This window comes from Ruegeria sp. AK11 (genome assembly GCF_056541095.1).
Genome location: NZ_JBQFXU010000011.1, coordinates 57,672 through 112,657 on the forward strand (window position 1 = coordinate 57,672; position 54,986 = coordinate 112,657).

Here is a 54,986-nt window from a genome sequence, read left to right on the forward strand (position 1 = left end):
TTCAATACCGTGACGCCCTTCGTAATGGTCAAGGTCATTGGGTTTGCCATCGGTGATCACCAGCAACAGGCGGCGTTTGCGGGTCTGACTTGCCAGATCCTTTGAACAGTGGCGGATCGCGGCCCCAAGCCGCGTGTAGTGACCGGGTCGCAGTGACGCGATACGTTGTTCAACTTTGGCGTCCATCGGCTCATCAAACCGTTTGCATCGCTGGATATAGACGCGCTGACGTTTCAGCGAACTGAAGGCATGAATGGCGAAATCGTCACCGCAGGCGTTCAGGCCCCAGGCCAAAGCAGCCAGGGCTTCACGTTCAATGTCGATCACGGCGCGACCGGTTACGGCACTTTCAGTGGACCGGCTGACATCCAGCAGGATCGAGACTGCCAGATCGCGCGCCTCGGGGCGGGATTGTTGCCAAATGCGGTCGTTGCTTTCGCCACTGGCCATGCGGTCAGTTTCGGCGCGCACGGCGGCTTCGATATCCAACTGGTCACCGTCCAGATGGCCGCGTGTCATCACGCGTCCAGGGCGCAGCGCCTCGAACTGGCGTTTGACCGCGCGGATACGGCGGGCGGTGGCAGGGTCCTTGCCAAACGCGGCAGCATCGTCGCGGATATCCGCATCCGACAGCAGGACGTTGACGTGATCTGCTAGATATCGGCCCGAACGCACGTCCCATTCGGGATAAAGGATGCGACCGGACAGACGCTCCCGGTTCACATCCTCGGGTGCCAGATCAAGGTGCAGTTTCAGCCGCGTTGGCGGGGCTTTTGATATCTGACCCAGGCCAATCTCTTCCTGGTCATCGGCCGCTTTCTTGGCATTGTCGGGATCATCATCGTCGATGCGGCGGTTGATGTTCAGGAACTCGGCCCAGCTGAGGATGGCTTCGAACTTATGCAGAATGAAACTGTCGCTGCGCTCGGCCTGATCCGATTTGCGACGACGGGCGCGGTGGGTTTTCTCACCGGATTCCTCGGGTGGACCTTCAGTTTCGGGGTTTTCCACCTCGTTATGTTCGGAAAAGCCAACTGCGCGCAGTTCGGGCCACAGGGGAACCGGGCGCATAGGCTGATAGCCGCGAGGGGCGATCAGGTCCTCGTCCAGTGTCAGAAGCTGCTCGGCTTTCGCCGACAGCGGTTGAGGGTCACCCAACTTATGGCGGATCAGCTCTTCAACTGCGTCTTCAATCGGTGGCAGGTTGGGGATATCGCGCTGATGCAGCACGCCCTTGCAAAGTTCGGTGTAAAGCGGGCGCAGGCCGGGGGCGTCGTCCAGCGTCGTATCAACCATTCTCTGCGCAGCGATCAACGCGCGCAGGTCGGCGCGCAGCGGATCGTCTTCATCAATTCGCGTTCCCGCATGGGCAGCCGCAGCGGCCAGCCAGACATACAGCGCGCCATTGGCTTCGCGCGCAGGAAAAACCGCCAACCGGTCCGGCAAGCGCAAGACTTCGCCATCAAACGAAGCGCGCGGCATCAGCTCCACTTCGGTCGCCAGACGCCGACGCCAACTTAGGCGGTGATGTGAAACCTCGGGCGAGACCGGGCGCAATTCTACGCCCGGACCACCGCCCAGCCCTCGAAAGAGGACGGCCAGCCGCCCCGCGACCTCAGAGAGGTCGACCGCGGCTCCATCGTGCACCTGGGGTGCATCGAGGCGGCTGGCAAGGGTGTGCCACAGTTTCCCGATCGTTTCTTCGGGTTCCCATGGCTCAAAATCGATCTTGACCATCGGCCGGCCTCACCCAAAGACAGCCGTAACAAGATCGAGGAGCCCGCGTTTGATATCCTCGTCATCTGTCAGAGGTTCAATCATGGCCGCGAGGATGGCGCGGTCGGTGGACATGCCTTGTGCGATAAGTGTTGCGGCATAAACAACCAGTCGGGTGGAAACGCCTTCCTCAAGATCCTGACCCTTAAGCCCGCGCAGCTTACCCGCCAGCCGAACCAGCGGCTTGCAACGTTCCAGCGGCAGACCGCTTTCCTGTGCGACCACTTCGGCTTCCATCTGCGCGGATGGGAAATCAAACTCCAAAGAGATGAACCGCTGCCGGGTCGAGGGTTTCAGGGTTTTCAGGATATTCTGGTATCCGGGGTTGTACGACGCCACCAGCATGAAGCCAGGTGCGGCTTCAAGCTCTTCGCCAGTGCGGTCGATTGGCAGGATGCGCCGGTCATCGGTCAGCGGGTGCAGAACGACAGTCACATCCTTACGGGCCTCGACCACCTCGTCGAGGTAGCAGATCGCGCCTTCGCGCACTGCGCGGGTCAGGGGGCCATCGACCCAGACGGTTTCCCCGCCTTTCAGCAGATAACGGCCAATCAGGTCAGCAGCCGCCAGATCATCATGGCAGGCTACGGTATAAAGCGGGCGGCCAAGTTTTGCGGCCATGTGGGCCACAAAGCGGGTCTTGCCGCAGCCCGTCGGACCTTTCAGCAGAACTGGCAAGTCGTTGTTATAAGCCGCGGTGAACACATCGCATTCATCGCCTTGGGGCAGGTAGAAGGGGGCGTTTGCCGCCCCCTCATTCAGTTTTATGGAGCCATCCATATCCATCATCACTCCGCAGGGGTTTCGGCGGCGCCGGGTTCAATAACTTCTTTCCGGGGAACCCAGATCGAGTAGATGAACAGCAGCGCGCCAAGGACCACGACGATACCGGAACCCAGACGCATCCAGTAGAAGATTGCGATCTGGTCTTGTACGTCCATGAAGTAATCTCCGACCACACGCTGCATGTGCGTCTGCACGGTTCCGCCGAAGGTCAGCACGAAGGTCATAAAGACCATACCGCTGGTCATCAGCCAGAACGATCCCATGTTCAGCACCTGATTGTAAGGATCACGGTTTTTGAGGATCGGCATCGCATAGCTGAAGATCGCCAGGTTGAGGCAGACATAGGCACCGTAGAAGGCCAGGTGACCGTGGGCCGCAGTGATCTGTGTGCCGTGGGTATAGTAGTTTACCCCGTGCAGCGTATGCAAGAAACCCCAGACGCCGGCACCAAAGAAGGCAAGCGTTGCACAACCCAGAGACCACAGCAGAGCGGCCTTGTTGGGATGGTCACGACGGCCTTTCCAGACCATGACGAAGGCAAAGGCCATCATCGCGAAGAACGGGATCACCTCGAGGCTTGAGAAGATCGACCCAATCCACTGCCAGTAACCGGGGGTGCCGATCCAATAGTAGTGGTGACCTGTTCCAAGAATTCCCGAGAATAGCGCAGCGGCCACGATGACATAAAGCCATTTCTCGACGATCTCTCGGTCCACACCGGTCAGCTTCAGCATCAGGTAGGCCAGGATCGACGCCATGATCAGTTCCCACACACCTTCGACCCACAGGTGGACAACATACCACCAGTATTGCTTGTCCAGGGACAGGTTGCCTGGGTTGTAGAAGGCAAACAGGAACAGCAGCGCCAGACCCCACAGGCCCAACAACAGGATATTGGTGATTGCGGTCTTCTTGCCCTTCAGAACGGTCATCGACACGTTGTAAAGGAACATCAGCGCGGCGACGACGATACCGGCCTTGACCCATTTGGGTTGCTCAAGGAACTCGCGCCCTTCTTTGCCCAGCAGCCAGTTGCCTTCGAACAGGTTGAAGACATAGGTCAGAACCACGCCCAACGTACCGACCACAAGGATGATCAGCTGCAGATAAGCCAACTTGGGCGAATGGATTTCACGCTCGGCCTCTTCCGGGATCAGGAAATAGGCCGCACCGAAAAAGCCCAGTATCAACCAGACGATCAGCGCGTTGGTGTGCAGCATCCGCACGATGTTGAACGGCAGAAGCTCGCTCAGGAAGTTAGGCGACACATAGATCAGACCAGCCAGCAGCCCGCCGATCACCTGTATCGCGAACAGTGCCATGGCTACCGCAAAGTAGGCATAGGCGATTTTTTGGGATTCGTATTTCATTGCTCCATTCCCCTTCTCAGCCAGCCTCGTTGGGCGGCCAGTCCTGAGCGTCGATGTTGTCCGTCCAGATCAGGAAGTTGGTCAGATCCCGGATCTCTTCGTCGCTGAGGTTGAATTGCGGCATCTGCCGACGACCGGGAATGCCGGTGGGTTGTGCCTCCATCCAGCCCTTGAGGGATTCAAAGGCCGATTCCGGGTCGTCCAACACGCCCCAACGTGTCATCACATTGCCGACCTCAGGGGCAAAGTACGCCCCTTCACCAAGGATCGTGTGGCAGTTGATACAGGCGTGTTTTTCCCAAACATGTTTGCCCCGAACCACACTTTCGTCGAGCTTCGCGGCATTTTCGGAATTGACGATATACAGGTGTGAATGGGCTGATAGAGCCAGAAAGATAAGGATGAAGAACAGTGACCCGCCATAGAATATGTTGCGAGCCATGCTCTTTGTCATGACTTCTCGCATCGCGCTCTCCTTTGCGCAGATTAGCTAGTGCAGGCAACATGACGTGCGGGTCACAGGGCTGCCTTAACGAAAGTCAAGACTTCTAAAGTATCCTCAGGAACGAGATCAGAGATCCGCAAACAGCGAGAATAACGAAATGACCTTAGGGTCGCCTTGAAATCTGAGGCAATTGTGAACACTTTCGCGTCGACTTCTTGATATACCGGACGTAATCAACCACCTGAGAAAAGGTGAAAATTCCGCTTCAAAGATTGATGGGCAAAAATGGCGAACTATTCCTATATCGGTTATACACCCGGTGTCATCACGGTGAATACGATTGGGCCGGACACGGTTACGTTGGATGTCAATTTTGATCCCGACACGGATCGTCGTTTGTTCAGCGTGACTGACGCAGCCGGTGGTTTTATTCAAAACGGCGGCGGACCACCTATCCCCGATACAGGGGATGTTTTCAACGGTGACCGCTTTGACAACGAAGACGGTGATGACCTGACGCAGACCGGTACTATCACCACCCTCGATGGTTCGACCACCTTTCTAAGCGGCCCAATATACCTGGAAGAATCCTACGTTCTGTCCAAACCAGGCGGGGGCACAATCACTGTATATCGCGTCGAAGTTGACGGCGTATTGGGCGGCTATATTACCTCTGAACCTCTTGTGCCCGGTACGACCTACTCGATGAACATCGTGAACGTCACGCCGACCAATGCGCCCGACACAACTGACCCGGCTGCCATCATTGACGTGCCGTGCTTTACTGCCGGAACACTTATCATGACGCCAGAAGGTCCGATGCCCATCGAGGATCTGAAGGTGGGTGACATGGTCGTGACTGCCGACAATGGACCGCAACATATACGTTGGATCGGAAAGCGAAATCTATCGCATGAGGAGCTGGTGAAAAAACCCAAGCTGCTTCCAATCCTCATCAAAGCCGGGGCCTTGGGGTGTGACTTGCCAAAACGCGACCTGCTTGTTTCGCCACAGCACCGGATGCTGGTTCGATCCCGGATCGCCGTCAGAATGTTTGACGCAGAGGAAATCCTGGTCCCCGCGCGCATTCTTACTGCCAGCCCCGGTATCAGCGTTGCAGAAGACACTGTGTCAGTCACGTATTACCATCTTTTGTTCGACCGTCATGAAATCATCTTCGCAGAAGGTGCCCCGTCGGAAAGCCTTTTTGTCGGCGCACAGGCTCTGTCCAGCGTTCCCCCAGAAGCAAGGGCAGAAATCTTCGACTTGTTTCCGGAACTAGAGACCCCTTGGCACGTTCCTCAGTCTGTGCGGCACATACCTGAAAACGGAAGACGCGCTCGTGCGCTCGTGTCCCGCCACGTAAAGAACGAACGCCCCTTAATATTCTGAACTGCAATCCGCGCTTAAGGTTCCGTGTCAGCCGTGCTTTGCTGCGCGCGGACCCGTCAGCGCTGGCCACATGGCAAACAGGTACAACCCAATTGCGGCAATCCATAACCCGTCAGCCGTCAGCATGGCGGTCATATATCCACCTGCTAGCCCGGACCCCAGCCAGCGGACCAAAGCCGCCGCCGCCATAAGCCCGTATCCGACCGCCATGGGCGACGGTGCAACAAGGGGGCGGCCACTGTGGCCAAGGGCAGCGCGGCTCATGACGGCAAGGGTCATGCCACCAACGCACCCAATCCCCAAAATGTGCAGCGCGCCGATCTCATTACCATATCCGATGACGGCAGACCCCCACAGCAACAACCCGAGGGCCAGCATCATCAGGCCCAGGTGCAGAGCAATCAGGATCGGCTGCCGCAGCGCCCAACCCGCTCTCCACCGTGCCATGCGCATCAGCTGGGCGCCGCCCAGCAACAACGCGCAGATACCCGCCAAGGAAACACTGCCCAAGCTCAGCTCCAACAACGGCAGCACAAGGGCAAGCGCCATCACGGCCTTTTCCAGCGCCGCGTTTGAAGCCGGCCACAGGGCCTCGGGAACACCCTCGCGTTTCATTGCATTGCGCGTAAAGGCCGGAGTTATACGTCCCCCCAGTATCGCTATCATTGAACACAAGGTCAGTAGCCCTGCACGAACCCCGGTATTCAACGTGTCTGCGGCGACACCTATCCATTCCAGATGAACCATCAGGTTGGCCACCCACACCAAACTCAGAAGATACAGAAATATCATGTTCTGTGGCTTGGGCCTTCGTACCAGCTGGCTGGCAATTTTCAGGACAAGAATCGGAACAAAGCTCAGGTCAACAATCGCGACGGTAATCGGAGAGAGCGATCCTGAAAACCACACCGCCAACCGCCCCGCCATCCAGATCAGCGCTACGATCGTGACAAAGCGCGCCCGCACTTCCGGCGTGCCGGTCCAGTTCGGAACTGCCGTCAGAAAGAACCCACCCAGTGCTGCCGTTGCATAGCCAAAAATCATCTCATGGGCATGCCACATGACCGGGGGCATTCCATAACTTTGCTCGTCATAAGGTAAAAGCCCATCCAGTGAGGCCAGCCAAACACCCCAGGCGACACCGGCAAACACACCATAAAGACCGGCGGAAAGGAAAAATATCCGAAATCCTTCGCTGAAAATGCGCGATATTGCAGATGACATGCCTGCTCTCCATGGCTCATCTTATCGTTCAACAAGCAGTACCGTCCGACGGGATTGGGGCACTTAACCGAAATCAAGACGCCATAAACATGTGTGAAAAAAACAGGTTTTATTGGTGAAATCTGCACCTGGTTTTTGTCCAAAGAACAAAGTTAGCGGCGCGCCCGTTGACTTTGGTCAAGGATGACAATCCCGTGATGGATCAGTCTCTGCATTGCCTCACCACGCAAATGGAGAGTGATCATGTCACTTGGAATCAGCTACAACAAGACCGGCCGCGCTTTTGGGGTCGGATTGGCAATGTTGTTGGGCAGCGTCGCTGCTCCAGCTTTTGCCGACGAGCCAACGCTTAGCGACGAAGCCTTTGAAGCTTCGAAACAACTGTACTTTGAACAATGTGCAGGCTGCCACGGGGTTTTGCGCAAAGGCGCTACCGGAAAAAACCTGGAACCACATTGGAAGAAGACCGCAGCCGACGGCACCGTAACCGAAGGCGGCACCCTGAAACTGGGTCAGGAACGCCTAGAGAAAATTATCGCCTGGGGAACTGAAGGCGGGATGAACAACTTCTCGGACATCATGTCCGAGCAGGAAATCAAGGATATGGCGACCTACATCATGATGGAGGCCCCAAAGCCGCCTGAAATGTCGCTGGAGCAGATGAAGGCAACCCGCAAGGTTTATGTCGAAGAAGCGGATTATCCGACCGAGCCGCTGCACGGCCGCAACTGGGAAAACTTCTTTGTCGTCATCGAACGCGATGTGGGCAAGGTTGCCGTCATCGACGGTGACACGAAAGAAGTGCTGACGCATATTCCGACCGGCTATGCCGTGCACGTCCTGAAAGCTTCAGAGCATCACAACATCACCGAACCCGAAACACCTGGACGTTTCTGGTACACAATGGGCCGTGACGGCAAGATGACCAAGATCGACCTCTGGCAAACGCCGGACAAGATGCTGGTTTCGGAAGTCAAGATTGCCTATGACGCGCGCGATGTCGCCGTGTCCGGTGACGGCAAATACGTCATCGGTGGTGGGTACTGGCCGCCTCACTTTGCGATCGTTGATGCGCAGACCATGGAGCCGGTCAAAGTCGTTTCGACCCGTGGCACAAACGTAGATGGTGAGTATGTGGAAGAAGCCCGTGTGGCCGCTATCTACACCACGCCGAACGAACCCACCTGGATCGTTGCCGTGAAAGAGCTGGGTCAGCTTTGGCAGGTTGACTACACCGACCTCGACAACTTGCGGATTGACAAGATCAACTCGGCCAAGTTCCTGCATGACGGGTTCTTCGACCCGACAGGCCGGTACTTCCAGATCGCGGCAAACGCATCGAACAAGATGGTCGTTGTCGATACCGAAACGCACAAGCTTGAGGCTATGATCGACACCGCTGCCCTGCCGCACCCCGGCCCGGGCGCGAACTGGATTGACCCGAACTGCGGACCTGTGGCGGGCACAACCCACCTGGGTGTCGGTACCGTGACAGTCTGGGGCAACGACCCAGAAGGCCACCCGGATCAGGCGTGGAAAACCTGTTACGAGGTGGAAACCGACGGCCCCGGCCTGTTTGTCCGCACCCACCCGAACTCGGATTACATCTGGGCTGATCAGACCAAACACCCCGAGCCGGAAATTCAACAATCGGTTCAGGTCATCTCGAAAGAGACCGGCGAGATCGTGAAAACCATCCAGATCACCGAAGACGAAGGCAGCGCCGCTGTTCACTTCGAATTCAACGCCGATGGTACCGAGGTCTGGGTTTCCAAGTGGAACCTGTCGGACTCGAAGGAACCCAACGGTCAGATTGTGATCTTCGACGCCAAGACATTGGAAGAGATCGGTCGGATTGACGGACTTTACGCGCCAACCGGCAAGTTCAATGTCCACAACCGGTCGAACCACGTCACCTGAGGGGTTCGCAACCTAAACCGGAAAGGGCGGGCCCCTCGCCCGCCCTTTCCTCGTTTGACAGATCCGCCAAACTCACCGGCCTGCCACCCAAGGCCAGACAAGACAGCCAAAACGGAGCCCGGATATGACTTCCGAACCGGATAAGAAAAAACCGATCTGGCGCCGGTATTTCCTGTGGGGAATGCCCGTGGCCGGTATTGCTGCGGCTTTCGCCGCCGGCATCATCTTCTGGGGTGGGTTCAACACCGCCATGGAAGCCACGAATACCAAGGAATTCTGTGTCTCGTGCCACGAGATGCGAGATTTTGTTTATGCGGAATACCAGGGCACGATCCACGACGTGAACCGGTCGGGCGTTGGTGCGGTCTGCTCGGACTGTCACGTGCCCAAGGACTGGACCCACAAAATCATCCGCAAAATAAAAGCCTCGAAAGAGCTTTATGGAAAGATGGTCGGCACCATCAACACCCGAGAGAAATTCGAAGCCAAGCGCATTCATCTTGCCATGAATGAGTGGGAGAGGATGAAATCAACGGACTCGCGTGAATGTCGAAACTGCCATGACTTTGAATCGATGATGCCTGAATTCCAGCGTCCGCGTGCACGTCAGCAGCACCTGAACGCAATGGAAACCGGTCAGACATGTATCGACTGCCACAAGGGCATTGCACACTCGAACATCCGAGACCGCGCATCCGACGAATATCTGGAAGAGCTTGAAGCGCCAAATCCGGCCTTCATTCGACCAATTCCGCCAGAATACCTTGCCAGCCTTGAACGGATCGAAGCCAAGGAAGCTGCCGAGGCCGAGGCTGAGAAAGCTGCAAAGAAAGCCCAGCAGGAGGCCGTTCAGGCCCAGATTGCGGCAGCAGTTGACGCCGCTGTCGCGGAAGAGCGGGCAGCGGCTGCAACCGATGGTTCGGCAACACCTGCCAGCAGTGAAAGCGGCGATGTCGGTGCCAACATCGACTGGAATGCGGTGGCCAGTGCGGACTTGAAACTGTTCTATCCAGGCCAGGCGTCGTTTGAATGGGTGCAGAACGGAAAAACCCATGGCGGGGCCCGTCCGCTGACCAAAGGTGGCGATCAATGTTCGACCTGTCATGCCAAGGAACTGGATGCGATTGGTAACAAGATCGTTGCCGGTGGCGAGTTGGAACCCACTCCGATCCCCGGCAAACGCGGTGTGATCGACGCAACCGTTCAGGCGGCACATGATGACGAAAACCTGTACATCCGTCTGCAATGGCCGGATGCGGGGCACAACCCTGCTCCGTTTGTCGATGGCGGCAAAATGGATCCTGAAAACCAGATCAAGGTCGCTATGATGATCACCGGAACCGGTATCGAGCTGGGCGATCAGGTCGGGTGCTGGGCGTCGTGCCACGCCGACAACACCCATATGCCCTTTGCGCCTGAGGCCGATGCAATTGCCGCAAACGGGGATGTTTCCGGTCGCCTGACCGCTCAGGACACCGTGACCAAGTACCTCAGCGAAAGCCGCACCGAGATCGAGATCAAAGGTCGAGGCGGCAAGGCTTTGGGCGGTTGGGACAAGTTGCAGGCCGCCGAACAAATCGAGCAGTATCTGGCTGACGGTACCTATCTTGACCTGATGCGTGTCTACGCGGACGGCAGTGCCACAAATGGTTATCTGCTGGAACAGCGGGTGGTCAATGATGGTGAGATTGCAGCCTCGGCAAACCTGTCTGGTGGCATGTGGACGGTTGTTTTCACACGTCCGCTGAACTCAGGCGCACCCGGCGATGTTCCGCTGGAGGCCGGTCAAACCTATACGGTCGGTTTTGCCATCCATGATGACTTTGCCGCCGCACGGTTCCACCACGTAACGCTGGATACCAGCCTAGCGCTCGACGACGACAGCGCGTTTATCAACGTGGTCAAGCAATAACAGTTTGGGGCCGGTTCTCCCGGCCCCAATTACTTTGGAAAGGAGACATGGACCATGAAACCCCACCGCCTTCTTCCCGCGCTGCTGCTTCTTGCCGCGCCAGCCTGGTCAGATGAAACCGCCGAGATCTGCGCCGAAGCCGAAGAACGTTATGTCGAGCTGTTCGGCCACCCCTCGGCCTCGGTCGAGGACGCCAAAGTGGTTTTGATGTACAACTACAATTTCTGCCCGTTCGAACTGACCGTAAAGGCAGGTACAACTGTCCGATGGGTGAATGTCGACAAGCGCACCAGCCACAGTGTGTTGCTGAAAGATGGCAGCGAACCCGAAAGCGACCGGTTGTTCCCGGAAGAAACGGTTGAAATGACCTTCCTGACACCCGGCCCTCAGGATTATCTCTGCGGGCCCCATTGGGAGACACAGAACATGATCGGGGTGATCACTGTCGAGCCCTGATCCCGGGTGTTTTCATAGGCTGAACAGAGGGGCGCGGGCGCAAATCCCGCGCTCCTTAACTTATGTCAAGGAGGTTGGTTTTCGATTGCGCCAATCTGCCCTCATGACACGCCCGGCCTACCCAGCAACGTCCCGCAAAAGCATTGGATTCGCGCAGGAAACCCCGGGTTTCGAAGACATTCAGACCCAGCGAGTTTGAACATGAGCGGTAAGGTTTTTCTGATTGGTGCAGGCCCCGGCGACCCCGAACTGATGACGCTGCGTGCCCTGCGAATGCTGCAGGAAGCAGATGTGGTGGTCTATGACAGGCTGGTGTCTGCTGATATCCTGAATCTGCACGCCGAAGGCGCGCGGCTGATCCCTGTTGGGAAAGCGCCCAAATGCCACACCGTCCCACAGGACCGGATCAACGAAATCCTTCTGGAAGAGGCCAGCGCAGGTCACACGGTCGCCCGTCTGAAAGGTGGCGATCCGATGATCTTTGGCCGCGGCTCGGAAGAAGCCGCTTATCTGATGGCCCATGGCGTGGCGGTCGAATACGCACCGGGGATAACGGCGGCGCAGGGCGCGTCCTGCTCGACCGGCGTGCCGCTGACCCATCGCGGTCTGGCCACCTCGGTTCAATATGTTACCGGACACCGGCAGGCAGACAAAGTGCTGGATCTGGACTGGAAACGCCTGGCCGACCCGGACACGACACTGGTGGTCTATATGGGTGTGGCCAATATCGGCCAGATCGCCATGGGGCTGATGACCGAAAACCTACCGGGATCAACACCGGTTCTGGCCATCGGAAATGCGACGACACCCGATGAACGCCGGCTGGTGTCACGGCTGGACCAATTGGCCAACGACGTGCGCACCTCCGGGTTGAAGGCACCAACGCTTTTCATCATCGGCAAAGTTGTCTCACTCTACGCCGAACAGCCCGTGGCGAACATTCTGGAACGGGCTCATGGCTAAGCTAGGGTGCAGAAATCGTGTGCCGCGTCCCGCGCCGAACAGAAATGTGCCCGGCCACAAGGGGTGGGTTGCCCGAACCTTTCTGACAACTGCGGTTCTGGCCGCAACGTCCGCCTTTGCTGCCGATGTCATTGATCCCAACGCACTGAAAAGACTTGTGCATCAGGATTGCGGCTCGTGCCACGGGTTATCACTGAAAGGCGGCCTGGGGCCTGATCTGCGCTCGAAAACACTGGAGCATTATGACGCCGAGGTTTTGACCGGCGTCATCCTTGACGGCATCCCCGATACGGCGATGCCCCCGTGGCGGCCCCTGATCAGCGAAGAAGAGGCCGAATGGATTGCCCGATACCTGCTGGAACAGGAGGCACAATGAAACACCTTATCCTCAGCCTTGCGGCGACATTGATGATGACCACGGCCCAGGCCGAGCCGATGGCAACAGGAGACCTTGGGCTGGTGATCGAACGTGCCAGCGGATCGGTCCTGTTGGTGGACCAGTCCGACCGTGCAGCTCTGGCCCGGATAGAAGGATTGGGCGATCTGTCCCACGCCTCGTTGGTCTATTCACCGGATGAACGTTTTGCCTATGTCTTTGGCCGCGACGGAGGCCTGACCAAGGTTGACATTGTCACCCGCCAGATCGTGAACCGTGTTGTGCAGTCCGGAAACGCCATTGGCGGCGCAATCTCGGACGATGGCGCCCTTGTAGCGGTATCGAATTACGAACCCGGCGGTGTGCGCGTGTTTGATGCGCAAACGCTGGAGATGGTGGCTGACATTCCCACCGGCAGCAAAACGATTGGTCTGGTCGACGCGCCGGGTCGCCGTTTCGTTTTCACAATGTGGGACACGGGTGAGACATGGATCGCGGATTTCGCACAAGGCGCGCCCGAGATCACCAAGATCCCCGATATCGGCAAGAACCCTTATGACGCGCTGATCACTGCCAATGGCCGCACCTATATCACCGGCCTGTTTGGCGAGGATGGTCTGACCGCGCTTGATCTGTGGTCCGACAACCCGGAACCGATCCGCGTTCTACCCGGCTATGGCCGTGGTCAGGAGGAAATGCCGGTCTACAAGATGCCCCATCTGGAAGGTTGGGCGCTGACAGGGTCCGAATTTGTCTTGCCCGCCGTTGGCCACCACGAGGTTTTGTGGATCGACGCCACCACCCTGACCGAGACCGGACGCACGCAAACCTACGGACAGCCGGTTTTTGCCATGGCCCGCCCGGACGGGCGGCAGGTCTGGGTTAACTTTGCCCACCCGCTGAACGATACCATTCAGGTCATCGATACCGTCAGCAAACAGATCATCCACGAATTCAAGCCCGGCCCTGCCGTTTTGCACATGGAATTCACTCCGCGCGGGCACGAGGTCTGGATCAGTGTGCGCGATGCGAACAAGGTCATGGTTTATGACACGCGTAGCTTCGAAAAACTACGTGAGATCGAGGCCGAAAGCCCGTCGGGTATCTTCTTTACCGCGCGTGCGCACAAGACGGGTCTGTAAGTCATGCAACACATTACAGACCCGATCGACCGCCGCTTGCTGGATGAATTTCAGCGCGATTTCCCGGTGACCGAACGCCCGTTTCAGGTTCTTGGAAACGCACTTGGACTTGACGAAAGCGAAGTCATCCACCGCCTTTCAAGAATGCGCACTACGGGTCGCATCACGCGGGTTGGCGCAACCATCACGCCCGGCGTGGTGACGGCCAGTACGCTGGCGGCAGTGTCCGTCCCGGAGGAGCGGCTGGAAGAGGTCGCCGCCCTGATCGACGCCGAACCGGGTGTAAACCACAATTATCAGCGTGAGGATACCTGGAACCTCTGGTTCGTTGCAACCGGCCCGGATCGGGCGCATGTGGATGCTACCCTCGCACGGATCAGCCGGGTCACCGGGCTGCGGGTGCTGGATTTGCGGCTGGTGCGCCCTTTCAACGTTGATCTTGGGTTCCGCATGATCGGCGGGGTCAAAACCGTGCCTACAGCACGCCAGGTGGATGCAACTGCGATGCGCGAGGGTGATCGGTGTCTACTGCAGACGCTGAGTTCGGGACTGTCTCTGGTCGCTGAACCCTATGCAGATTTGGCACATTCACTGAACCGGGACGTTGATGATGTGATGGCGCGAGTCATCGCGTTGCATTCGGCCGGTATCATCTCGCGGCTGGGCGTCATCGTACGTCACCGGGCGCTTGGCTGGTCGGCCAATGCGATGGTGGTCTGGGACCTGCCGGCAGAGCAGATCGACATCGCTGGCCCCGCTTTGGCCGCTTTCCCAGGGGTGACCTTGTGTTACGAGCGCAACCCGGTGCCCGATGTGTGGCCATATCGCCTGTATTCCATGATCCACGCGCGGTCCCGCAGCGAAGCTTTGGACGTACTGGCCCGTGCGACGACCCTGTCCGAACTGACAGGTGCACGGAACAAGGTTCTGTTCTCTACCCGCTGTTTCAAGCAGACCGGTGCCCTGATTCAAACCAAAGAGGTCGCCGCATGACGCTGGACCAAACTGACCGTGCGATCCTGAACCGTATGCAGGACGATCTGCCACTGGTTTCACATCCTTACGCAACAGTCGCCAAAGAACTTGACCTGTCCGAGGCCGAATTGCTGGCGCGCCTGACGCGCATGAAAGAGACACGCGTCATCACACGTTTTGGGCCGTTCTTCGATGCCGCTGCAATGGGCGGTGCCTTCTGCCTCTGCGCGATGGCCGTTCCAGCCGGGGAATTTGAAGCCGTCGTGACCAAAGTCAATGCACACCCCGAGGTCGCCCATAATTATGAACGCACGCACCGGCTGAACATGTGGTTCGTACTGGCCACTGAAACGCCCGAAGGAATCAGGGCCACAGCCGATGCAATCGAACGGGAAACGGGGATCGAGGTTCTTTGTTTCCCCAAACTTCAGGAATTCTACATCGGCTTTCGGGTGGCGGCATGATCGACGCAACAGACAGACTGATTATCCAAGCGCTACAGGGCGGATTGCCTCTGGTTTCTGCCCCATATGCTCAGGTTGCTGATGATCTGGGGATGCAGGAAGCCGATCTGCTTGAGAGGCTGTCAGCCCTCAAAGCGCGCGGCGTAATCCGCCGCATCGCGGCCGCCCCCAACCATTACAAGCTGGGCATGACCTCAAACGGTATGACTGTCTGGGATGTCGAAGATGACCGCATCGCCGAATTGGGCGCCCAGATCGGTGCTCTACCCTTTGTCACCCATTGCTATGAACGCCCGCGCGCCCTGCCCGACTGGCCCTACAATCTGTTTGCCATGGTTCACGGATCGGATCGGGATGAAGTCGAGGAAAAACGCGCCCAGATCACTATGATCCTGGGTGATGCCTGCCGGGCCAAGGATATCCTCTATTCCACGCGCATCCTGAAAAAGACCGGGCTGCGCCTGAAAAAGAAAGGCTGAGACGATGTTCCGCCTGACCGAATACATGCACCAGCTGGTCAAACCGACCCCGGTGCGAAAACGTCGCCCCGGTCCTGTGAAACCGGTTGTAATCTGGAACCTGACGCGGCGCTGCAATCTGAAGTGTCGTCATTGCTACACCGTCTCGGCGGATGTTGCGTTCCCGGGCGAGCTCAGCCACGAGCAAGCCATGGTAACCCTTGAGGATCTGGGCCAGTTTCGCGTCCCGGCCCTGATCCTCTCGGGTGGAGAACCACTGGACAGGTTCGATTTCTTCGACATTGCCAAACGTGCGCGCGACATTGTGCCGATGCTGGCGCTGTCGACCAACGGGACACGCATTCATGATGAAACAGCCGACATGATTGCCGACGTTGGTTTCAACTACGTTGGCATCTCGTTGGATGGGATCGGGGCCACGAATGACTGGTTCCGCGGTGTTGAAGGGGCTTTTGCCGACGCCCTGCGCGGTGTGCGCGAATGCAAGAGGCGCGGCATCAAGGTTGGCTTGCGGTTCTGCCTGACCGAAGGCACGCAGCATCACCTGCCGGACCTGCTTCAGCTATGCGATGACGAGGGCGTCGACAAGTTTTACCTGTCGCACCTGGTTTATGCCGGGCGTGGTGACAAGAACCGCGGTGAAGATGCCGAGCATCAGCGCACCCGCAAGGGAATGGATCTGCTGTTGGAGCGCGCGTGGGAGGCTGCCTCGGGCGGTCGCCCGCTGGATATCGTGACTGGCAACAATGACGCAGATGCGGGGTATTTCCTGAACTGGATTCGCACGCATTTCGACGCTGACAAGGCTGCGCATGTCCGCGAGCATCTGGCCGCTTGGGGAGGAAATTCCAGCGGTTTGGGTGTGGCCAATATCGATAATCTGGGCCGGGTCCATCCTGACACCTACTGGTCTGATTACACAGTCGGCAACGTCAAGACGACATCGTTTTCCGAGCTTTGGACCAGCGACGATCCGATGCTGGCCATGCTGCGCACGCGTCCGCGCCCCCTCAAGGGGCGCTGTGGGGCCTGTGAGCTAAAGGATGTCTGCGGTGGCAACACCCGCATCCGGGCCCTGCAACTGACCGGTGATCCCTGGGCCGAAGATCCGGCCTGTTACCTGACAAACGAAGAAATCGGTGTTGACGACGCAGGCGAGCGTCTGCGGGTCACGCCGTTCCGGGGGAAAAGCCATGATCCGGCGCATCAGTTCTTTTGATCCTGTCTGCTTTGAGCCTTCGACATGGGCGCCAGAGACACGTAACGGAGCCTCCGGCGGGAGTATTTTTGAAAAGATGAAGGTCGTGTTGATGTGTTCTGTACTGGGCGCCGGTGGTGCCTGGGCGGATGCACCAACGGATTATGCCGAGCATTGTGCGTCCTGCCACGGTGAAAACCGCCTGGGCGGTGTGGGTCCGGCACTGATCCCAGAGACGCTGCAGCGCATGCGTGGGCCGCGTATCGCGGCGGTGATTGCGGAAGGGCGCGCGGCGACGCAAATGCCTGCTTTCTCGCACGAACTCGATGCTTTGCAGATTGAAGAGCTGGCCGGCTGGTTGAAATCACCGCTGGAAACCGACCCCGAATGGGGCGAGGCCCATATTATGGACAGCCGCACGCTGGATGACGGTTATGTCCCGGTTGATGCGCCAGTGTGGTCAAGTGACCCGATGAACATCACCCTGGTGGTCGAAACCGGGGATCATCATGTCAGCGTGCTGGATGGTGACACGTTTGAGGTTTTGGACCGGTTCGAGACACCCTTCGCGGTTCACGGCGGGCCGAAGTTCAGCCCGGATGGGCGTTACGTTTTCATCATGTCCCGGGATGGCTGGGTTCAGAAATACGACATCTGGGCCCTGCAACAGGTGGGGCGCGTACGGGCGGGGCTTAACAGCCGAAACATCGCAATGTCCGGTGACGGCAAGTGGCTGGCCGTTGCGAATTATCTGCCAAACAGTCTGACCCTGCTGTCGACCGAAGACCTGTCGGTGGCAAAAGTCATTGCGATCAAAGGAAAAGCGGGGAAATCCAGCCGCGTATCCGCGGTGTATCAGGCCCCCCCGCGCGAGAGCTTTGTTCTGGCGCTCAAGGATGTTCCCGAGATCTGGGAGGTCTTTTACGGAGCCAACCCGCCGCAATCCGGGTTGGGTCACGACTTCCGCATCGAAGGGCAGTTCAAGAACACCGACCCCTTCCCGGTGCGCAAGATCACCACGCCCGACTATCTGGACGATTTCTTTTTCGATCAAAGCTATGAATACGTCATGGGTGCCGCGCGCGATGGCAAGGGCGGACAGGTGATCGACCTTGTTATTGGGCACAAGGTGGCCGATCTGGACTTGCCGGGGATGCCGCATCTGGGCTCGGGAATTACGTGGAAACATGGCGATACGACCGTTATGGCCACACCGCATCTGACCGACGGCACGGTGTCGGTGATCGACATGGAGACTTGGGAAACCGTCAAGCGGATCAAGACCGAAGGGCCGGGCTTCTTCATGCGGAGCCACGAAAATTCGCCTTACGTCTGGGCCGATGTCTTCTTTGGCCCCAACAAGGATGCCATGCATGTGATCGACAAGCAAAGCCTTGAAATCGTAAGGACTTTGCGCCCTGCACAGGGCAAGACCGTGGCACATGTCGAGTTCACAAAGGATGGCCGCCACGCGCTTGTATCAATCTGGGAAGATGACGGCGCGGTGATTGTTTATGATGCGCAGACGCTGGAAGAAGTGCGCCGCCTGCCGATGCGAAAACCGTCTGGGAAGTACAATGTCTGGAACAAAATCACCTTCTCGGAAGGCACCAGCCACTGAAGGCAAATGGCCGGTCTGGAAACTGGCAATTCTGCTTTATCCAGCCACCATGTTGACCGTGGCCATCAACCTGTTTCTGGCCGGTCTGATCCTGCACAGCGCCGGTTTCGGGGTGATTGGACCGGTTCCGGCAATCCTTTGGTCAATACCTTTAGGCATACCCGCGTCCTGGTTGGCAGGGCGATGGGTGCGTGGGTTGATGGACGAAGCGGACGGCTGAAGGGAAATTCCAAAGGCCTGACGAAAGTCAAGTATCGGACAGGGAAAACCGCCTACGACTCGGGAAAGAATACCGAGTTGGATTCTCCATGCCTGCCTTTAACTCTTTCCACACCCTCCCTGTTCGCGCATTACGCGCGGCGTGTGGACTGGCAGGTATTTTCCTTCTGTTGTTGCAAATGCTTGGCCCGGTTCTGGCGAGTCCCGGTGAGAGCATGTGGGTGGAGATCTGCTCGGAGGCGGGCGCGGTCTGGGTTCAAGTTGACCTTGAAGAAGAAGGCGACAACGATCCAACCGCGCCCTGCCCGAAATGCGCGGACTGTGCGCTTTGTGCGGTGACGGTGTCAGCACCGATGCCGGGCGCTTTGCAGCCCGCAAGCGTCGGAAATGTTCAAAATGTACGTTTTGAACATGGGGGGCAGTGCATTTTGTACAGCCCCAAACACCTGTGGCCCGAAACCCGGGGGCCCCCGTTCACGACCCTAGAAGAATCTGAACGCGCCCCGCGCGCGTCCATGGCGTCCACCCAATTGATCGGAGGTGCGCCGTGGTCATAAGTCGCGCAATCCATTTCCTTCTGGCCCTCATTCTGTCCTGCGGTGTCGCAATCAGTGCACGCGCCGACAGTCTTGCCAGCTTTCTTCCTGACATCGATCCGGCTGACCTGGCCCCGGGTGCCGACGCGTTTGGCCCGGTACGCAGCGACGTGAAGGTTGCCCCGGTCCTTCGGGGTGGCGAGACCATTGCGTGGGCTTTTCTGACTTCGGACTTTGTCGGCACAACCGGATATTCCGGCAAACCCATTCACGTGGTTGCCGCCATCGACGCGGATGCTGTTCTGACCGGTGTTCAGCTGGTCAAGCATTCCGAACCCATCGTGCTGATCGGCATTCCCAATTCCCGGATGGTTGAACTGACCGAAGGCTATGCGGGCCTTGACCTGAAACGAGAGGCCGAGACCGGGGGTGAGGGGCATGACCTAGACATTATCTCGGGTGCGACCGTGACGATCATGGTGATCGATGACAGCCTTGTGCGCGGAGGGATCAAAGTGGCCCGCGCGCTGGGGCTGGGCGGATTGTCTCCGGTGCAGGCTGGAGGTCCGAAGCGCGAAGTCGATATGGCGCAGGATGCCATTTACGACTGGACCACATTGTCTGGAGACGGCTCGGTCCGGCGGATGACGCTGGATGTCGGGCAGGTCAATGCCGCCTTTGAAGCCACCGGGGATCAGCGCGCGATCAAGCGACCCGAACCGGGCGCGCCGGATGACACCTTCATCGACATGCACATGGCGCTTGTTTCGGTCCCGTCTATCGGCAAGTCGCTGCTGGGTGAGGCTGAATATCAGAACCTGACCAACTGGCTGGACGAAGGTGAACAGGCCATTCTGGTTCTGGGGCGCGGGGCCTATAGCTTCAAGGGCTCGGGCTATGTCCGGGGTGGGATCTTTGACCGGATTCAACTGATCCAGGGCGACAGCTCGGTGCGGTTCTTTGACAAGCAGCAGCGCCGTCTGGGTGAGGTTGCCGCGCCAGATGCCCCCAGCTTTACCGAATTGGATATCTTCAAGATTCCCGCTGATGCCGAGTTTGACCCGGCCGAGCCGTTCCGCCTGCAATTGCTGGTGCAGCGTGCCGTCGGGGCGGTTGAAAAGACCTTTCTGACCTTCGATCTGGGATACAAACTGCCGGAACAGTACCTGTTGCCCGTCACCGCGCCTTCGGTCGTGGATGATGCAACAGGCGAAGCGGCCGCCAAGGCCGCCCTGTGGCAGCGCATCTGGAAGGATCGCACCGTCGAGATCGCCGGGCTTGGTGTCATGCTGCTGGTGCTGACGGCCACGTTCTTCTTCCAGTTCCACGCCACGATGAATGCGCGCGTCTTCTACTGGTTCCGCATCGGGTACCTGACGATAACCCTGTTCTTCATCGGCTGGTATGCCAATGCACAGCTGAGCGTGGTGAACCTGATGGCGCTGGCGGGCAGTTTGCGCACGGGGTTCTCGTGGGATGCGTTCCTGCTGGATCCGCTGGTCTTTATCCAGTGGTTTGCCGTGGCCGCAGCCCTGTTGTTCTGGGGTCGTGGGGCCTATTGCGGATGGCTGTGCCCGTTTGGCGCGCTTCAGGAGCTGACCAACAAGATCGCGCGGGCGCTGAAAGTGCCGCAATGGACTTTGCCCTGGGGCCTGAACGAGCGTCTCTGGCCTGCGAAATACATGATCTTTCTGGGTCTTTTTGGCCTGAGTTTCGTATCGATCCCGCTGGCCGAGCAATATGCCGAGATCGAGCCGTTCAAGACCGCGATCATTCTGAAATTCATGCGCGACTGGCCGTTTGTGGTCTTTGCGCTGGTCCTGCTGGGGATCGGGCTGTTCGTTGAACGGTTCTATTGCCGCTATCTTTGCCCGCTGGGCGGAGCGCTGGCGATCCCTGCCCGTATCCGCATGTTCGACTGGCTGCGCCGCTACAACGATTGTGGCACGCCCTGTCAGACCTGCGCCAATGAATGCCCCGTTCAGGCGATCCACCCCACCGGTGAGATCAATCCGAACGAGTGCGTCACCTGCCTGCATTGTCAGGTGCTCTATCAGTCCGAGGACAAATGTCCCGTCGTTATCCGCCAACTGAAACGGCGGGCCAAGACCGGGTCGGTCACACCTAAGACCCCCCTCGGGCAACCACCGGCGAACCATCCGAACGCCAAACCGAAAACCGTTTCCTAAAAAGGAGGAACGACCATGTCGGACCAAGAAAACAAACTGAACATCACGCGCCGCGGAATGCTGGGGGCCACTGCCACCGGTGCCGTCATCGCCGGGACCGGTCTGGGATCGACCCTGATGACCGCGAAAGAGGCCAGCGCTGCCGCCAAGCAGCATCTGGAACCGGGCGAGCTGGACGAATATTACGGCTTCTGGTCGTCGGGCCAGACTGGCGAGCTGCGCATTCTGGGCGTGCCGTCCATGCGCGAGCTGATGCGGGTGCCGGTGTTCAACCGCTGCTCGGCCACGGGCTGGGGCCAGACCAACGAGTCGCTGAAGGTTCTGACCGAAGGCCTGCTGCCTGAAACCAAGGAATTCCTGGCTGCAAACGGCAAGGTCACCTATGACAACGGCGACCTGCACCACCCGCATATGTCGTTCACCGACGGCACCTATGATGGCCGTTATCTGTTCATGAACGACAAGGCCAACACCCGCGTGGCCCGTGTGCGTTGTGACGTGATGAAATGCGACAAGATCATCGAGATCCCGAACGCGCATGACATCCACGGCCTGCGTCCGCAGAAATTCCCGCGCACCGGCTATGTCTTTGCCAATGGTGAGCACGAGGCCCCGCTGGTCAATGACGGCCAGATCCTTGATGATCCGTCGCAATATGTGAACATCTTTACCGCCATCGACGGCGACAGCATGGAAGTTGCATGGCAGGTGATGGTGTCGGGCAACCTCGACAACACCGACTGCGACTATCAGGGCAAATACGCCTTCTCGACCTCGTATAACTCGGAAATGGGTATGAACCTGGCCGAGATGACCGAGAACGAGCTGGACCATGTGGTCGTGTTCAACCTCAAAGGTATCGAAGAAGCCGTAGCGGCCGGGAACTATCAGGAACTGAACGGCGTCAAGGTCGTGGACGGGCGTAAAGAGGCGGGTGGAAACCTGACCCGGTACATCCCGATCCCGAACTCGCCACACGGTGTGAATGCGGCACCCGACAAGAAACACATCATGATCAACGGCAAGCTGTCGCCGACTGTATCCGTGATCGATGTGGAAAAGGTCGATGCGCTGTTCAGCGAAAACGCCGATCCGCGTTCCGCTGTTGTCGCCGAGCCGCAGCTGGGCCTTGGCCCGCTTCACACGGCATTCGACGGCAAGGGCAACGCCTATACCACCCTGTTCCTGGACAGCCAGGTGGTGAAGTGGGACATCGCCAAGGCGATCGAGGCCTATGCGGGTGCCGATGTTGACCCGATCGTCGACAAGGTCGACGTGCATTACCAGCCGGGCCACAACTCGACCTCGATGGGTGAAACTGCCGAAGCTGATGGCAAGTGGCTGATTTCGATGAACAAGTTCTCGAAAGACCGCTTCCTGAACGTGGGTCCTCTGAAGCCCGAGAATGAGCAGCTGATCGATATTTCCGGCGACAAGATGAAGGTGGTCCATGACGGCCCGACCTTTGCCGAGCCGCATGACTCGATCATTGTTCACCGGTCCAAGGTGAACCCGGTGAATGTCTGGGACCGCAACGACCCAATGTGGGAAGAGGCGCGCGCGCAGGCTGCCGCTGACGGTGTCGATCTGGACGAAGGTGCCGAGGAACCGATCCGGGACGGCAACAAGGTGCGGGTCTACATGACCTCGACCGCACCCGTGTTCAGCATGGAGAAGTTCACCGTCAAACAGGGTGACGAAGTGACCGTTTATGTCACCAACCTGGATGACGTGGACGATGTGACCCACGGCTTCTGCCTGTCGAACTTCGGTATCGCGATGGAAGTTGCACCACAGGCCACCGCCTCGGTCACGTTCATTGCCGACCGGCCGGGCGTGCACTGGTTCTATTGCCAGTGGTTCTGCCACGCGCTGCACATGGAGATGCGCGGCCGGATGTTTGTTGAGCCGCGGAGCGCATAAACATGCGTTGGCCCCTGCTCATACCGCTCCTGCTCGGCTCGCCCCTTTGGGCGGCGGATTGGGATGTGCCCAACCGGGCGGGGGCCATAAACGAGATACTGGCGCAGGCGGCGGATGGGGACACCCTTCGCCTGAGCCCCGGCGTTTACGTCGAGCAGTTGGTTCTGGACCGGCCCGTGACCCTCGACGGGCTGGGACAGGCCACCATCGACGGCCAAGGCCAAGGCAGCGTGATCACAGTGACCGGGCCGGGCGTGACCCTGCGCGGGCTGACGGTGATCGGATCGGGATCGGACCATGACGGGATCGACAGCGGCATCCAGCTGACCAAGACGGCGCGCGCGCCGGTGGTCGAGGATAACGTGCTGCTGGGCAATCTTTACGGCATCGACATCCACGGTGCGAAGGACAGCATCGTGCGCGGCAACCGGATTGAAGGGCGGCAGGATCGCCATATGAACGCGCGCGGCAATGGTGTCTATGTCTGGAACGCGCCGGGTGCGGTGGTTGAAGGCAATGACATCCGCTATGGCCGCGACGGGATCTTTGTGAATTCGTCCAAGAAGAACACCTTTACCGGCAACCTGTTCCGCGATCTGCGGTTTGCCGTTCACTACATGTATGCCGACGACTCGGTCGTCAGCGACAATGTCTCGATCGGCAACGATCTGGGCTATGCGGTGATGTTCACGACCAATGTGCGGGTCGCCAACAATGTCTCGATCGGGGACCGCGAACATGGCGTGATGCTGAACTATGCCAACAAGAGCGTCATCACCGGCAATGTCGTGAAAGGTGCCAAGGAAAAGTGCACCTTCCTGTATAACTCGAACAAGAACGAATTCACCGACAACTGGTTCGAGGGATGTGGCATCGGTATCCACTTTACCGCTGGCAGCGAACGCAACCGCATTGTTGGCAATTCATTCATCGGAAACCGGACGCAGGTGAAATACGTCTCGACCAAGTGGGTCGAGTGGTCCGAAGACGGGCGCGGCAATTACTGGTCCGATTTTGCCGCCTATGATGTGGATGGCAACGGTATCGCCGATGTCCCCTATCGACCCAATGACAGTATGGACCATGTGCTGTGGACCCAACCCGCAGCCAAATTGCTGCTCGGCTCGCCTGCCGTGCAGCTGGTGCGCTGGTCGCAATCGGCCTTCCCGGCACTGTTGCCGGGGGGTGTGATGGACAGCAACCCATTGATGCAAGCCCCTGAACCCCCAGCTATGAAAAAGGTGCCTCATGACGGATAAGGCCCTGTCAATTGACCATGTCAGCAAGAACCGGGGGAAAACCCGCGTTCTTGACGATATCACCCTGTCCCTTGCCCCCGGTCAGCGCGTCGCGCTGCTGGGCCATAACGGCGCGGGAAAGTCGACCCTGATCAAATCCATCCTTGGCCTGACGCCCATTCGGGACGGAGCCATTCGGATCGGGGGTGCCACCCCCGGCAGCGCGCAGGCGCGACGGGATACGGCCTATCTGCCCGAGGCGGTCTCGTTTCACCCGGCGTTGACCGGGCGCGAGCAGCTGACGCTGTTTGCAAAACTGTCCGGGTCAAAAGCCGATGTTCCCGGCCTGCTGGAGCGCGTTGGCCTGAGCGACGCATTGGACCGCCGGATCGGTGCCTATTCCAAGGGGATGCGGCAACGACTGGGGCTGGCGCAGGTGCTGCTGGGACAGCCGAAAGTGGCGCTGCTGGATGAGCCGACATCGGGCCTGGACCCGATCTCGCGGCAGGACCTCTATGCCATTATTGACGAATTGGCCGCGCAGGGTACCGCCGTGCTGATTGCCAGCCATGCCTTGACCGAGGTTGAGGCGCGCACCGACCGGATCGCCATCATGCGCAAGGGTCGGATGGTGGCCGATGACACGCTGAACAACCTGTCGGCGCTGGCCGGTCTGCCGATCCGCCTGAAGGTGCGCGCCAGCGCCAATGCGGATGCCCTGGCCGCTGAACTGGGCGGCAACCGGATCAACGGCGCATCGGTCGAGCTGCTGTGCACACCCGAAGACAAGATGGAGGCCCTGCGCCGGATCGCCGGATTGGGCGATGCGGTGGCGGATGTGGAAATGACACCACCCAAGCTGGAGGACCTTTATCGCCACTACGCACAGGAGGAGAGGACATGACCCGCTTCCTTGCCATCACCCGAACTGAAATGCTGATCCTGCGCCGCAACCGCTGGCTGTTGGTTGCCACGCTGATCATGGTGCTGTTTGCTTTGGCGCTGACCTTTGCGGGCAGCGCGCCCACCGGCACATTGGGTGTTGATATGCTGACCGTCTCGGTCGCGTCGATGACCACGTTGTCGGTTTACCTTGCGCCTTTGCTGGCGCTGATGATTTCCTTCGATGCCATCGCGGGCGATGTGGACCGGGGCAGCCTGTCGCTGCTGCTGTCTTATCCGGCTGGACGCGGGGAAATCCTGTTGGGCAAGTTCTGCGCCCATCTGGCCGCGCTGGCCTTTGCCATGACCGTGGGTTTTGGCACCGCAGGCGCGGTAGCCGCGTTCTTTGGTGGTGCGGGGCCGGAAAGCCTGATGGCGCTGGTGCGACTTATCCTGACCTCGATCCTGCTGGGCGCCGTGTTTCTGGCGCTTGGATACCTGCTGTCCGCTTTGGCGAGGGGCGCCACGGCGGCAGCGGGTCTGTCGGCCGGGCTTTGGCTGGTTTTTGTCGTCCTTTATGATCTGGGCCTGTTGGGGGCCGTCGTCATGGACAAGGGCGGCGCATTCACCCAATCCGTCTTTCCATGGGTGATGGTGGCCAACCCGGCCGACGCGTTCCGTTTGTGGAACATCGCCGCGACGGAAGGCGTTGCCATGGCCTCGGGCATGACCGGGGCCGCACAGGCCCTGCCGGTTTGGGCCGCGCCCGCGTCGCTGCTGATCTGGCCGGTGCTGGGCTTTGCCCTTGCCCGGCTGGCTTTCCGGAGGGTTGAGCCATGAGACGTCTTGCCCTGATCGCATTGCTCGCACTGGCGGCCTGCAAGGAAGAGCTGGCCGAGGCCCCTGACCCGGTCGACCTGACACCCGATGCGCTGAGCTATTTCTGTCAGATGAATGTCACCGAGCATGGCGGCCCCAAGGGGCAGGTTCATCTGGAAGGCTATCCGGCCCCGCTGTTTTTCGCGCAGGTGCGGGACATGGTGGCCTATCTGAAAAGCCCCGAGCGCGATGCGGATATCACTGCCATATATGTCAGCGATATGGGTGTCGCGCCAAGCTGGCGGCAGCCAGGGATTTCGAACTGGATCGCTGCGGATGGTGCGACTTTTGTCGTTGGTGCCGATGTGGCAGGTGGCATGGGGGCGCGCGAAGTGGTGCCCTTTGCTGATCCTGCCGATGCGCGGGTTTTCGCGGAGACCTATGGCGGGACCGCGATGCGCCTGCCCGACATTCCCGATGCCGAAGTGCTTGGCCCTGTCGATCTTGATCTGACATTGGAGACCCCCGTATGACCGCCCTGTCCCGTCGCCGTTTTCTGATCATTTCCGCCGCCTGTGCGGCCACCCCGGCCATGGCTTCGGACGCGCATTGGCGCGGAACCGCCCTTGGGGCTGCGGCCAGCCTGCGGCTGGTCGGGCTGACGGATGCCGAGGCCGCACCGATCATCGCCGCCGTCGAGGGTGAGGTGACCCGGCTGGAGGATATCTTCAGCCTGTACCGTCCGCAGTCACAGCTGAGCCGCCTGAACCGCGACGGTGTTTTGACCGCACCTGCGCCTGAACTGTTGAAGGTGCTGAGCCTGAGCAGCGCGCTGCATCAGGCATCCGGCGGCGCATTCGACCCCAGCATTCAGCCCCTGTGGTCTGCTTTGGCAACACGCGCAGGCCCCGGAGATCTGGCTGCCGCCCGCGCTGCTGTGGGCTGGGAACGGGTGTCTTTCGATGCCGCGTCGGTGCGGCTGCCGGTGCCGGGCCAGTCGGCCCTGACGCTGAACGGTATCGCCCAAGGGGCCATCACGGATCGGATCGCCGCGCTGCTGCGGGGCTTTGGCTTGCGTGATGTTCTGGTCGATATGGGAGAGGTTGCCGCCATGGGTACACGAGGCGACGGCGCCCCGTGGAAAGTCGGGTTGGCCGCGCCGGATCAGCGGGTTCTGAAGCGGGTCGCGCTGCGTGACCGCGCGGTCGCAACATCATCGTCGCTGGGGACGCAGCTGGGACAGGGTTTGGGCCACATCATCACCCCGGACGGGCCTGCAAACCGGGACAGAACGGTTTCGGTTTCTGCCCCTGACGCGGTGATCGCAGATGGGCTGTCTACTGCGATATGCGCGGCGCCCGAAAGCCAAGTAGCTGAAATCTTGAGATATTTTATCGGAGCCCGTGTCGAGCTGAATGTATGACGCATGGTCGCAAATCTCAGGTGGGTCAGGAAAATTCACCAAGAACATGATATTCGCGAAAAACATGATATAGGTCAATTCGTGCGCTGCTTCGCGCAGTTAGGAAGTAAGGACGCGAACCAATCTATCCACACTCGAGTCGCCAGCCATGAGCCAGTTGACCAGCAGACGCGCTTTTCTGAGCGCACGTATCCTACGGGAGGATCCTGATGCGATCCGACCGCCGGGTGCGGGCGTGACAGGCTTTGCCGATCTGTGCACAGGCTGCGAAGACTGCGCCGGGGCCTGCCCGGAAGAGATCATCACATTCGACAACAGCGGCTTTCCGGTTCTGGATCTTTCCGCAGGCGGCTGCACCTTATGCGGTGCATGTGCCGAGGTTTGCCCGACCCCGGCGTTGTTGCCCGAGCGTGTGACCGAGTGGCCGTGGCGCGCACGGATCGAGGCTGCAAGCTGCCTGTCGATGAACGGGGTAAGCTGCCGCCTGTGTCAGGACACTTGCGAACAGGAAGCCATCCGCTTTCGCCTGCAACTGGGCGGGCGGGCTGAACCAGCGCTTGAAACCGAAACCTGCATCGGATGCGGCACATGTTCTGCCGCCTGCCCCGCCGGGGCCATCACGATGCACCGCCCCGCCCCTTTGCACCCGGAGGTGACCCAATGAATATCTGTGGCTGTCTTGTCCACATCGCCCCCGATCACACCGACGCCGCACGCGCGGCGATGACCGGCACCGATGGCGTCGAGCTTCATGCCGAGGCCGAGGATGGCCGGTTCGTCGTGGTTGTCGAGGATACAGCCGACCGGCTGGCCTCGGAAACCATCATGGATCTGCACCAGATCCCCGGCGTGATCTCGCTATCGCTGACCTATCACCATTTCGAAGATCCCGCGGAGGCTGCTCCGCGTCCTGATGCTCCAAGCCAACCGTCCAGCAGGAGGCCCATGCAATGACCATCTCTGAATCCCGTCGTACATTTCTGAAAGCGTCCGCAGCGGCTGCCACGGCCTCGGCTGCCGGCATTCCAATGGCCGCTGGTTCGGCCAGCGCCCAGGCCGCCGCGCCCGATATCCGCTGGGACAAGGCCGCCTGCCGGTTCTGCGGCACGGGCTGTTCGGTTCTGGTGGGCACCAAGGATGGCCGCGTAGTCGCCACGCAGGGCGACCCGGATGCGCCGGTCAACCGGGGTCTGAACTGTATCAAGGGCTATTTCCTGTCCAAGATCATGTATGGCAAGGACCGCCTGACCACGCCGCTTTTGCGCAAAACCAACGGCGAATATGACAAGAATGGCGAGTTTGAGCCGGTCAGCTGGGACGAAGCCTTTGACGTCATGGCTGCCAAGTGGAAAGAGGCGCTGGCCAAGAAAGGCCCGACCAGCGTGGGCATGTTCGGTTCTGGTCAGTGGACCGTCTGGGAAGGTTATGCGGCGGCCAAGATGATGAAGGCCGGGTTCCGGTCGAACAACATCGACCCCAACGCGCGTCACTGCATGGCTTCTGCCGTGGTCGGCTTTATCCGCACCTTCGGCATCGACGAGCCTATGGGCTGCTATGACGACCTTGAGCACGCGGATACGTTTGTTCTGTGGGGGTCGAACATGGCCGAGATGCACCCGATCCTGTGGTCGCGTCTGACCGATACGCGCCTGACCAAGCCGGGATGCGAAGTGCATGTTCTTTCGACCTTCGAGCACCGCTCGTTCGAGCTGGCCGACAATGGCATGGTGTTCAACCCGCAGACCGATCTGGCGATCCTGAACTATATCGCCAATTACATCATCCAGAATGGCGCGGTGAACGAAGAGTTCGTCAAGAACCACGTCAATATCACCAAAACAGCCACCGATATCGGTTATGGCCTGCGCGACAATCATCCGCTGCAACAAGAGGCCGCGAACCCCAATGTCGGCAAGATGGAACCGATCAGCTTTGAGGAATATGCCGAGGCGGTATCGGAATACACGCTGGAATACACTTCGGAACTGTCCGGTGTTCCGGCGGACAAGCTGGAGCGTCTGGCCCAGCAATATGCCGACCCGAACCGCAAGGTCATGAGCCTGTGGACCATGGGGTTCAACCAGCATACCCGCGGGTCGTGGGTGAACTCGTTGATGTACAACGTGCACCTGCTGGTGGGCAAGATTTCCGAGCCCGGAAACTCGCCCTTCTCGCTGACCGGTCAGCCGTCGGCCTGCGGGACCGCGCGTGAAGTTGGCACCTTTGCCCACCGTCTGCCTGCCGACATGGTTGTCATGAATGACGAGCACCGCAAGATTTGTGAAACCGCCTGGAACGTGCCTGCGGGTACCATTCCGGCCAAGCCCGGCTTTCACGCCGTGCAGCAGCACCGCAAGCTGAAGGATGGCGATCTGAACGCCTATTGGGTGCAGTGCAACAACAACATGCAGGCCGCACCGAACATCAACGAAGAAGGCTATCCCGGGTATCGCAACCCCGAAAACTTCATCACTGTATCAGACCCCTACCCGACCGTCACGGCCGTGTCCGCCGACCTGATCCTGCCTACCGCCATGTGGGTCGAGAAGGAAGGTGCCTATGGCAACGCGGAACGCCGTACCCAGTTCTGGCGGCAGCAGGTCAAGGCACCCGGCGAGGCCAAGTCGGACATGTGGCAGGTGATGGAATTCTCGAAACGCTTTACAGTCGAAGAGGTTTGGGGCGAAGAGTTGCTGGCCACCATGCCAGAGCATCGCGGCAAGACCATGTACGAGGTTCTGTTCGCCAATGGCAGCGTCGACAAGTTCCCGCTGTCGGAAACGGCCGAGGGCTTTGACAACGACGAATCCGAGCATTTCGGGTTCTACGTTCAGAAGGGTCTGTTCGAGGAATATGCCAACTTCGGGCGCGGCCACGCGCACGATCTGGCGCCTTTCGAAATGTACCACCAGGCGCGCGGTATGCGCTGGCCGGTCGTGGATGGCAAGGAAACGCTGTATCGTTTCCGCGAAGGCTATGACCCTTATGTGCCCGAAGGTGCGGGCGTGAAGTTCTATGGCAAGAAGGATGGCAAGGCGAGCATCATCTTTGCGCCTTACGAACCTGCGGCCGAGGAACCGGATGCCGAATATGATCTGTGGCTGTGCACCGGTCGTGTGCTGGAACACTGGCATTCGGGGTCGATGACACGCCGTGTGCCAGAGCTGCACCGCGCCTACCCGGCGGCTGTGGTTTACATGCATCCGCAGGACGCCAAGGATCGGGATCTGCGCCGGGGTCAGGAGATTGTTCTGTCCACCCGTCGGGGCGAGGTCACCAGCCGGGTCGAGACCCGTGGGCGCAACAAGGTGCCGCGCGGTCTGGTGTTCATGCCGTGGTTTGATGAAGGCCAGTTGACCAACAAGCTGACGCTGGACGCGACCTGCCCGCTGTCGAAAGAGACCGACTTCAAGAAATGCGCCTGCAAGGTCGAGCGCGCATAGGCAACAAGGATCGCACGGGTAAATCCTCATGTCTTTTGCCGACAAACCCCTTTCGCCGCAGCGGCGCCGGTTCCTGCAGGATTCGGCGCGGGCGGCGGGCGGCTGCGTGGTCGCCGGGACGGTGCTGGCCTATCTGGCCCGCGACGCCCGCGCCCTGCCGGCCGAGGCTTTGCGCCCGCCCGGCGCGCTGCCGGAAAAGGAGTTCCTGTCGGCCTGCATCCGCTGCGGATTATGCGTGCGGGATTGCCCATACGATACGTTGAAACTGGCCGAGTTGGGCTCGGACGCGGTGGCGACGGGAACCCCATATTTCACCGCCCGGGATATTCCCTGTGAGATGTGCGACGACATCCCTTGCGTTGCTGCATGTCCGACCGGGGCACTGGACCCCGCGCTGGACAATATCGACGATGCGAAGATGGGGGTCGCGGTTCTGGTCGATCAGGAGAACTGCCTGAACTTCCTCGGTTTGCGCTGCGATGTCTGTTACCGCGTCTGCCCCGTCATCGACGAGGCGATCACGCTGGACACCACACACAACACGCGGTCGGGCCATCACGCGATGTTCATCCCGACCGTCCACGCCGACCGCTGCACCGGCTGCGGCATGTGCGAGAAAAGCTGTGTTCTGCCCGAGGCCGCCATCAAAGTGCTGCCTGCCCGGCTGGCGCGGGGCAGTTCGGCAGAGCATTACCGCAAGGGTTGGGAAGAAAAGGCCGCGAAAGGCGCGCCGGTGGTCGAGGGGATCATCGATCTGCCGGACCGTTTGCCCGGACCGGGCACGGACAATCTGGCCACGCCCGGCGGATTTGCACCGGGATATGATCTGCCGGGGGTGGGACAATGAGCGCCCGCACAGATATGCCCACAGGTCACGAGGCCATCGCCAGCAAGGGCTGGATCGGCGCGCATCGCTATCTGCTGCTGCGCCGGGCAAGCCAGCTGTTCTTTCTGGTTCTGTTTCTGCTGGGCCCATGGTTCGGCATCTGGATCGTTCAGGGCACGCTGGCCGGGTCGCTGACGCTGGGCGTGCTGCCTTTGACCGATCCGTTCATCCTGTTGCAGAGCATGGTTGCAGGCCACTGGCCCGAAATGACCGCGCTGATCGGTGGGCTGATCGTTCTGGTGATCTACGCGCTGATCGGCGGGCGGGTCTATTGTTCCTGGGTCTGCCCGATCAATCCGGTGACGGATGCAGCCAACTGGCTGCATCGCAAGCTGGACCTGCCGAAGGGCTGGCAACCAAAGCGCGGCACGCGCCTGTGGATTCTGGCAACCGTCCTGCTTATTTCGGGTCTGAGCGGCATGATCGCGTGGGAACTGATCAACCCGATCACCATGCTGCATCGCGGGCTGGTCTTTGGAATGGGCTTTGTCTGGGCCTTGATCGCCGCCATCTTTGTCTTTGACGTCTTCGTCTCGCGCCACGGATGGTGCGGGCACCTGTGCCCGGTGGGCGCGTTCTATGGCCTGATCGGAGCAAAAAGCCTGCTGCGGATCAGCGCCACAAACCGCGCCGCCTGCGATGACTGCATGGATTGTTACGCGATCTGCCCGGAAAATCAGGTGATCTCGCCAGCGCTGAAGGGCAAACCGGGAAGTACCCCGCTGATCCTGTCACCCGACTGCACGAATTGTGGCCGCTGCATCGATGTCTGCGCGGTCGACGTCTTTACCTTTACTCACCGGTTCGACGACCACGTCGTCCAACCTTTCGATCCAGTTGCCGCGCCCGAGCCGCGCGCCGCCAGACCTATCTAGGGGAGTGCCAAGATGAAAAAATCGATCGTTACAGGCGGAATTGCCCTTCTACCCGTATTATTGCTGAGCGGTTGGGCCGTCGCGCAATCTGCTCAGGTTGAATCCCTGCGTGGTGCGGACGTGGATGAGCCGGTGCCGCTGGACCAGATTCACCGCAATGTCGAAGGGCGGCAGCAGCGCAATTACCGGCAGCAACCGCCATTGATCCCGCATTCGGTCGAACAGTACCAGATCGACATCCGTACCAACCAGTGCCTGTCCTGCCATGACTGGACCAAAGCCGGTGACCGCAACGCACCAACGCTGTCGATGACCCATTATCTGGACCGCGAAGGCCGCGAACTGGATCGGATCGCCGGAACCCGGTATTTCTGCAACCAGTGCCACGTACCGCAGGCCGACGCCCCGCCGCTGGTCGACAACGTGTTCCAGCCCTCCGCCGGCAATTGATCCAACGCAAGACTGAAAGGAGCACCGACATGGCCGACTCCCCTGAAAACCGCGGCTTGCTTGGTCGCCTCTGGAACGCGATCTGGACGCCGACGGTGCTGTTCAGTTCAGGCTTTCTTGTCCTGGCCGGATTTCTGGCCGGTATCCTGTTCTGGGGTGGATTTCACTGGACCCTTGAGCTGACGAATACCGAAGAATTCTGTACTTCGTGCCACACGATGGAAACGAACCTGGGCGAATATCGCGAAACGGTCCATTACAACAACCATTCCGGCGTTCGTGCGATCTGTTCCGACTGCCACGTGCCGGATGAATGGAGCCACAAGATCAAAGCCAAGATCATGGCCGTCAAAGACGTCTATCATGAGCTGGCCGGAACCATCAGCACACCCGAGCAATACGAGGCGCATCGCCTGAGCATGGCTTCGGCCGTGTGGAAGAAGATGAAGGAATCGGACAGCCGCGAATGCCGCAACTGTCATAACTTCGACTACATGGACTTTACCATTCAGGAAACACGGGCCGCGTCGGAACACCAGCGCGCCATTGACACCGGCATGACATGTATCGACTGCCATCAGGGCATCGCGCATAATCTGCCCGCAAACTATCTGGAACAGTACCAGAAAATAAGCGAGGCCGTGGAGGGCGAGGTTCTGCAGGAACATGCATCCGCCTCTGGCGACGACATTCGCGCGTTTCTGAACAACAGCTCGAATTGATGTGGGGACGGACATGCTAGACTTACTTGGAACAATCGGCGCCAATGTCCTGGGCCTGCCCGGCATACTGGGACTGGCGCTTGGAATGATGACCCGCAAGCTGTGGTTGGGCGCGGCACTGGGGGCCGTTGTCGGCATGCTGGAAACGCTGGTTTTTGCGGGCTTTCAGTTTGCTCATGTGGAAGCGGTGGAACTGGGCATCTCGATTCTGGTCGGGCTTTGCGCGGGCAGCCTTGGCACTGCCATCCGCCTGAAAGGCGCAACCGTCTGAAGAAGACACCGGTTCTGCCCATTTGGTGGAACCGGTATCCTGCCGGGTCACGTTTCCAGCGCCAAAGCGGGTGCTTGTGTCGCACGCGACGCGACTATTGACGTAGGGGAAGCGCTTAAGGCGCGCGTCAGTGTCGAAAATCGGCAGGGTCTGATTTTCGCATTTCCACAACTTCGATAAAAGCGCACGAGGCCCTAGCGCCTATGGGAAAACACCCTTCCCCATTACGCGCGGCAAGGCAGTATGCCGGGCCCAGTTTTGCGCGTGAAAAATCAATATGAAACTGAAAGCCAATGATTTGACACGAAAAACTCAAAGTGGAGTGGAATTTCAACGCTACTTCTGCCACAGCAGATAACAAGTTAACAATGGTGTCCCTGCGTCATGTGGATTGAACGTAAATTCCTCTCTATTTTTGCTTATACAAATACAATATGTTTTGAGGGGAATAAGGGGGGAAGGAAAATGGGCGGGGGCGCAGAACGATGACGGGGGTCCTTGAGGCATCGCCGCGTATCTCAAAAGTTCTTCAACTGGCTGATCTGGAAAACCATGCCACGCTGTTTCGGCAGGAAGGCGTGGATGATGATATTCTGGACGAGCTGACAGATCCCGAACTGCGCGATCTGGGGCTGACGGTTGGTGAAAGAAAGCGGTTTCGCAAGGCGCAGGCCCGTCTGAAATCTGAGGAAGCATCGACCCGGCAGGAGCTTAGGTCCGAAGCCGAACGGCGGCAGCTTACGCTGGTTTTCTGCGATCTCGTGGGGTCGACGCAGCTGGCCCAGCGGTATGACCCGGAAGACCTGATGCAGATCATGAACCTGTATCTGGATACGGCGATCGGCACCCTGAAACAGCATGGCTGTCATCTGGCCTACAGGCAGGGCGACGGGATCATGGTCTACTTCGGATATCCCAAAGCCATGGAGGACGATGCCGAACGCGCGGTTCGCGCTGTGCTGGAAACCATCGAAGCCGTACAAAACCTTGAAAACAGGTTTGGCGAAAAACTGGATCTGCGCGCGGGAATTGCCACCGGTATGGTTGTTGTGGGAGTGGTCTCGTCAACAAGTCTTGGTTCGCAGGACTTTCTGGTCGGTGAAACCGCGAACCTTGCATCCCGCCTGCAAGGTCTGGCCGAGCCGGGCGAGGTGATCGTTTCCGCAGAGACGTGGCGATTGACACAGGGCGCATTCGAGTTCGAGCCCCGTGGCAGCCAGAACCTGAAAGGGTTTGACAATCAGCGCACCGTCTATCGCGCAATTTCCGAAAGCGTCGCGACCAGCCGGTTCGATGCGCGTGTCGGACAGTCAGCCGTTGATCTTGTCGCCCGTGGCGACGATCTTTCGGTCCTGACCCAGCTTTGGAAAGACGCACAGGCGGGGTCCGGCAAGTTTGCGTTTGTCGGTGGCGCCGCAGGCATTGGCAAATCGCGGCTGATCAAGTCCTTGTCTGAAACAATTGGCGTCAAACCCTTTACCTTGCAGTGCATTCCGCATCTGGCCAGCCTTCCGCTTCACCCGATCGTGGGTGAGTTGAGGCGGGTTTCAGGCGACAAATCCGATGACAGCATCAGGGCCGCGATTTCCGATTTTGTTCAGGCCGCCTCTCGTCTGAGCGACGCGGATTTGCCTGTTCTTCTCGATATGGCCGGGGTCGAAACGGGCGCAGCGCCGGATCCCGACCCCCTGAAGAAGGCCCGCAAGTCGCTGGACGTGTTGTTGCGCAGCCTTGGCAGCCTGTGTGACGGGCGCGGCACCTTGTTGCTGGTGGTGGAAGACGTGCACTGGGCTGACGCAACCACGCTGGACGTGCTGGAGGCGCTGGCATCAGGACTGGACGGGTTCCCGATACTGGTGGTCCTGTCGCATCGCCCTGAATATGAACCGCCTGAGCATTACGAGGGCCGCGCGGCGCGCATCGATCTGACGCCTTTGGCCAGCAGTGAAGCCTCGGAACTGGTCCGGCGCGTGGCCGAGCCATACAGTTTGCCGGTCATCCTGATCAGGCAGATTGTCGAAAAAGCCGATGGCGTGCCGCTTTACATCGAAGAGATGACAAAGGCGGTTCTGGACCAGCTGCCGCAAGATGCGCCGATCAACGCCGAGGTTCTGGATGCCCTGAGTATCCCCGCGACCCTTCAGGATTCGTTGATGTCGCGTCTTGACCGGATGGAAAACGCAAAGCCCATCGCGCAGCTTGGGTCTGTTATCGGGCGCAGTTTCACCTCGGCGATGATCCAGGCGGTGGCGCAGGAAGACATGGATGTGGAAAGCGCGCTGATGCAGCTGATGGCGGCTGGGGTTGTGCTGATCACGGGCGAAGCCGGAACGGCCACCTATACGTTCAACCACGCGCTGGTTCAGGATACGGCCTATAACTCGCTGCTGCGCGAAGACCGACAGAAGGTTCATCTGAAAATCGCCCGGGCCTTGCTGGCCGGACATAACGCATTCGGGAACCCCGCCCCCGATACCGTGGCGCATCACTGCGACCATGGCGGGTTGAAGGATGAGGCGGTGTCCAACTGGTTTACGGCAGGCGAACAAGCCCTGACGCGGTTGGCGAACCTGCCTGCGATCTCGGCGTTTCGCGCGGCACTGCGTAATATCGGAACGATGCCCGCCAATGCCGAGCGTGACGGATTCGAGCTTCGGGTGCAGATGAATATCCTTCCGGCTTACATGGCGATCTATGGATGGTCCTCCGACCAGGTCGGAGAGACAGCCGCCCGCGCGATGGAGCTTGCCCATGCATTGGGCGATGGCGAAACCCTTTTCGCGGCCACCTTCTGCCGCTGGACCAATTTCTTTGTCGCGGGCCAGATGAACCGCGCAATGGAGATGGGACAGGCCCTGGACGCGATGGCCGGTATGAGTGGCGATCCTGTCGCCAACGTGCTGGCGGCCCGCGCGCTGAGCTTTACGCATTACTTCCGCGGGGAATTCGCGGATTGCGAGCAGCAGCTTGACCGTGCCTTTGCCCTGATTACCCCCGAGCTGGACATGGCCATGATGCCGATGACCCAGTCCTCGACCACGGCGTCGTTGCTGGCCATTCAGGGGTGCCTTCTGTGGCAGCAGGGCAAGTTTGATGAGGCGGAGGCGGCGCGCCTGAAAGCCATCGACGTCAGCCGGGCACTGAACCACGCACCCAACCTTGTCTACATCATGGGCGCGTGCAGCATGTTTCTGCCCTACGCGGGCGAGTGGGACCGGCTGGATGTGACCATGAAGGAAGCGCGCAAGATCGCCGATGAGGAAGGGTTCCTGTATCTTCACGCCATGCAGGATATCTACATGGGTCTTGCGCAGGCGGGAAAAGGTGACATCGAGGGCGTCCCGGCCCATATCGAGGCCTGCATGAACCTGATCTCAAAGTCTGGTGGAAACTTTACTTTTCCGCAGAATCAGATTGTTCTGTCTGAGTTGATGATCGATCACGGGGATATTGATCAGGCCCTGGACCGGCTTGAAACCGTGTGTACCCCCGGTTGGGAACGAGGAGAAACGCTGAACAAACCGGAATATCACCGCGTGCGGGCCAAAGCCTTTGCTGCCAAGGGTGATCGGGACAGCGCGATTGCCGAGGGTGAACTGGCATTGGCGCTTGCCCGCGAATGTGGTGCCGTTGTTCAGGAACAACGCGCCGAGGCACTTCTGGACAGTTTGACGAAAGCCGAATGAACGAGACGGACTGCCCGGCCAAACAGGGCAGCATCACCAAGAGGGATTTACAATGACCGACGCATTGGATTGGAACACCGAACAGTGGAATGCCGTTAACAAGGCCGTCCATGATGAAGCGCTGCGTGCGCGGGTGGCTGCGAGCTTTCTGCCGCTTTATGGGCCGCTGCCGGCGGACACGCAATCTGTTCCCCTGAACAAGCTGGGTCTGGTCGACAACGCATCAGGCGCGGCCAAGCGTCTGGAAGTGAATGATTATGACACCCTGCGGCTGACGACTGTTTCCGTCAACGTCTACCTGAAAGGCGCGCAGGTGGCTGATCCGGAACTGGCCGCGGCCATGATCATGTTCCGCCGGGCCGCCGCCGTCGTGGCCAAGGTCGAGGATGACATCGTTTTCAACGGCCAGCCAGGCAGCAGCGAAGCGCCCAAACATGCCGGTGGCGCACCTGCGGATCTACCGCCTATCTATACCGTCAGCGGTGGCGGCAAATATCCGGGGCTGCTGGAGGCTGGCGAAGGTCAATCCATATCGATCAACGGGAAGAAAAAGCCCTGTTCCGGCCCCGAGGTTTTCGAGGCCGTGGTCGCGGGCATCAACAAGCTGGAAGCGCATGGATACCTTGGGCCTTTTGCCTGTGTGATGGGCAATGGGCTGTTTCAGGCCGTGACCACGCCGATCGAAAACTCGATGGTGCTGCCGCGTGACAGTATTCTTCCGTTCCTTGACGGCCCGCTGCTGCGATCGGGCACCCTGCCCGCAAACAAGGCAGCACTTGTATCGCTGCAAGGTGCGCCGGTCGAGATTGTCGTGCCTTCGGATATCGCGGTGAAGTATCTGCAAACCTCGTCTGACGGTGAGCACATCTTCCGCGTGCAGCAGAAGTTCCACCTTAGGATCAAGGAAGCACAGGCGATCTGCACCATCACGTGCTGACCGGAGAACTGGTCATGCGAGAATTCACAGACCGGGGTGTGACATTGCGTTGGTCCGAATTGATCAACGAAAATGGGTTAAATCGGGTGCTGATCGAAGCCGGACCCGCCGTGTCTTCGCATGACGTGGTGCGTGTGATCTGTTCCGAAGATGGCGGCCCCGAACGCGCCATTCGCGGCTGGCCCTTGCAATGCAACCCGATGACGGGGTTTCAGCAGTTTGCAGCCATGCTGCCATCTGTGACCCAGGAAAAGACATTGACCTGGCGACCGGTGCTGACGACCGGTGGTCGCGAATATGATCCCGGCCCCGGAAAACCCCCCGAACCTGCGCCGCCAAGCCCGGCAAAGCCAGTCACGCAAGTGCCCGCGCTTGAACATGTGGGCAGGTTTGTGGTGCCGTTCACCGACGAGTTCTATCCTTCGGGTGAAACACCGGACGGCATCTGGCTGCATTTCGGGATCAAAGGGGGCGGAACGGTTGAAGGGCCTCATCTGAAGGGGACGATCGATCCGCTGGGGGGCGACTGGATGCGCGTGCGGTCCGACGGAGTTGGGCTTTTGCACGCCCGAGCGCTTATTCAACCCGTTGAAGGGGGTGCGCCGATCCTGTTTGAAGATACCGGCGTGTGTGACTTTGGGCCGGATGGGTATGCCGGGCTGGCGAAGGGCAATCTGCCCGCCTCAGCCCCGGTCCGGCTTGCGCCGCGATACCTGACGTCAAACCCGAATTATGCCTGGATGAACAGGTTGCAGGGGTTCGGCATCGGCGAAGCCAGCCTGTCCGATATCACCCTGCGCTTTGACGTCTATGCCGCGAAAGGAACATCCGATGGCTGAAAAGGTTGTCATATTGGGCGGTGGCGTGGCCGGAATGAGCGCCGCGCATGAGCTGATCGAGCGCGGGTACGAGGTCGAGATTCACGAGCGCCAGCTGATCCCCGGCGGTAAGGCACGCAGCATCCCCGTGATGAAGGGCGAAGGCGATCACGGGTCCAAGGCGAAACACATCAAGGCGCTTGAACAATGGGCCGAGATGGACGGCGCCAGTTATCCCCCAGGCGTGAAACGCCCCTGGCTGCCCGGCGAGCACGGGTTCCGGTTCTTTCCGAATTTCTACCGCCATATCACCGATACGATGGCGCGCACGCCCTATTACGGCAAAGGCACCTGTTACGATAATCTGGTATCGACCACTCAGGTTCTGGTCAGCCAGTTCGACGACCCAGGCATCATCGTTCCCGAACGGTTTCCCCGCACGCTGAAAGACGTGGCCGATGCGCTCAAGACAGTTGCATTCACGCTCTCGCCCCGTGACCAGATCGCATATGAGGATGTCGAACATTTCATCGCCTGCATGTGGCGCATCGCGACATCCTGCAAGGAACGCCGGTTCGACGAATATGAACGCATCGGGTGGTGGGACTTCATCGGTGCCGAACAACGCTCGGAAGCGTATCAGAAGTTTCTGGCCATTGGCCTGACCCGTTCGCTAGTGGCCGCGAAGGCGACAACTGCCAGTACAAAGACGGTGGGCGACATTGCCGTTCAGCTTCAACTGGGTATCGCAACGCCCGAGCCACATGGCAACCGGCTGTTGAACGGTCCCACCAACCTTGTCTGGATACAGCCGTGGCTGGATTACCTCAAAAGCAAGGGGGTCGTGTACAAGTTCAACTCAAAGGTCACGGGCATCGACTGCCAGGATGGCCGCATCGTCAGCGCGACGGTTGAACAGGATGGCGAAGAAAAGCAGGTCACCGGGGATTGGTTCATCAGTGCGATGCCGATCGAACGGATCGCGCCGCTGATCACCCCTGCGATGACGGCAATCGACCCGTCTCTGGCCAAGCTGCCCCTGCTGGCCGAAGACGTGCAATGGATGAACGGAATTCAGTTCTATCTGACAAAGGATGTTGAACTGACGCACGGCCATGTCATTTTCATTGACAGCCCATGGGCCCTGACCGCGGTTTCGCAAAAACAGTTCTGGTCGGCCATCAACTTTGAAAACTGGGCAGAAGGCAAGACCAAGGGTTTGCTTTCAATAGATATTTCGGAATGGGACAAGCCGGGCCTGAACGGAAAAACCGCGCGTGATTGCAGCCGCGAGGAGATTGCGCAAGAGGTTTGGGAACAGCTCAAGCGGAGCGTCAACGTGGATGGCCAGACCGTCCTGCGCGACGAGGACATGCATTACTGGTTCCTTGATCCGGATATTGTGCAGGATCCCAACGACCCCAAGCGCCAAACCAATGTGGAGCCGCTGTTGGTCAATCGCATCAACAGCTGGCGGTTGCGCCCTGAGGCGGCCACATTAATCCCGAACTTCATGCTGGCGTCGGATTATGTGCGCACCTACACCGATCTTGCCACCATGGAAGGGGCGAACGAAGCGGCGCGCCGGGCGGTCAATGCCATCCTGCAACGCGGTGGATCAAAAGCTGAGCCCTGCCAGATCTGGGACCTGCACGAGCCGGATATCCTGAAACCGCTGCGCGCCTATGATTTTGCCCGTTATCAGGCCGGCCTGCCCTGGGACAACCGGTTTGCGGTTGCGGTCGAAGCCGCGCTGAGGATGGGACAGGATTCCGTGGGTGTTGAGCGTGGCGGCGAAGGGCCGCTTGCCGTCATTGCGAAACCGGCTACGGAATATTCAAAACCCGGCGGGATTACCGAAGACCCTGCGATTGCGGACGCGTTGCGCATGATCTGCCCTCCGAAAGAGCTGTTTGACCTGATGGTGGCCTACGAGCCGACCGCTGATCTTCCGATCCCCGGAGAGGAGATTGCAGAGGATGTTGCCTTTGATCTGGGCCGGGACAGCGGCCAGTCGGGGGTGTTGTCCAAAGCCTTGCCGCTGACGGATGCACCTTTTTCGGCGGCAGGACCCAACCTTGCCGAGACGGGCAGGAACGAGACCAAAACCCGTGTGATCATCACCCAGAAGGGATGACCCTGTGGCCACTGGCACAGCACATCTGGATCCTGCGGCACAGCAGGATTTTCTGAAAACGCTGACCTCTTACGGGGATCGGGCCCGTGAGACGCTTTTGCAGCTGTTGCCGACGGGCGAGCCGCAGGCCTATTTGTACGGGCCGATGCGGGATTACATTGAAACCTCGGGCAAGGGGTTGCGGCCCGCACTGTTGCTAGCCACCTGCGAGGCTTTCGGCGGTGACAGCGTGACCGCGAGGGTGTCAGCCGCTGTTCTTGAACTGCTGCACAACGCGTTTCTGATCCATGACGATATCGAGGATCAAAGCGATTTCAGGCGAGGGCGCGCGTGTATGCACAAGCGTCTTGGGGTCCCTTTGGCCATCAATACCGGTGACGGGATGCAATCGCTGGCCCTGCGCCTGTTGCGCCAGAACCTTGGGCCGCTTGGCCCTGAAACCGGCATGCGCGTGGTGGACGAGTTCGATCATCTGTTGCAACAGTCCATTGAAGGTCAGGCACTGGAGCTTGGCTGGATACGGGACAACCGGCTGAACGTGGACGCATCGGATTATCTGACGATGTGTCTGAAAAAGACCTGCTGGTACAGCTTCATTCACCCCATGCGCATCGGGGCGCTGATTGCCCGGCCAAATGATGTGGCGTCTGGCGCGTTGAACCTGGACGATTTTAACGCGTTTGGGTTTTTTCTGGGGGCCGCGTTTCAGATACAGGATGATGTTCTGAACCTCGTGGGCTCGCAGGACAAATATGGCAAAGAGATCGGTGGCGACATTTACGAAGGCAAACGCACGCTGATGCTGGGGCGGCTTAGCTTGCAGGCGGACGAGCCCGAAAAAGCGCGCCTGTCGGAGATGCTGTCAAACCCGCGTGACAACCGTTCGACGCAGGATGTCAGCTGGGTTCTGGATCGCATGGATCACTATGGCTGCATCAGATATGCACAGGACGCGGCCAATGACTTGCTGGCCTCGGCCCGTCAGGAGTTTGCGCAGGTTTTTGCGGCCACCGAAGAGGTGCCGCGCGCGTTTCTGGGTCATTTCATGGACTATCTCGTAACCCGTCAGGTTTGAGCGCCCACCACCTCATACATCACGATGATCGAGGTTTGCACTGTGCCTGTGCAGGCGATCCGGCCGTGATATTCGCCGGGATCGGCAAGATCCGGCACAGTTACAATGACGGCAACATCTGTTGACTCGCCGGGGTTTAGCTGGATTTGCGGGGGGACAACATTGACCCGGTTTGCCGGAAGAGTGTCGCCGTTCCGGTTGATCAGGTCGCCCGGTTCGAATTGTAATGCGACAGGCCCGCCGCCGTTTGGTGCGTCAAAGGACAGCAAAATGGTCGCGGTGCCGCCGGGGTGGCAGGTTTTGCGGCACGCAAATGGCCCTTCAAGCGGCTGTTGCGCGCCCCGTTCAGCCCCAAGCACGCGGCGGGCGATATCCGAGATCGGTTGCGCATCCGGCTGCGGCGCGATCGGGCTGACCGGAAGTGGCGTGCTAACGTATGGTTTTCGTTCGAAATAAGGCATGCCTAACTGTGCACCTGTGGCGCGGATCAGTAAATGGGAAATTTACCGGATCCGCGCGACAAACACACCGCGTTATTATTTGCCTTTCCAGACCGGATCACGTTTTTCGGCAAATGCACGCGCGCCTTCAAGCTGGTCCTCGCTGGAATAGAGGACATCCACGCTGCGCAGTTGACGCTTGGTGATGCGGTTCATGGCGTCCTGAAACTTGGCGTCTTCGGCATCGCGCACGATTTCCTTGATGGCCGCATAGACCAGAGGCGGCCCGGACGCCAGCAAGCGGGCAAGGTCCCACGCGCGGTCCATCAGCAGATCAGCGGCGACAATCTCGTTCACCAGCCCCCAGCGGTTGGCTTCTTCGGCATCAAACCAGCGGCCTGTCAGAAGCAGCTCCATCGCGACGTGATAGGGGATGCGCTTGGGCAGTTTGACGCTGGCGGCATCCGCAACGGTGCCCGAGCGGATTTCCGGCAAGGCAAAAGTGGCGTGGTCAGCGGCAAGGATCATGTCTGCGGACAAGGCTAGCTCTAGCCCGCCGCCGCAGGCGATACCGTTGACGGCGGCAATCACGGGCTTGTTCATGTCGCGCAGCTCTTGCAGGCCTCCGAACCCGCCGACGCCGTAATCTCCGTCCACCGCGTCGCCGTCGGCGGCAGCTTTCAGATCCCAGCCGGGGCAAAAGAATTTTTCGCCCGCGCCGGTCAGGATGGCCACGCGCAGGTCCGGGTCGTCGCGGAATTCAGCAAAGACCTCGCCCATTCTGCGGCTGGTGATCAGATCAATCGCGTTTGCCTTGGGGCGGTCCAGCGTAACCTCGAGGATCGAGCCATCGCGGCGGGTTTTGATCGGGTCCATATCTCAGGCCTTTCTTATCAGGGCGTCCACGGCAACGGCCTTGTCCGGCGTGCACAGGAGCGGGTTAATCTCGACCTCGCCAAGCGTGTCGGCATTTTGCATGACATAGGTCTGAACGGCCTCGACCGCGGCAACAACCGCATCCATATCAGCCGCCGGTTGACCGCGATAGCCCGCCAGCAGCGGGGCGATCTTCAATTGGCTAAGGGCGGAGCGGATGTCTTCGGGCGGGCTGGGCACCAGCACGGATACCGTATCGCGCAGCAGTTCGGTCAGCACGCCCCCTGCCCCAAGGGTCAGAACAAACCCATGGGCGGGATCACGCACCACGCCAATCAGAAGTTCGGCAACGGGTCCGGTGACCATCTCCTCGATCAGGATGTCTTCGGTGCCGATATCTGCCGCGACAGCCGCGACGTCCTGGGCCCGGATGCCCAGCCGAACGGCGCTGTGTTCGGATTTATGCGCAAGCCCGACACCTTTGACGGCAAAGGGGCCTTCCATCTGGTCCGCTGCGGCACGGGCAGCTTCCGCGCCCCGCACCGTCCGGTTCTGCGGGATACGCAGGCCGCATTCCGCCAGCGCCGCCTTCGAGGCGCCTTCGGTCAGGGTTTGGGTTGGTTCCATCATACCCGGTTGCAAAACGGGCGCAGCGGATGGGGCCTTGACCTGCCCTGCGGCGCGGGTCGCAGACAGCGCCTCGCGCAGGCCCATGAAGGGGACAACACCCCCGGCCATCAGCTGTTGTGCGATGTCTTCCGGCAAAAGTTCCGGCAAGGTGGCGACAATCGCAAACCGGGCGCCGGTTTCTGCCCGTACGTTCAGCGCTGCCTGCGTTGCGCAGGCCCAATCGGTGGAGTCGGTGGTCGGGTAGTCGACGATCGAGAATGTCATGTCGATATCGTCACCCGTCATGCCCGACCAGGCCCGCGTCATCGCCTGCTCGTCACGCCAGATATAGGTGTGATAATCCAGCGGGTTGTTCAGCGCGACCATTGGCCCGAGCGCGCCGCGCAGGCGGGTCAGCTTTTCACCGCTCAGCCGTGGAAATTGCAACCCCGTGCCGACGGCCATATCGGCAATCAGGCTCGCCTCGCCCCCCGAACAGCTGATCGAGGAAATGTTGCCCCCCGGCAGCGGCCCGTAGCAATGCAACAGTTTGAGCGTTTCAAGGAAGTCAGGCAGTGCCGAAACGCGCGGAATGCCAAGCCGGTCAAGCAGCGCCTGCGCCCCGGCATCGCTGCCCGCCAGAGATGCGGTATGGGAAACGGTTGCCGCTTGCGCCTGTTCCGATGCGCCGACCTTGAGGGCGACCAGAGGGATGCCTTTTGCGTGGGCCTTGGCGGCCAGCGCCTCCCACTCGCGGATGTTCTTGAAGCCTTCGATATGCAGGCCCACTGCGGTCACGCGCGGGTCATCGATCAGGGCCGAGGCGATTTGCGCCTGACTGGTCTGAGCCATATTTCCGCAGGTGACCATATAGGCAATCGGCAGCCCGCGTTTCTGCATGGTCAGGTTGATCGAGATGTTCGAGCTTTGCGTCAGGATCGCCACGCCCTTGTCGACGGGCACAACCCCGTGCTGATCCGGCCACAGCAATGCCCCGTCCAGCGCGTTGATGAACCCATAGCAGTTCGGGCCCAGAATGGGCATGTCACCGGCCGCTGCGATCAGTTGATCCTGCAAATCCCCGCCGGTGTCGTCCTCGGCCACGGCCTCGGAAAAGCCCGAGGCGAAGCAGACAGCGCCACCCGCACCCATACTGGACAGGACTTGAACCGCTTCAATCGTGGCGTGGCGGTTGATACCGATAAAAACCGCGTCAGGTGCGTTGGGCAGGTCTTCGATAAGCCCATAAACCTTGTGGCCCGCAATGTCCGAAGCCTTGGGATGGACCGGCCAGATCTGACCGGCATATCCCATGCGTTCGGATTGCAGAATAACCTGTTGGCACCATGCACCGCCGCCAATGACAGCGATGGATTTCGGGCGCAGCAGCCGGGTCAGGTCTTTGGTCATGGTCAGGCGCCCAGCGGACGCAGAAGATCGCGGCTGATGATGTGGCGCTGAATCTCGCTGGTGCCGTCCCAGATCCGTTCGACCCGGGCGTCGCGCCAGAACCGTTCAATCGGGAAATCATCCATCAGGCCCATGCCGCCGAAGATTTGCAGCGTCGTGTCGGTGACCCGCGCCAATGCCTCGGAGGCATAGAGCTTGGCCGAGGCGATCTCGCGGTTTGCGGGCAGGTTCTGATCCAAACGCCAAGCAGCGGCAAGGGTCAGCCAGTCGGCGGCGTCAATCTCGGTGATCATGTCGGCAATCTGAAAACCGACACCCTGAAACTTGCCGATGGGCTGGCCGAATTGCTTGCGCTCGGCGGCGTAGTTCAGCGCATAGTCAAAGCAGCGCCGCGCACGACCGACCGAGAAGGCCGCAACCGTCAGGCGGGTCGCGTAGAGCCATTCGTTCATCACCGCAAAGCCGCCATCGACCTCGCCCAGAACCTGGGCATCGGACAGGCGGCAATTGTCGAAATACAGGATACAGTTTTTATAGCCCCTGTGGCTGACGGATCTGTAACCGTCGCGCACTTCAAAGCCCGGAGTGCCGCGATCCACCAGGAAGGTGGTGATGCGTTTTTTGGGGCCTTTCGGGGTCTCATCCACGCCGGTGGCAACGAATACAATAAAGAAATCCGCGTGTTCCGCGCCCGAGATGAAGTGTTTCGATCCGTTGACGACCCAGTCGCCACCGTCGCGCACCGCCTGACATTTCATGCCGCGCACGTCCGATCCGGCATCCGGTTCGGTCATCGCCAGCGCGTCCATCTTTTCCCCGCGCACTGCGGGCAGCAGATAGCGTTCGCGCTGTTCGTCGTTGCAGGCCATGAGGATGTTCTGCGGGCGGCCAAAGAAATGCGTCAGCGCCATCGACCCACGGCCCAGTTCACGCTCGACCAGTGTAAAATCCAGATGCGACAGGCCCGCGCCGCCCACTTCTTCGGGGAAGTTGCAGGCATAGAACCCCAGATCGATACATTTCTGCTTGATCTCGTTGCCAAGCTCCGGCGGGACCGTTCCGCTGCGTTCGACCGCGTCTTCATGCGGGTAGATTTCTTTTTCTACAAAGCTGCGGACCGTCGAGACGATCATGTCCTGTTCTTCTGTCAGACCAAACTGCATGGCGCGTGTTCCCTGGATCGGTGGTTGACCAACCAAACGCCATCGCTCATGGTCGCGGCATGCAGAGATAGATCATTTTCATGCCGAGTTCGAAAATATTATCGCAGCAATACAATGTCCTTCTGTTCGACGGGTTCTCGAACCATTGCCTTGCGAACATGGTCGAACCGTTGCGGGCGGCGAACACCCTGTCACGGCAGGCATTATATGCATGGCGCTTCTGTTCGCTTGACGGCAACCCTGTTCAAAGCTCAAGCGGCCTTGTCGTCACCCCGAACGGGGCCATCGGCGATCAACAGGGGGATTTTCTTGTTGTCATGCCGTCATATGGATACCTGAAGCTGGATACGCGGTCGACCATGCGTGCCGTGCTGGCTGCGGCCAAGAAACACAAGCACCTGGCCGGGCTGGATACGGGAAGCTGGCTGCTTGCCAGCGCGGGATTGCTGGATGACCACAGGGCAACCATTCATTGGGACGAATTTTCGCGGTTCGAAGAAAGGTTTCCGGCGGTAGAGGCCGTGCAGGAACGGTTTGTCATCGATGGCAACCGTCTGACCTGTTCCGGGGCCATGGCAGCCTTCGATCTGGCCCTGACCCTTATCCGCCGGGATCATGGCCCGCTGCTGGCGATGGAGGTCGAGCACCTGTTCATGAGCCGGAACGGGCGTGGCCATTATGACCTGCCTCTGAAATCCGAGGACACGCTGGTCAATCGCGCGCTGACTGTCATGCAGGCGCATCTTGAAGCACCGCTTTCGGTCCGGAGTGTGGCCCGGAAAATCGGATGTTCGCAAAAACGGCTTGAAACACGTGTTCAGGCGGAACTGAAAACAACTCCGCAAGCGCTGTATCGGCGTCTGCGCCTGAACCGCGCGCGTAATCTGGCCGAGGATACGGAACAATCCATCGCCGAGATCGCGGGGCGCTGTGGATATGAAAACGCCAGCGCCATGACCCGCGCGTTCAAGGCCGAGTTCGGTCAAACGCCGACCGCATTTCGGAATGGAAACCTGTCGGGGCGATGAGCCCGGACTGGCGGGAAGCCGTTTGTTGCTTTTCACAACCTGCAATAAAGCATGCGGTTTTCTGATATCACTCCAGCGAAACCCACAGAATCCTGGCGTCTTCGTCGCTGGTCGAGATACAGCCATGGCCCATTCCACTGTCGTAATACAGTGAATCCCCGGCCTTCATGGGCAAGGGTCGGTAATGTTCGGAAAGGAAAATCAGCTCGCCGCTGAGTACATACATGAATTCTTCGCCAGAGTGCCGAATCCAAGTGTCGAACTCGGATACATCCCGCGCCTTGATCGTTGCGATATAGGGTAGCATCCGTTTGCTGGTCAGTTCGGAACACAGCAGTTCGTGATGATAGGTGGGCGTGGTCTTGAATTCCCCCTCGCCTTTTGGGGTGAAATCGCGGCGACCCGAGATGCCCGACTGACCCGATTGCAGGAACAGCTGTGGCGTGCTCATGTCGAGCGCCTGTGTCAAGCGCCGCACGATTTCAAAACTGGGCCGTGTCTGGTTGTTTTCGATCTTAGACAGAGTGGACCGACCAATACCCGCAGCACGGCCAGCCTCTTCCAAAGTCCAGCCTTTTGATCGCCGCGCATCGCGAATGGAGCGGCCCAAAGCCTCGCCTTCGTCCGGTTCTTCCAGCCCGGAAACATCGTTTTGGCTTTCATCGACCATGGATTTCCCCCTGTTTTTCAAAGGCTACAGGTTTTCCCATACATACGCAACTTCTTGAATAAGAGATTTATGTTGCCCTATTGGATCATTTTCCACTATTGGAAACAAAGTTTCGTACTGAGGATTCGGAACCGAAGGAGGGGATAATGTTCAAAACGTCGCTGAATGAGGCTGACCCGGTAATCGCCGCGTCGATCGCGCGCGAAGGAATACGTCAGGCGGAACAGATTGAATTGATCGCGTCCGAGAACATCGTCTCGAAAGCTGTGATCGAGGCTCAGGGCTCGGTCCTGACCAACAAATACGCCGAAGGTTATCCTGCGCGCCGCTATTATGGCGGGTGCGAATATGTCGACGAGGTCGAAGTCGAGGCCATCGAAAGGCTGAAACAGCTGTTCGGTTGTGAATACGCCAACGTTCAACCCCATTCCGGCGCTCAGGCGAACGGGGCGGTCAAACTGGCGTTGCTGAGCCCCGGTGACACCATCCTGGGCATGTCGCTGGATGCGGGCGGGCACCTGACACACGGTGCAAAACCTGCCCAATCCGGCAAGTGGTTCCGGCCGGTACAATACGGTCTGACCCAAGCCGGCCTGATCGATTACGACCAGGTGGCCGAGCTGGCCCGGGCGGAAAAGCCCAAGCTGATCATCGCAGGCGCATCGGCCTATTCCCAGAAGATCGACTTTGTCCGTTTCCGCGAGATCGCAGATGAAGTTGGTGCGTGGTTGCTGGCGGACATGGCGCATATCGCGGGTCTGGTCGCAACTGGCCTGCACCCTTCGCCCATTGGGCACGCGCATATCGTCACCTCAACCACCCACAAGACACTGCGCGGCCCGCGGGGCGGGATCATTCTGACCAATGACGAAGCGCTGGCGAAAAAGATCAACTCTGCCGTATTCCCGGGCTTGCAAGGTGGCCCGCTGATGCATGTGATCGCCGGCAAGGCGGTTGCATTCGGAGAGGCGCTGAAGCCGGAGTTCAAAGAATACATGCAGCGCGTTGTCGACAGTGCATCGGCTTTGGCCAATGTCATGATGGCGCGCGGATGTGACATCGTTTCGGGTGGCACCGAAAACCACCTGATGCTGGTCGATCTGCGCCCGATCGGTGTGACCGGCAAGGATGCCGAGGCCGCGCTGGAACGTGCCGGGTTCACCTGTAACAAGAACAGCGTTCCGGGCGATCCCCAGAAACCCACCATCACCAGCGGTATCCGTCTGGGCACTGCCGCCGGGTGCAGCCGGGGTTTTGGCCCTGAAGAGTTCAAACAGATCGGCCATCTGATCGGCGATGTTCTGGACGCGTTGGCGCAGTCGCCCGAAGGCGACGCGGCCATCGAAAAAGAAACCCGCGAAAAGGTTCGCGCGCTTTGCGCAAGCCACCCGATCTACTGAAAGTGCGCGAAATGAACACCTACGATCTGATTGTCATCGGAGGCGGACCGGGCGGCTATGTTGCCGCGATCCGCGCGGCTCAGCTGGGACTGAAAGTTGCCTGCGTCGAAGGGCGCGGCGCTCTTGGCGGCACCTGTCTGAACGTGGGGTGCATCCCCTCCAAAGCGTTGCTGACCTCCTCGGCCAAATATGCCGAGCTTGCACATCTCTCCTCCCACGGTGTTGCGGTCGAGGGGGCCAGCATCAATGTCGGCGCGATGATGGAGCGCAAGGACAAGATCGTGGGCGACCTGACCAAAGGCATCGCATTCCTGTTCAAGAAGAACGGCGTTGACCTGATCGAAGGTTGGGCCAGCATCCCTTCAGTCGGGCAGATCAAGGTTGGCGCTGACATCTATGAGGCAAAGAACATTCTGATCGCGACCGGGTCGGAACCTACCACGCTACCGGGGATCGAGATTGATGAGCAGGACGTCCTGAGTTCGACCGGCGCGATTGCGATGGAAAGCGTGCCGGATCATCTGGTGGTGGTCGGCGCAGGTGTGATCGGTCTGGAACTTGGTCAGGTCTGGGCGCGTCTGGGCGCGAAAGTCACCGTCGTCGAGTATCTGGACCGTGTGCTGCCCGGCATAGATGGCGAGATTGCAAAACTGGCGCAGCGGGCGCTGGCCAAGCGCGGCCTGAAGTTCCAGCTTGGTCGGGCATTGAAATCCGTCAACAAGACCGCGGCCGGACTGACGCTTGCTCTGGATCGGGTTGGCAAAGACAAGGAAGAGGTGATCGAGGCCGACAAGGTTCTGATCGCCGTCGGACGCCGACCGGTAACGCGCGGGTTGGGGCTGGAAGAACTGGGGATAGCCTGCGACCCGCGCGGCTTTATTCAGGTGGATGACACATTCTGTACCTCTGTTCCCGGTATCTATGCCATTGGCGACTGCGTTCCAGGGCCGATGCTGGCGCACAAAGCCGAAGAGGATGGCGTTGCCTGTGTCGAGATGCTGGCAGACGAAGCGGGGCATGTTGACTACAATACCGTGCCCGGCGTGGTTTACACCGACCCCGAGGTCGCCTCGGTCGGGCTGACCGAAGAAGCCTTGCAAGAAACGGGCATTGAATACGTGGTCGGGAAGTTTGCCTTCATGGCCAATTCGCGGGCGCGTTCGACCGGCGAGACCGACGGGGCCGTCAAGGTGCTGGCCAGTTCCGAAGGCAAGATCCTGGGCGCGCATATTTGCGGTGCGCATGGGGGAGATCTGATTGCCGAGCTGGTTCTGGCCATGGCCAAGGGCATCACGGTCGCCGAGGTCGCAGCCACCTGCCATGCCCACCCGGCGATGGGCGAGGCTGTGAAAGAAGCCTGCCTTGACGCCATGGGCCGGGCAATTCACGCGTAGCGGGGACCAGCCAGATGACCATCCAGCTAAGACCACGTCACCCGGAAAAAGCCAAAAAGGCCGACAGCGTCATTCCGCGCAAACCCAAGTGGATACGCAAGAAAAAAGGCGACAGCTCCGCCTATTACGAAACCCGGCGCCTGATGCGGGATCACAATCTGGCGACGGTCTGCGAAGAGGCGGCCTGCCCCAATATCGGCGAGTGTTGGTCCAAGCGCCACGCAACCATGATGATTATGGGCGAGGTCTGCACACGCGGATGCTCGTTCTGCAACGTATCGACTGGCCGCCCCGACGCGCTGGACGCTTTCGAACCCGGTCGCGTTGCAGCGGCGGTCAGGAAGCTGGGCCTGCGCCATGTCGTCATCACCTCGGTCGATCGCGACGATCTGGCCGATGGCGGGGCCGAGCATATTGCCCAGACCATCCGGGCTGTACGCCACCAAAACCCCGGCACCACGGTCGAAGTTCTGACCCCCGATTTTCTGGGCAAGGGCGACGCCGCCAAGGCAGTCTTTGACGCCGCACCGGACGTGTTCAACCACAATCTGGAAACCGTGCCGCACCTATATCCGACCGTCCGTCCTGGCGCGCGGTATTACACGTCGCTGCGGCTGCTGGATGATGCCAAGCGCGCCAATCCGGAACTATTCACCAAATCCGGCCTGATGGTGGGCCTGGGGGAAACACTCGCGGATGTGCGTCAGGTCATGGATGATCTGCGTGCAGCGCAGGTCGATTTCCTGACCGTTGGCCAATATCTGCAACCAACCCCGAAACACCATCCAATCGACCGGTTCTGGACACCGGAAGAGTTCGCCCAGCTGGAACAGATTGCCCGGTCCAAGGGCTTTTTGCACGTGTCAGCAACCCCGCTGACCCGGTCGTCGTTCCATGCGGACGAAGATTTCGCTGCTCTCAGGCAGGCTCGCCAGCGGGCTATCGCCAAAGGGGCATAAACCAAACGCAAATGGGAGGGAATCCATGGAAGCGTTAAATTCAATCGTAGGGGCCATCAATGGCGTCGTGTGGGGGCCGCTGATGCTGGTTCTCATCCTTGGCGTCGGCTTCTTCCTGCAGGTCGGACTGAAGTTCATGCCGATCCTGCGCATTGGCACGGGCTTCAGCCTGCTGTTCAAAGGCCGTGAAGGTCAGGGCGAAGGGCAGATCAGCCCGTTCAACGCGTTGATGACTTCGCTGTCGGCCACCATCGGTACGGGGAACATCGCCGGTGTTGCCACTGCTGTCTTCCTGGGCGGTCCGGGCGCATTGTTCTGGATGTGGATGACCGCCCTGGTGGGCATGGCCACCAAATATGCCGAGGCTGTCTGCGCGGTGAAATACCGCGAAAAGGACGAGCTGGGCAACTTCGTCGGCGGCCCGATGTACTACATCAAGAACGGTCTGGGCGCGAAATGGGCGTGGCTGGGTGTTGCCTTTGCCCTGTTTGGCGCAGTTGCGGCCTTTGGCATTGGTAACGGTGTGCAGGCCAATGGTGTTGCACAGGTTCTGGAATCGAATTTCGGAGTAAACACCTCGGTCACCGGTGTCGCTCTGATGGTTCTGACCGCCGCTGTTATTCTGGGTGGTATCACCCGTATCGGTGCGGTCGCCGGTAAACTGGTTCCGTTCATGGCGATTGCCTATATCGTTGCCGGACTGCTGGTCCTGATCATCAACATCGGCAACATCGGTCATGCGCTGTCGCTGGTCTTCACCTACGCCTTCACCCCATCAGCCGCCGAAGGTGGTTTCGCTGGTGCAGCCGTCTGGGCCGCCATCCGCTTTGGTGTGGCGCGCGGTGTTTTCTCGAACGAAGCGGGTCTGGGTTCCGCTCCGATCGCGCACGCGGCAGCCGAGACCAAAGGCCCGGTCAATCAGGGCCTGATCGCGATGCTGGGAACGTTCATCGACACTATCATCGTCTGTTCGATCACCGGTCTGGCGATCATCTCGTCAGGTGCTTGGACATCGGGAGAATCCGGTGCGGCGCTGACCTCGCTGGCGTTCGAGACCACTCTGCCGGGTATCGGCGGGTCGATCATCGCCATCGCTCTGTCGATCTTTGCCTTTACCACCATCCTCGGCTGGTCCTTCTATGGCGAGAAATGCGTCGAGTTCCTGCTGGGCGTGAAATCCCTGCTTCCCTACCGCATCCTGTGGATCATCGCGATCTACTTCGGTGCAACCGCGGATCTGGGCTTTGTCTGGCTGCTGGCCGACACGCTGAACGCCATGATGGCCATTCCGAACCTGATCGCCCTGGCCCTGCTGAGCCCGATCGTCTTCAAGCTGACGAAAGAGTTCTTCGCCTCGGGCGGCAAGTCCGAAGAGCCGGGCGGCGCGCCTGCCGAATAAGCTTGGTCTGACTTGAAACCGGGGGGCCATTCCGGCCCCCCGCCTTTGAAACAGAATTCCATATCTCGAGGAGAGACGTGATGGCCACGAAAATCCTGCTGCCCATTGATCACACCGACGACCGTTCGTGGAAAAATGCCCTGCCAGTTGCCTTGGAACAGGCGAAATTCTACGGGGCTGAGCTGCATGCGGTTGCCGTTATCCCCGAGATCATCCAGCTGCCGAACCTGCCCGCCAACTACGGCGCCGGCGCCAAAGATCACGTGCGAAATGCGGTTCAGGCCATTCTGGATCATGGCAACGCATCGGACGTGCCTGTCCATATTGAAGAAGGCAGCGTTTACCGTGAAATCCTCAAGCGCGCCTACAAGGACGGCTTTGACCTGATCGTCATGGCCTCGACCAAGGGTGATTTTCCGAATTATGAAATCGGTCCGAACCTGGCCCGTGTCGTGCGCAACGCGCATTGCACCGTCATGGTTGTTCGCGACCAGTCCCGTTGAGTGAAAGGTTGGATCAATGACCGAGATTAGACGCACGCCGCTTTTTGGGCTTCACGTTGAGTTGGGCGGCAAGATGGTTGATTTTGCCGGGTGGGAGATGCCAGTTC

49 protein-coding genes (1 of these 49 only partly in view) are annotated in these 54,986 nt (G+C 59.5%); 39 read left to right on the plus strand and 10 right to left on the minus strand.

Annotation, left to right across the window (positions count from 1 at the left end):
• The 4 genes in view from ACR0D9_RS17940 to ACR0D9_RS17955 are tightly spaced (at most 16 nt apart) and all read right to left on the minus strand, a layout consistent with a single transcriptional unit that may run on beyond the window.
• Window positions 1-1,737, minus strand: the 5' portion of a protein-coding gene (locus ACR0D9_RS17940) for a nitric oxide reductase activation protein NorD (protein WP_480488716.1). Its footprint begins 186 nt before the window's first position; only the first 1,737 of its 1,923 coding nucleotides appear in the window; it begins with the start codon at window positions 1,735-1,737; its stop codon lies beyond the left edge, outside the window.
• Between the two features lie 9 nt (window positions 1,738-1,746).
• Window positions 1,747-2,556 (minus strand): CbbQ/NirQ/NorQ/GpvN family protein, encoded by an 810-nt coding sequence (locus ACR0D9_RS17945; RefSeq protein WP_267365163.1) that lies wholly within the window; start codon window positions 2,554-2,556, stop codon window positions 1,747-1,749.
• A gap of 8 nt (window positions 2,557-2,564) precedes the next feature.
• Window positions 2,565-3,932 carry a cbb3-type cytochrome c oxidase subunit I gene (locus ACR0D9_RS17950; RefSeq protein WP_480488717.1) on the minus strand — a complete coding sequence of 456 codons (1,368 nt, stop codon included), beginning with the start codon at window positions 3,930-3,932 and terminating at the stop codon, window positions 2,565-2,567.
• A 16-nt stretch (window positions 3,933-3,948) separates the two neighbouring features.
• Window positions 3,949-4,398: a c-type cytochrome gene (locus tag ACR0D9_RS17955; RefSeq protein WP_209597154.1), complete on the minus strand. Its 450-nt coding sequence runs from the start codon at window positions 4,396-4,398 to the stop codon at window positions 3,949-3,951.
• A gap of 264 nt (window positions 4,399-4,662) precedes the next feature.
• On the opposite strand from ACR0D9_RS17955, the gene ACR0D9_RS17960 reads away from it, so the two are divergent.
• A complete protein-coding gene (locus ACR0D9_RS17960) occupies window positions 4,663-5,769 on the plus strand; it encodes a Hint domain-containing protein (RefSeq protein ID WP_480488719.1) in 1,107 nt (368 codons plus the stop codon).
• 27 nt (window positions 5,770-5,796) lie between these two features.
• On the opposite strand, the gene ACR0D9_RS17965 is transcribed toward ACR0D9_RS17960, so the two are convergent.
• Complete coding sequence (locus ACR0D9_RS17965; RefSeq protein ID WP_480539700.1) at window positions 5,797-6,993, minus strand: NnrS family protein; 1,197 nt, start codon at window positions 6,991-6,993, stop codon at window positions 5,797-5,799.
• A 243-nt stretch (window positions 6,994-7,236) separates the two neighbouring features.
• Between ACR0D9_RS17965 and ACR0D9_RS17970 the strand changes: the two genes are divergently transcribed.
• The 32 genes from ACR0D9_RS17970 to ACR0D9_RS18125 all read left to right on the plus strand — a co-directional run bounded on the left by ACR0D9_RS17970 (window position 7,237) and on the right by ACR0D9_RS18125 (window position 43,028).
• On the plus strand, window positions 7,237-8,913 hold the full coding sequence (locus ACR0D9_RS17970; protein ID WP_480484314.1) for a cytochrome D1 domain-containing protein: 1,677 nt from the start codon (window positions 7,237-7,239) through the stop codon (window positions 8,911-8,913).
• Window positions 8,914-9,037: 124 nt separating this feature from the next.
• Window positions 9,038-10,825 (plus strand): NapC/NirT family cytochrome c, encoded by a 1,788-nt coding sequence (locus tag ACR0D9_RS17975; RefSeq protein WP_480539702.1) that lies wholly within the window; start codon window positions 9,038-9,040, stop codon window positions 10,823-10,825.
• A gap of 54 nt (window positions 10,826-10,879) precedes the next feature.
• Window positions 10,880-11,281: a cupredoxin domain-containing protein gene (locus ACR0D9_RS17980; protein WP_480488725.1), complete on the plus strand. Its 402-nt coding sequence runs from the start codon at window positions 10,880-10,882 to the stop codon at window positions 11,279-11,281.
• Between the two features lie 201 nt (window positions 11,282-11,482).
• On the plus strand, window positions 11,483-12,244 hold the full coding sequence (gene cobA / locus ACR0D9_RS17985; RefSeq protein WP_480484311.1) for a uroporphyrinogen-III C-methyltransferase: 762 nt from the start codon (window positions 11,483-11,485) through the stop codon (window positions 12,242-12,244).
• Complete coding sequence (locus tag ACR0D9_RS17990) at window positions 12,237-12,620, plus strand: c-type cytochrome (RefSeq protein WP_480484310.1); 384 nt, start codon at window positions 12,237-12,239, stop codon at window positions 12,618-12,620. The genes cobA and ACR0D9_RS17990 overlap by 8 nt, the downstream gene beginning before the upstream one ends.
• The gene (locus tag ACR0D9_RS17995; RefSeq protein ID WP_267363571.1) at window positions 12,617-13,762 is read left to right on the plus strand and encodes a cytochrome D1 domain-containing protein; all 1,146 of its coding nucleotides are present in this window, start codon (window positions 12,617-12,619) and stop codon (window positions 13,760-13,762) included. The genes ACR0D9_RS17990 and ACR0D9_RS17995 overlap by 4 nt, the downstream gene beginning before the upstream one ends.
• A 3-nt stretch (window positions 13,763-13,765) precedes the next feature.
• Complete coding sequence (ahbB, locus tag ACR0D9_RS18000) at window positions 13,766-14,755, plus strand: siroheme decarboxylase subunit beta (RefSeq protein WP_480488730.1); 990 nt, start codon at window positions 13,766-13,768, stop codon at window positions 14,753-14,755.
• Window positions 14,752-15,201 carry an Lrp/AsnC family transcriptional regulator gene (locus ACR0D9_RS18005; RefSeq protein ID WP_480477381.1) on the plus strand — a complete coding sequence of 150 codons (450 nt, stop codon included), beginning with the start codon at window positions 14,752-14,754 and terminating at the stop codon, window positions 15,199-15,201. Before ahbB (ACR0D9_RS18000) ends, ACR0D9_RS18005 begins: the two co-directional genes overlap by 4 nt.
• Window positions 15,198-15,680: a siroheme decarboxylase subunit beta gene (gene ahbB, locus ACR0D9_RS18010; protein ID WP_480477383.1), complete on the plus strand. Its 483-nt coding sequence runs from the start codon at window positions 15,198-15,200 to the stop codon at window positions 15,678-15,680. The genes ACR0D9_RS18005 and ahbB (ACR0D9_RS18010) overlap by 4 nt, the downstream gene beginning before the upstream one ends.
• Window positions 15,681-15,684: 4 nt before the next feature.
• Entirely contained in the window at window positions 15,685-16,899 is a 1,215-nt protein-coding gene (gene nirJ / locus ACR0D9_RS18015; protein ID WP_480477385.1) for a heme d1 biosynthesis radical SAM protein NirJ, read from the plus strand.
• A 76-nt stretch (window positions 16,900-16,975) separates the two neighbouring features.
• A complete protein-coding gene (locus tag ACR0D9_RS18020) occupies window positions 16,976-18,499 on the plus strand; it encodes a cytochrome D1 domain-containing protein (protein WP_480488733.1) in 1,524 nt (507 codons plus the stop codon).
• Window positions 18,456-18,719 (plus strand): hypothetical protein, encoded by a 264-nt coding sequence (locus ACR0D9_RS18025; RefSeq protein ID WP_209507042.1) that lies wholly within the window; start codon window positions 18,456-18,458, stop codon window positions 18,717-18,719. The genes ACR0D9_RS18020 and ACR0D9_RS18025 overlap by 44 nt, the downstream gene beginning before the upstream one ends.
• 546 nt (window positions 18,720-19,265) lie before the next feature.
• The gene (locus ACR0D9_RS18030) at window positions 19,266-21,443 is read left to right on the plus strand and encodes a 4Fe-4S binding protein (protein WP_480488735.1); all 2,178 of its coding nucleotides are present in this window, start codon (window positions 19,266-19,268) and stop codon (window positions 21,441-21,443) included.
• A gap of 15 nt (window positions 21,444-21,458) precedes the next feature.
• A complete protein-coding gene (gene nosZ, locus ACR0D9_RS18035) occupies window positions 21,459-23,366 on the plus strand; it encodes a TAT-dependent nitrous-oxide reductase (RefSeq protein ID WP_480488737.1) in 1,908 nt (635 codons plus the stop codon).
• A gap of 2 nt (window positions 23,367-23,368) precedes the next feature.
• The gene (locus ACR0D9_RS18040) at window positions 23,369-24,625 is read left to right on the plus strand and encodes a nitrous oxide reductase family maturation protein NosD (RefSeq protein WP_480539705.1); all 1,257 of its coding nucleotides are present in this window, start codon (window positions 23,369-23,371) and stop codon (window positions 24,623-24,625) included.
• Window positions 24,615-25,508 carry an ABC transporter ATP-binding protein gene (locus ACR0D9_RS18045; protein WP_480539707.1) on the plus strand — a complete coding sequence of 298 codons (894 nt, stop codon included), beginning with the start codon at window positions 24,615-24,617 and terminating at the stop codon, window positions 25,506-25,508. Before ACR0D9_RS18040 ends, ACR0D9_RS18045 begins: the two co-directional genes overlap by 11 nt.
• Entirely contained in the window at window positions 25,505-26,326 is an 822-nt protein-coding gene (locus ACR0D9_RS18050) for an ABC transporter permease (RefSeq protein ID WP_209507037.1), read from the plus strand. Before ACR0D9_RS18045 ends, ACR0D9_RS18050 begins: the two co-directional genes overlap by 4 nt.
• The gene (locus tag ACR0D9_RS18055; RefSeq protein ID WP_480539709.1) at window positions 26,323-26,838 is read left to right on the plus strand and encodes a nitrous oxide reductase accessory protein NosL; all 516 of its coding nucleotides are present in this window, start codon (window positions 26,323-26,325) and stop codon (window positions 26,836-26,838) included. The genes ACR0D9_RS18050 and ACR0D9_RS18055 overlap by 4 nt, the downstream gene beginning before the upstream one ends.
• Window positions 26,835-27,728, plus strand: a complete 894-nt coding sequence (locus ACR0D9_RS18060; protein WP_480539711.1) for an FAD:protein FMN transferase — start codon at window positions 26,835-26,837, stop codon at window positions 27,726-27,728. The genes ACR0D9_RS18055 and ACR0D9_RS18060 overlap by 4 nt, the downstream gene beginning before the upstream one ends.
• Window positions 27,729-27,876: 148 nt before the next feature.
• Complete coding sequence (gene napF / locus ACR0D9_RS18065; protein ID WP_480484297.1) at window positions 27,877-28,392, plus strand: ferredoxin-type protein NapF; 516 nt, start codon at window positions 27,877-27,879, stop codon at window positions 28,390-28,392.
• Complete coding sequence (locus ACR0D9_RS18070; protein ID WP_267363554.1) at window positions 28,389-28,682, plus strand: chaperone NapD; 294 nt, start codon at window positions 28,389-28,391, stop codon at window positions 28,680-28,682. Before napF ends, ACR0D9_RS18070 begins: the two co-directional genes overlap by 4 nt.
• The gene (gene napA, locus ACR0D9_RS18075; RefSeq protein ID WP_480539713.1) at window positions 28,679-31,171 is read left to right on the plus strand and encodes a nitrate reductase catalytic subunit NapA; all 2,493 of its coding nucleotides are present in this window, start codon (window positions 28,679-28,681) and stop codon (window positions 31,169-31,171) included. Before ACR0D9_RS18070 ends, napA begins: the two co-directional genes overlap by 4 nt.
• Window positions 31,172-31,199: 28 nt before the next feature.
• On the plus strand, window positions 31,200-32,018 hold the full coding sequence (gene napG, locus ACR0D9_RS18080) for a ferredoxin-type protein NapG (protein WP_480484295.1): 819 nt from the start codon (window positions 31,200-31,202) through the stop codon (window positions 32,016-32,018).
• Window positions 32,015-32,932 (plus strand): quinol dehydrogenase ferredoxin subunit NapH, encoded by a 918-nt coding sequence (gene napH / locus ACR0D9_RS18085; RefSeq protein WP_480484294.1) that lies wholly within the window; start codon window positions 32,015-32,017, stop codon window positions 32,930-32,932. Before napG ends, napH begins: the two co-directional genes overlap by 4 nt.
• Window positions 32,933-32,944: 12 nt before the next feature.
• Complete coding sequence (locus tag ACR0D9_RS18090; protein WP_480477413.1) at window positions 32,945-33,382, plus strand: nitrate reductase cytochrome c-type subunit; 438 nt, start codon at window positions 32,945-32,947, stop codon at window positions 33,380-33,382.
• Between the two features lie 29 nt (window positions 33,383-33,411).
• A complete protein-coding gene (locus tag ACR0D9_RS18095) occupies window positions 33,412-34,104 on the plus strand; it encodes a NapC/NirT family cytochrome c (RefSeq protein WP_480477415.1) in 693 nt (230 codons plus the stop codon).
• 13 nt (window positions 34,105-34,117) lie between these two features.
• A complete protein-coding gene (locus ACR0D9_RS18100) occupies window positions 34,118-34,375 on the plus strand; it encodes a hypothetical protein (protein ID WP_480477417.1) in 258 nt (85 codons plus the stop codon).
• Between the two features lie 485 nt (window positions 34,376-34,860).
• Window positions 34,861-38,061, plus strand: a complete 3,201-nt coding sequence (locus ACR0D9_RS18105) for an adenylate/guanylate cyclase domain-containing protein (RefSeq protein WP_480539714.1) — start codon at window positions 34,861-34,863, stop codon at window positions 38,059-38,061.
• A 52-nt stretch (window positions 38,062-38,113) separates the two neighbouring features.
• Window positions 38,114-38,998: an encapsulin gene (locus tag ACR0D9_RS18110; protein ID WP_209507025.1), complete on the plus strand. Its 885-nt coding sequence runs from the start codon at window positions 38,114-38,116 to the stop codon at window positions 38,996-38,998.
• 14 nt (window positions 38,999-39,012) lie between these two features.
• Window positions 39,013-39,837 carry a DUF3237 domain-containing protein gene (locus tag ACR0D9_RS18115; protein WP_480488755.1) on the plus strand — a complete coding sequence of 275 codons (825 nt, stop codon included), beginning with the start codon at window positions 39,013-39,015 and terminating at the stop codon, window positions 39,835-39,837.
• Window positions 39,830-41,953 carry a hydroxysqualene dehydroxylase gene (locus ACR0D9_RS18120; protein WP_480539716.1) on the plus strand — a complete coding sequence of 708 codons (2,124 nt, stop codon included), beginning with the start codon at window positions 39,830-39,832 and terminating at the stop codon, window positions 41,951-41,953. The genes ACR0D9_RS18115 and ACR0D9_RS18120 overlap by 8 nt, the downstream gene beginning before the upstream one ends.
• 4 nt (window positions 41,954-41,957) lie before the next feature.
• Complete coding sequence (locus ACR0D9_RS18125) at window positions 41,958-43,028, plus strand: polyprenyl synthetase family protein (protein ID WP_480539718.1); 1,071 nt, start codon at window positions 41,958-41,960, stop codon at window positions 43,026-43,028.
• On the opposite strand, the gene ACR0D9_RS18130 is transcribed toward ACR0D9_RS18125, so the two are convergent.
• The 4 genes from ACR0D9_RS18130 to ACR0D9_RS18145 form a co-directional block, all read right to left on the minus strand.
• Complete coding sequence (locus ACR0D9_RS18130; protein ID WP_480539719.1) at window positions 43,019-43,489, minus strand: hypothetical protein; 471 nt, start codon at window positions 43,487-43,489, stop codon at window positions 43,019-43,021. The two genes, ACR0D9_RS18125 and ACR0D9_RS18130, sit on opposite strands and share 10 nt — an antisense overlap.
• Before the next feature lie 75 nt (window positions 43,490-43,564).
• Window positions 43,565-44,344: a carnitinyl-CoA dehydratase gene (locus ACR0D9_RS18135; protein WP_480539721.1), complete on the minus strand. Its 780-nt coding sequence runs from the start codon at window positions 44,342-44,344 to the stop codon at window positions 43,565-43,567.
• A gap of 3 nt (window positions 44,345-44,347) precedes the next feature.
• Entirely contained in the window at window positions 44,348-46,363 is a 2,016-nt protein-coding gene (locus ACR0D9_RS18140; protein WP_480539723.1) for an acetate--CoA ligase family protein, read from the minus strand.
• A 2-nt stretch (window positions 46,364-46,365) separates the two neighbouring features.
• The gene (locus ACR0D9_RS18145) at window positions 46,366-47,526 is read right to left on the minus strand and encodes an acyl-CoA dehydrogenase family protein (protein ID WP_209507018.1); all 1,161 of its coding nucleotides are present in this window, start codon (window positions 47,524-47,526) and stop codon (window positions 46,366-46,368) included.
• Between the two features lie 80 nt (window positions 47,527-47,606).
• Between ACR0D9_RS18145 and ACR0D9_RS18150 the strand changes: the two genes are divergently transcribed.
• Window positions 47,607-48,554, plus strand: a complete 948-nt coding sequence (locus ACR0D9_RS18150) for a GlxA family transcriptional regulator (RefSeq protein WP_480507860.1) — start codon at window positions 47,607-47,609, stop codon at window positions 48,552-48,554.
• Window positions 48,555-48,621: 67 nt separating this feature from the next.
• On the opposite strand, the gene ACR0D9_RS18155 is transcribed toward ACR0D9_RS18150, so the two are convergent.
• Entirely contained in the window at window positions 48,622-49,224 is a 603-nt protein-coding gene (locus ACR0D9_RS18155) for a helix-turn-helix domain-containing protein (RefSeq protein ID WP_480484283.1), read from the minus strand.
• 146 nt (window positions 49,225-49,370) lie between these two features.
• Here ACR0D9_RS18155 and glyA point away from each other — a divergent pair, with 146 nt between their 5' ends.
• The 5 genes from glyA (at window position 49,371) to ACR0D9_RS18180 (ending at window position 54,879) form a co-directional block, all read left to right on the plus strand.
• Entirely contained in the window at window positions 49,371-50,624 is a 1,254-nt protein-coding gene (gene glyA, locus ACR0D9_RS18160; protein ID WP_480484282.1) for a serine hydroxymethyltransferase, read from the plus strand.
• Between the two features lie 11 nt (window positions 50,625-50,635).
• Window positions 50,636-52,018: a dihydrolipoyl dehydrogenase gene (lpdA, locus tag ACR0D9_RS18165; RefSeq protein WP_480539725.1), complete on the plus strand. Its 1,383-nt coding sequence runs from the start codon at window positions 50,636-50,638 to the stop codon at window positions 52,016-52,018.
• A gap of 14 nt (window positions 52,019-52,032) precedes the next feature.
• Entirely contained in the window at window positions 52,033-52,977 is a 945-nt protein-coding gene (lipA, locus tag ACR0D9_RS18170) for a lipoyl synthase (protein ID WP_480488769.1), read from the plus strand.
• A gap of 25 nt (window positions 52,978-53,002) precedes the next feature.
• Window positions 53,003-54,376 carry an alanine/glycine:cation symporter family protein gene (locus tag ACR0D9_RS18175; protein WP_480488771.1) on the plus strand — a complete coding sequence of 458 codons (1,374 nt, stop codon included), beginning with the start codon at window positions 53,003-53,005 and terminating at the stop codon, window positions 54,374-54,376.
• Window positions 54,377-54,456: 80 nt separating this feature from the next.
• The gene (locus ACR0D9_RS18180; RefSeq protein WP_480539726.1) at window positions 54,457-54,879 is read left to right on the plus strand and encodes a universal stress protein; all 423 of its coding nucleotides are present in this window, start codon (window positions 54,457-54,459) and stop codon (window positions 54,877-54,879) included.
• The last annotated feature ends 107 nt before the right edge of the window (window positions 54,880-54,986 follow it).

Excerpts from the sequence above, each read along its gene's own strand:
- ACR0D9_RS17945 (WP_267365163.1), bottom strand. The coding sequence starts at position 2,556 with ATGGATGGCTCCATAAAACTGAATGAGGGGGCGGCAAACGCCCCCTTC.
- ACR0D9_RS17950 (WP_480488717.1), bottom strand. The coding sequence starts at position 3,932 with ATGAAATACGAATCCCAAAAAATCGCCTATGCCTACTTTGCGGTAGCC.
- ACR0D9_RS17955 (WP_209597154.1), bottom strand. The coding sequence starts at position 4,398 with ATGCGAGAAGTCATGACAAAGAGCATGGCTCGCAACATATTCTATGGC.
- ACR0D9_RS17960 (WP_480488719.1), top strand. The coding sequence starts at position 4,663 with ATGGCGAACTATTCCTATATCGGTTATACACCCGGTGTCATCACGGTG.
- ACR0D9_RS17965 (WP_480539700.1), bottom strand. The coding sequence starts at position 6,993 with ATGTCATCTGCAATATCGCGCATTTTCAGCGAAGGATTTCGGATATTT.
- ACR0D9_RS17970 (WP_480484314.1), top strand. The coding sequence starts at position 7,237 with ATGTCACTTGGAATCAGCTACAACAAGACCGGCCGCGCTTTTGGGGTC.
- ACR0D9_RS17975 (WP_480539702.1), top strand. The coding sequence starts at position 9,038 with ATGACTTCCGAACCGGATAAGAAAAAACCGATCTGGCGCCGGTATTTC.
- ACR0D9_RS17980 (WP_480488725.1), top strand. The coding sequence starts at position 10,880 with ATGAAACCCCACCGCCTTCTTCCCGCGCTGCTGCTTCTTGCCGCGCCA.
- cobA (WP_480484311.1), top strand. The coding sequence starts at position 11,483 with ATGAGCGGTAAGGTTTTTCTGATTGGTGCAGGCCCCGGCGACCCCGAA.
- ACR0D9_RS17990 (WP_480484310.1), top strand. The coding sequence starts at position 12,237 with ATGGCTAAGCTAGGGTGCAGAAATCGTGTGCCGCGTCCCGCGCCGAAC.
- ACR0D9_RS17995 (WP_267363571.1), top strand. The coding sequence starts at position 12,617 with ATGAAACACCTTATCCTCAGCCTTGCGGCGACATTGATGATGACCACG.
- ahbB (WP_480488730.1), top strand. The coding sequence starts at position 13,766 with ATGCAACACATTACAGACCCGATCGACCGCCGCTTGCTGGATGAATTT.
- ACR0D9_RS18005 (WP_480477381.1), top strand. The coding sequence starts at position 14,752 with ATGACGCTGGACCAAACTGACCGTGCGATCCTGAACCGTATGCAGGAC.
- ahbB (WP_480477383.1), top strand. The coding sequence starts at position 15,198 with ATGATCGACGCAACAGACAGACTGATTATCCAAGCGCTACAGGGCGGA.
- nirJ (WP_480477385.1), top strand. The coding sequence starts at position 15,685 with ATGTTCCGCCTGACCGAATACATGCACCAGCTGGTCAAACCGACCCCG.
- ACR0D9_RS18020 (WP_480488733.1), top strand. The coding sequence starts at position 16,976 with ATGAAGGTCGTGTTGATGTGTTCTGTACTGGGCGCCGGTGGTGCCTGG.
- ACR0D9_RS18025 (WP_209507042.1), top strand. The coding sequence starts at position 18,456 with ATGTCTGGAACAAAATCACCTTCTCGGAAGGCACCAGCCACTGAAGGC.
- nosZ (WP_480488737.1), top strand. The coding sequence starts at position 21,459 with ATGTCGGACCAAGAAAACAAACTGAACATCACGCGCCGCGGAATGCTG.
- ACR0D9_RS18040 (WP_480539705.1), top strand. The coding sequence starts at position 23,369 with ATGCGTTGGCCCCTGCTCATACCGCTCCTGCTCGGCTCGCCCCTTTGG.
- ACR0D9_RS18045 (WP_480539707.1), top strand. The coding sequence starts at position 24,615 with ATGACGGATAAGGCCCTGTCAATTGACCATGTCAGCAAGAACCGGGGG.
- ACR0D9_RS18050 (WP_209507037.1), top strand. The coding sequence starts at position 25,505 with ATGACCCGCTTCCTTGCCATCACCCGAACTGAAATGCTGATCCTGCGC.
- ACR0D9_RS18055 (WP_480539709.1), top strand. The coding sequence starts at position 26,323 with ATGAGACGTCTTGCCCTGATCGCATTGCTCGCACTGGCGGCCTGCAAG.
- ACR0D9_RS18060 (WP_480539711.1), top strand. The coding sequence starts at position 26,835 with ATGACCGCCCTGTCCCGTCGCCGTTTTCTGATCATTTCCGCCGCCTGT.
- napF (WP_480484297.1), top strand. The coding sequence starts at position 27,877 with ATGAGCCAGTTGACCAGCAGACGCGCTTTTCTGAGCGCACGTATCCTA.
- ACR0D9_RS18070 (WP_267363554.1), top strand. The coding sequence starts at position 28,389 with ATGAATATCTGTGGCTGTCTTGTCCACATCGCCCCCGATCACACCGAC.
- napA (WP_480539713.1), top strand. The coding sequence starts at position 28,679 with ATGACCATCTCTGAATCCCGTCGTACATTTCTGAAAGCGTCCGCAGCG.
- napG (WP_480484295.1), top strand. The coding sequence starts at position 31,200 with ATGTCTTTTGCCGACAAACCCCTTTCGCCGCAGCGGCGCCGGTTCCTG.
- napH (WP_480484294.1), top strand. The coding sequence starts at position 32,015 with ATGAGCGCCCGCACAGATATGCCCACAGGTCACGAGGCCATCGCCAGC.
- ACR0D9_RS18090 (WP_480477413.1), top strand. The coding sequence starts at position 32,945 with ATGAAAAAATCGATCGTTACAGGCGGAATTGCCCTTCTACCCGTATTA.
- ACR0D9_RS18095 (WP_480477415.1), top strand. The coding sequence starts at position 33,412 with ATGGCCGACTCCCCTGAAAACCGCGGCTTGCTTGGTCGCCTCTGGAAC.
- ACR0D9_RS18100 (WP_480477417.1), top strand. The coding sequence starts at position 34,118 with ATGCTAGACTTACTTGGAACAATCGGCGCCAATGTCCTGGGCCTGCCC.
- ACR0D9_RS18105 (WP_480539714.1), top strand. The coding sequence starts at position 34,861 with ATGACGGGGGTCCTTGAGGCATCGCCGCGTATCTCAAAAGTTCTTCAA.
- ACR0D9_RS18110 (WP_209507025.1), top strand. The coding sequence starts at position 38,114 with ATGACCGACGCATTGGATTGGAACACCGAACAGTGGAATGCCGTTAAC.
- ACR0D9_RS18115 (WP_480488755.1), top strand. The coding sequence starts at position 39,013 with ATGCGAGAATTCACAGACCGGGGTGTGACATTGCGTTGGTCCGAATTG.
- ACR0D9_RS18120 (WP_480539716.1), top strand. The coding sequence starts at position 39,830 with ATGGCTGAAAAGGTTGTCATATTGGGCGGTGGCGTGGCCGGAATGAGC.
- ACR0D9_RS18130 (WP_480539719.1), bottom strand. The coding sequence starts at position 43,489 with ATGCCTTATTTCGAACGAAAACCATACGTTAGCACGCCACTTCCGGTC.
- ACR0D9_RS18135 (WP_480539721.1), bottom strand. The coding sequence starts at position 44,344 with ATGGACCCGATCAAAACCCGCCGCGATGGCTCGATCCTCGAGGTTACG.
- ACR0D9_RS18140 (WP_480539723.1), bottom strand. The coding sequence starts at position 46,363 with ATGACCAAAGACCTGACCCGGCTGCTGCGCCCGAAATCCATCGCTGTC.
- ACR0D9_RS18145 (WP_209507018.1), bottom strand. The coding sequence starts at position 47,526 with ATGCAGTTTGGTCTGACAGAAGAACAGGACATGATCGTCTCGACGGTC.
- ACR0D9_RS18150 (WP_480507860.1), top strand. The coding sequence starts at position 47,607 with ATGCCGAGTTCGAAAATATTATCGCAGCAATACAATGTCCTTCTGTTC.
- ACR0D9_RS18155 (WP_480484283.1), bottom strand. The coding sequence starts at position 49,224 with ATGGTCGATGAAAGCCAAAACGATGTTTCCGGGCTGGAAGAACCGGAC.
- glyA (WP_480484282.1), top strand. The coding sequence starts at position 49,371 with ATGTTCAAAACGTCGCTGAATGAGGCTGACCCGGTAATCGCCGCGTCG.
- lpdA (WP_480539725.1), top strand. The coding sequence starts at position 50,636 with ATGAACACCTACGATCTGATTGTCATCGGAGGCGGACCGGGCGGCTAT.
- lipA (WP_480488769.1), top strand. The coding sequence starts at position 52,033 with ATGACCATCCAGCTAAGACCACGTCACCCGGAAAAAGCCAAAAAGGCC.
- ACR0D9_RS18175 (WP_480488771.1), top strand. The coding sequence starts at position 53,003 with ATGGAAGCGTTAAATTCAATCGTAGGGGCCATCAATGGCGTCGTGTGG.
- ACR0D9_RS18180 (WP_480539726.1), top strand. The coding sequence starts at position 54,457 with ATGGCCACGAAAATCCTGCTGCCCATTGATCACACCGACGACCGTTCG.